The following is a 57,671-nucleotide window of genomic DNA, read 5'->3' on the forward strand; positions in this document are numbered from 1 at the left end:
CACGTTTGGAGGTAAGGATTGCATCCACTACCTTGTACGTATTGTTACCGATCCGCTCACCCCACTTACGGAAACGGTCACCGTTCCACTCCAGATATTTCTGGTGGTCTTCTGGCATATGTTCCAGGATCGTATCATACTGACCTTTTCTGCCATGAAGTCTTTTGTGAGAAGCTATGCGGTTGTGGTTGTAGAAAATTTCAATTGTAGTATCTGTTACCCTGACATCTACCTTGCGTTTAATGTATTCATATGGAACCGAGTATAGCATTCCATCAATGGATATGTGATAATTGAACTGAACAGTGGCCTGTTTCCAGTCCGCCAGTTCAAAAGAGGTAGCAGGTAGGGGAGCCAGCAATGGCAGTTCTTCGTCGCGGAAGAGTTCCAATCGGCTACCTTCTTTCTTTTGAAAGAGCCTTTTATTGAATTCTTCTAGTTTCTGACGTATCACACGATTTAATTCTGCAAGTGAAAAGAACTGTTCATCACGTAGTGCAGCGATAATCCAGGTGGAAATATTTCCGACGGATCCTTCTGCATTTGGCTTGTCCTTAGGTGCACGCACTCTGGCTGGAATAATAGCAGTACCATAGTGTTCAGCCATTTCCTGATATGTGGCATTGATTCGTTGATCATTCCAGTTATTATTATGTATTACTGCTGTTTTGCAGTTGTCAGGAACCAGAATCTTAGCAACACCACCAAAGAACTGATACATGTGAACATGTGCTCTAATCCACGCAGGTTGCTTTTCATCAATGAATGCTTCTGCATACACGTATTGGCTATAGGTCATAACACCAACGAAAACGTAAGCATTTATGATTTCACCCGTATCTGGATCGATGAGGTGAGCTGGATCACCAGCCCAATCCACTTCCACCTGTTCACCAGGTTTACGATTGATGTGCATGGTTGCACGGTGTTTCTGCTCATCCTGCTGGATATAATAGCAGAACTGGGAATACATCAAAGGCTCATCGCCATTTAATCGGCAATCCTCCATGTATTCAGTCCACAGGAGCTTTTTACTAACGCCATTGCGGAGTAGCTCCTTGCGGATGTAAGCATAATCAGGCATACGTTTATTCGATGCTTCGATATGCTTGCCTTTTTCTGGAAAAAGAATTCCAGCAAGGACTTCGTCGGTCTGGTTCTTATCGAGTGGCCATGAAATATTTAATTCGCTGGCTTTCTTAAGAACACTGTTGACGGTTTTTTTAGAGACACTGCAGCTATCTGCAATACTCTGTTGGCTGAGATGTAGACTATGTAGTCTTAAAATCTCTCGATATTTGGTCATGATAGTGACCTCCCATAATGAATTTACACCGACAGGGTGCATGATTTCATTATAAGACTTTTATGTTTAAATGGTTTCCAACACCGAAATGTCGGTTTCCTTTAAAACGGAATAACGGTTTCCATAGTCCGGACAGATGGTGTAATCAGCTCCGGATTACTCAACCAAATACAATATTCAGCCGAAAAACCACTTAACAACCCATGAAAAACAACTGGTCTCACAGTTTATAAATACTTTTGATAAACCCGATTATAGAATCTCCCCTTTTGAACTACGTTTACCATCATCAGAGATACGGGCTTTCCTATTAAACTCTGATTCCCCCATCAGCTTCATAAGCTTTAACAGACTGACCCGTTGCTTGGGACGTACCTCTAAGAACCATTATGCCTACAGCCTGGTGATTCTACATAGCCTTGCTGTTCCGGGACCACGGAGTAAAGTTAAGTTTTCCAGAAGCTTCCCTGTTAATAAAATCCGCACCATCTCTTTTTACGGGACAAAGCGCACATGGGCAGAGGAATACCAGTTACTTATGCGGTACGCCCATTCCTTAGGCTGCACCTCCTTTGCTGATTGCTTTGGGGGAAGCGGTTTCCTAAGTCTCCTTGCAAGCAGGCTCAATCTATTTGGAAAGGTCTTTTTAAATGAGGGGTCTACTTCTATTTATAACTTTCATTGTGTCATGCAATCGGACATACACTTTAGGCAGTTTGAAGAACTGATAAGTATTACACCTCAACTAAACCAAGAATCGTTTTATATCTTAAGGGACAACTTCTATTCCACCAGGACAACCACTTCAAATACCAAATCCTTTGAGGGTAGAGAGGAACGAAGACAATTACAGACCATAGATGTGAATAAAGCGGTTAGTCTCTATGCCATTAAACATTACGCTTATAATTGCCAAGGTGGTTTTACAAAGACTAAGATTCCACTTTCTTCCCATGTAGAAGCACTTAGAAAGACCCACGGGTTATACCAGTCCATTGAATTATCCAATTATTACTATCGGAAATTCCTAGTAAGCCACTTATATGAGAAAGAGTGCTTCATTATATTGGACCCTCCCTACCTAAAAGAGTTCCGGGTACAAAAGCAAAGCTATGAATTGGAATTTACTGACCGCCAACATCGAAGTATGCTACAACTTCTAAGCAAAGAAGACTATCCTGCAAAAATGATTCTTTGCGGATATAAAGAAAAAGAGAATGATTTATACAGCCGTTACTTGCAACGTGCCCCGGTTCCATGGCACTGCATTCAATTCAAAAGGGCTGGGCAGAGTAAGATGAATACAGAATCAAGAGAATATATCTGGTGCAATTTTGATGTGGACATTCTCTGCTCTGATTATTCCCACCTTTTTGAATCTGTTTTCTAGTAGGCTGCACCTTAAATCCAAATATCAAAATGCAGTCTACAAGTTTATTTACAAATCACTTAGTCACCTATGATTCATAGTAAAGTATCGTTGCATATTTCCTTAACCTTTGATAAACTAATGTTACAAGGAAATAATCGCCTGTGCGTAGGAGAAAAAGCAATTAGGAAATCCGATTCAAATAAACCGGAAAAGGTTATTGAATCAGGTATGCTCAATTTTTAGTTAAGCTGGGTATTTACCCTGCCTCGCTTTTATTACTAAACAGATACGCTAAGACATAATTAAGGGGGTAACACAAAATGTATTTTGAATTTACTAAGAAAAATCATTATGTAGATGATGATGGAAAAGAAAAGGATTTTGCAAAGTTAGAAAGCCAGTATAAAAAATTTGTCAAAGAATTTCATCCAGATAATGGTGGTAACGATTCAGATTTTACATTGATGAAGAATGAATTTGAGGAGTGGAAAAAAGTTATTGCTGACACTATTATTATAAGTAAAGAAGCTGATGAAATAGAAAAATTAATAAAATCTGAAAACCATCCTGGCTATCCCAATTATTCCTCTAGTTGGAATAATAAACTCTGGAACTATTATTCCTATCTTTATAAATTTGACCAAAATTTCACCAAATTAGCTGAGCACAAGGAAATAGTAGATCTTTTTAATCTTGATATAAAACTAACTACTCGAGTGTACGGCAGTATAGATAGTTATAGCATTCTAATATTCTTTAAAAGTGACCGTAAACATATAGACAATAACATTGAATCAATATTTGGAAGTTTGCGTAATGAATTAAAAAATCTTTATCCCGGCTTTAATTTTTCTTTTATCGTAGATTGCAGCGGAAATCCTCCATTGCAGTTTTAAACAATATAAATCTTGTCTTATTGTTTAATAAGTGAAACAGTCATGATATTTTTGATAGCTAATAATGAAAATGATATGTAATAAACCCCAAAAGAGCCAGTGACCTTCCATAACGCTGACTCTTTTGTAGTCTGTCATCCATCAGTAATACCGTCATGTTTTTAATAATCTTTCGCAGTTTCCAATAAAACCCTTTTATGGTATCACTGTTCATTAATATACAGCCAATAGTTCAACCTAGAGGTTATTACGAACAAGATAACTATGCGTGAATATAATTCAAAGCGGAGTTATTGACGATATAGCCAACACTGACTCCTGCAGTTCATTAAACTGTGAGATAATACTTTCAACCGTTAATTATAACATATCAATATCCTGTTTATTTCCGTACCCCATCATTCTGGGCAAGAATATACAAGCAATACTGATTCCTTCTCTCTTTGAATATTCCGCTAACTGACGGTGTAATGACTCATTCTGTTATTAATTAATACTATATAAATAAATATCCTATCTTATTGCCAACCTAATACTTGTTAATTCTTTGTTGAACTTAAAATAACCAGGTTCCAAACCTAACAATTCTTCAACCATATAAGAATTTAATGTTAATCCACAGTTAGTTAACTCCTTAAAAAATCCCTCATGCGATAATAATTTCTTTTCAAATATCATATTCAAAGCATGTTTTAAATATCTTGGTTGAGGTACAGGTGTTTCTGTATCAAATGGTTCAACTTGTCTATAGCCTTTAAAAGATAATTGCTTCATTAAATATTGATACTGATTAACATTAATAGCCTCTATTTGATTTGCCCGTACTATAATCGCCGCAGCAGAAACTCTATATTTTTTCTTTAAATCAAAAAACAATTTAAGCTCTGTCTTTCTTCCACGGCTTAAATCCTCATTCAACATATCTTTAGGTATCAGTAATGAACCTGCAAAACGATTCATTATATTCTCCATATTACTATATTCTACTTTTGTCATTGAATCTATATCAAATAAATCGTCTAATAATATGTGCCCCAATTCATGAGCAGCACTAAACTGTCTTCTATATGCATTTTCTTTGTCGGCCCCAAGCACAACAACTGGGATAGAATGATTTCTTTTCTTTTCGACTTCAACCTGGCTATAAGCATCTATATTATTATGTGTGTTAAAAGAAGATATTAAAACCCCGTTTTTCTCCATTATATCAATTATATTCCATATTGGCCCATCTCCCAGCCCCCATGCCTTTCTAACTGTATCGGCTAATAATTCTATTTCCAAATTAGCTAAATCAAGATTTTCCACATCGATTTGCGTATACTCTGGAAATTTAATATACTTATTGATAACCAAGTAAATTTTTATTAACAATTTTACTCTTTCTATTTGCGCCTGTTTCTCTTTTTTTAAAGTTGACGATGGCGAACGAAAGTAAGTGTCTCCCACAATTAACTCTTCTTCGTCTTGTTCATAAAAAAACTCTCTAGGAAAGCCCAATTGCCCGATTAATTTCAATAGAACTTCCGTTTTAGGTGCAATTTTTCCATTCTCATACTGCGAAATAGCCTGGCTCGATATATCTATTGCATTTGATATTTCTGTAATTGTCATTCCACTATAAAGTCTTGCAGACTTCAATCTGGCCCCATTGAAATTACCATTTAAAGAAGCCATCTATGATTCCCTCCTACTCTACTACATTGTGTTTTTCTTGACTTCCAATATTCTCTTCTAAAACCGGAGGTTCATCTAATGCCCTATATTCCAATAGAATTTCATTATCTGTGGGAATAGTTATTTCCACTGGAACAAACTCAGTTGTATATTCAGCTTCAATATAATTACTCCAATCCACTGTATAAATGGACTCGAATCCCAAAATTGGAATTTTTGCTTCTATATGCTTCATCTTTCTGTTTTTTTGTTCAAATAAAATCATACAAAACGTATCTACTTTATCAATAAGACCTGGTAACATTTCATTTAATCTTGATTCAATTATCTCTAATATTTCTGAATCATAACGCTTAGTATTCATAAAGCAACTGGTTTGCTCATATTCGACCTGATAATTTCCCCTTAATTTATTATTTGCATATGATAATTCATTACAATAGTGATAAATCTTATTATCAGCATCTTGAGATAAACTTTTATAATTCTTAACTCTCATCAAAATATATAAATAATTAGTATTTAAATCAAAAATATAGATAAAAGACCATAAATTCCCCCTTTCCACTACATCGATTACATATCGCTTGGGGCTAAGATTCCGTTTTACTTGTGTGTTAATATGATTCCAAATGTCTGCGGCACGTCCATTATGTGTTATTTTACCTTCTACTTGCTCCTGTTCCCAGTAAGAAAATTCTCCATCCTGTATTGAGGAAATTATCTGTTTGATAGCAATCTCAGGTATAGGAATCTTTTTATCGTAAACCATCATGCATTTCTCCTCCAAATATATTATATCAATTATTTTACCATAAATCGAAAATTTTGCAAGTTTTTTTTATTGTTACTCAATAAATTCAAGGCCAAGCCACATTATTGGATAAATCAATAATATGACTTGGCAAAATTGTCACTGCATGACCAAGGAGAGTCTGTATAGTTTTCATGAAAGTACCACTCTCCAGGGTTCTGGTGGTAACCATATGACGGAATGAATGAAATGCAAAATCTTTTATTCCATATCCGTCTTCCCTTATCTTATCAATAATCCGCTAAAGGTCGGGAACAATGAAAATAGCTACAAACCATTGATGTTCCAAACGCGGTTCAACTCTATGCCATTAAACACTATGCCTATAACTGTCAGGGTGGCTTTACAACGACAAAGATTCCCCTTGCTTCCCATGTTGCCTCACTAAAAAGACCCACTTACTATATCAGCCTATCGATTGTCCAATTACTACTACCGAAAATTCCTGATAAGCCACTTATATGAAGAGGGTTGCTTTATTATCATGGCCCCTCCTTATTTACGAGTGTTCCGGGTACAAAAACAAAGTTTGAGATGGAATTTACTGACCGCCAACACTGTAGCATGCTACAGCTATTAGCCAAGGAAGATTACCTGCAAAAGTGGTTTCTTGCGTATATAAAGAAAAAAAGAATGATTTATACAGTCGTTACTTGCAACGTGCCCCGATTCCATGGCACTGCATTCAATTCAAGAGGGCTGGACATAGCAAGAGAGATACAGAATCACGTGAATATATTTGGTGCAATTTTGATGTGGAGACTCTTTGCTCAGAATATCCCCATTTATTTGAGTTAGTTTTTTAGATAATTTTTTGTTAAGTATATTAATAAAGCAACCTGCTATTTATTTACAGGTTGCTTTATGTTATTATAATATTTCGCCTAACCGTTGTACTGGATTTCCATTCTTATCAAAACAACTTCTTGATGTTCCTGGAAAAGCAGTTATTAATGCCCTCTTTATAATATCGTATTCCTTAAATACCATCATCCAAATCGAAAAAAAGCCATATCCTTTAGCCATATTTACAATATTTACTATTTGGCTATTCCGGTCTTCTTCATTTTTTAACATCAACCATGTTGATTTTGTTGTCTCCGCTATTGACAAGGTCTCGAATCGATTTTCCCATCTCTTATCTCTAATCTTCTTTTCATCTTCACCTTTTCCAGGTTGGTAATCTAATTCAATATCTGAAAATAGCTGTTCAGCCCTTTTTAATGCCTCATCACTAACTGTTTTTAAATACTCCTCATTAACCTTCGGAACTGCCCCTTCATATGTAAAAGCCAGAAAGGTATTATGCTTATCTGGCCACAACCACTTATCAAGGTCACCTTTCTTTATTTTTTCTGATTTACGTGAATTACAATAGGTGCATCCTAGAAGCAGATTATCCCAATCTTTTAAGGCTCCACCACTATTTTTACTCTCCTTATGTTCCACTGCCAAAGCATTAGTTACATGCATTTCACAAAAAGAGCAATATTTTCCCACTTTCTCTTCTAAATATGGTTTCGCATCTTGGTATACATCAATCTCCGTATACGGAGATATTCCCTTATCCACAGGTCTCATATTCTACTCCAATTCAACCTTTTTTTGAAGATATTTCTGATTTAAAAAAGCATAATATGCCGGATTATCTCCAAAACGTGCAGTCAAAAGTTCTAATTGTGACTTTAAGCTTTGTAAATCTTCTTTATTGTTCACCTGTTCTAATTGTGAAAAATATCGTTGGGCCGTCTCATACATTTGTTGCTTTTCATCGCTATATTGGGGATTTTCAACCCCCATAATATCTTCTGCAATATCTTCAATACTTTTTCCTGAGTACTCATCCTCTATTTCACCTTCCATTGATATTAGCTGACCATCTTTCAATGACTGGATAATAAAAGGTGAATGACTGGCACAGATAAATTGGATTTTAGGAAAAATCGTGGTTAATGTATTTACTATTCTTCTCTGCCAACTAGGGTGTAAACTTAAATCCAACTCATCTATGATGACGACTCCCGGCGTCTTATTAAATGTATCCTCTTTTAAATACGGATTTAATATACACATTCTGGTTGCAATATCTGCTACTATTTTTATAACATCACGATAACCATCGCTAAGACTCTCAAAAGGAATCCAAGTTCCATCAGGCTCCACCAAAGCTAAACCATTATATCTCAAAGAATATTCTATAGATTCATCTTTTTTTAGTTCATCTTCCATACTTTTTCTTATTGCATTCATTATTAATGAATATGCAGGAAAATTAACACCATTTTTTTCCTGGTTGGATATCTCAACAAGATGCCTTATATAGTTGAATGCCATTTGCATACCACGCTTTTTATCAAGACACCTATGATAAGCATCTGTTCGATTTGGGATATCGTAATTAAATTCCGAATTTTTATTTTCATTCCACAATCTTGCAGAGCTTAAATATAATACCAATGGTAAAATAAGTGCTTCATCACTTCCGTCGCCCTGTTTCATTGAGTTTTCCCAAAAAACGACTTGTTTCTGCATTGGATTATTACCATCAAATTTCGTGCGTCCTTCTTTTTTCTCCAAGACCCTTCTATATGTGAGCAATTTATTATCCATCATTAACTTAGTGCCAATAATACATGGATATTGAGCTATGCCTTGACTGATTAATATATCCTTCTTTAAGTTGATTTTATTCTTTCTACGTACATCGCTCTCCGAAATATTAAAGACAAAACGACTGGGGACATAATTCTTATAGGCTGCTAAATATGCTCCCAAAGCCACATTTAAGGCTTCCAGTACACTTGTTTTTCCTGAAGCATTTGTACCTATTAATAAATTCATATTTTTATCCAAATTAACTGTCTTATCTGTAAAACGTCTATAATTATGCAGTTTAATTTCCGTAATATAAAACTGGTTCATATCCCAACCTCCAATCATATTAATTTTTTCCCATTTTAAAATGATTATACTCTATTTAATATCTGCTTACAACTCTTTATCTTTAATTGAACGAATAGCTTTTAAATCGTTTTAAAAACTTATTCTATAATGATAGCAAAAGCCAGTGACATAATACAAAGTCACTGGCTTTATCCATCGTAATTATTCATTATAAACAGGGTTTGTTGTACGACTGTTGTACGCTTTTTTGTTGTACGCATACTGGAAACCCTCCTTTTTCCGTGTGTTTTTCATGTTTTTACAACTGTGTCTCGAACACACCGGTCGTTGAATGCAAATGGCCTTGATACATAGGAAAATCAAGGGTCTGCGACCTTATTGCATAAAAAAGTGTAGCACAAAATACGTTAAAAGGCAAGTAATGCCCTAAAATTTGTAACGGAATGTAAATTTATTTGCGTATATTGGCCGAAATAGAGATATGAATTCTTGTTCATTGTTATACTCACATTTTACATAATTTTAAATAAAAGGAATTAGACATTTTTACTAACATAAAGTATACTTGATTCTAAAAGCCCTGCTTTTTATTCCTATCATTTCATGCTTAAACGAAGTACAGTACAAAGGAGAAATATTATGAAGAGCATCAAAACAAAAATACTGCTTAGCATGGCTTTGACAGTATTTCTTTCTCTATGCGCAGTTGGAGGAACCAGCATTTATTTAAACTATTCCAGCATGATCGGGACCATGAACCAGACCATGACGGAACTGGCACGCACCGCTTCACAGCGGGTTTCCAAGGAGCTGGATATTTACAAAAATATTGCCTATGAAGTCGGCAGCATGGACAGACTCTCAAGCCCAGGAACCAGCGTGGCAGATAAAAAAACCATCATAGACCAGAAGGCAAAAGCACACGACTTCCAGAGGGGTAACATACTGGGAGCAGACGGGATCAGCATCTTTGATGGAAAAGACTATTCTGACCGGGACTATTTTCAAAAATCCCTAAACGGCGAGACAGTGGTATCCGATCCTCTGATCAGTAAGATCACAGGACAGCTTACTATTATAATATCCGCCCCATTATGGGATAAAGGAATTCCGGATTCCAAAGTAGTAGGCGTTGTATACTTTGTCCCTACTGAGACTTTTTTAAATGATATCGTTGCCAGCATAAAGATAAGTAAGGGAAGCAGTTCTTACATACTGAACAAAGATGGCGGTGTCATTGCCGATGTGGATATGGAGAAGGTAACCAATGTGACAAATACCCAGGATATCGCAAAGACAGACCCAGGGCTTGCCGCACTTGCTGCTCTTGAGAAAGGAATGACCGAAGGAAATAGCGGCTTTGGCCGTTACAACAAGGGCGGTGTAAACGAATTTCTGGCTTATGCCCCCATTGAGGGGACCGATGGCTGGAGCTTCGGCCTAAAAGCTCCTATGACTGACTTTATGGGAGCAACCGTAACCGGAATCATCATTTCGGTTATACTGCTCATCGCAGCACTGACTGTGGCCGGAATCATATCCGTTGTCCTGGCTGGAAAAATCGGAAATCCCGTAAATGCCTGCGCTGAACGCTTAAAAAGACTGGTACAGGGTGATCTGGAATCCCCAGTTCCTGTAATAAACAACCAGGACGAAACCGGTGTGCTGGCAGGAGCTACCCGGGAACTGGTAGACGGGTTAAAGATGATCATTGGAGATGTGGATCATATTCTCAATGAAATGGCAGAAGGCAGCTTAACGGTTTCTTCCAGCTGTGAATCCGCCTATGTAGGAGGATTTGGGGGAATCTTACAGTCTATGACCCAGCTTCAGACCAGGCTTAGGGATACACTCTTAAGAATCAATCAGTCTTCTGAGGAAGTAGCCTCCGGCGCGGAACAAGTTTCCGCAGGAGCGCAGGCCCTCTCCCAGGGAGCAACGGAGCAGGCTAGTTCCGTGGAAGAGCTGGTAGCTACGATAACCCTTATTTCTTCTCATGTTGATTTAAATGCCAAAAATGCAGAGGAAGCGACTCTCCAGGCAAAGGAGACTTCCTCCCAGTTGGAAAATGGAAAAGAACAGATGAAGAGAATGACCGATGCAATGAATGAGATCAACCAAACCTCCAATGAAATCGGTAAAATCATAAAAACCATCGAAGATATTGCCTACCAGACCAATATCCTGGCATTAAATGCAGCGGTTGAAGCCGCCCGTGCCGGAGAAGCGGGGAAAGGCTTTGCCGTTGTTGCCGACGAAGTGCGCAATCTTGCATCCAAAAGTGCAGAGGCCTCAAAAAGCACGGCTATCCTCATAGAAAGCTCAGCACAATCGGTACAAAAGGGCACGGGAATCGCCGGGGAAACAGCGGATTCTCTGGAACGGATCGCGGCTTCTTCTGAAAAAATGGCTTCACTGATATATGATATTGCCGCAGCATCTCAGGAACAAGCTAGCTCCATTGCCCATGTGGCACTGGGAATCGACCAGATATCCGGCGTTGTGCAGACCAATTCCGCTACGGCAGAAGAGAGTGCCGCCACCAGCGAAGAGCTCTCCAGTCAGGCTCAGATTTTAAATGGCCTGATGGATCAGTTCCGATTCTAATTAATATAAAACCGCTTCATAATGAATGATTCATGTCAATTAATATTCATCATTCATTATGAAGCGGTATTTTTTTATGAGGCTAATCACTCTACCAGCTCAAGGGCCAGTTCTTTGTCCGAATGAATAATCCTATAAATTCTCTCCTGTCCGGAAACCCCGAAGTATTTTTTCAGCAAATGTTTTGCTTCCCCATCGCTTTCAACCGATTAAATTTTACACGTAAGCATCTACCATATTGACTAAAATCGGAAAGATAACTATAATTATTAGTAATTCCATATTCAGGAAATTTAAGAAAAGATATAATATTACATAATTATCAAATATTATGTCAAATCCGACATTTATCCAAAAATTCATGGAAACAAACATCTTATGGCAACATAAATTCAAACATGGAGGAATATTGTATGTTAAAAAAACGAAAGGTAGGAAACCGGCTGCTTACTGCATTTCTCATCGTTGTATTGTTTTCAGGCTTAGCCGGAACCATCGGGATTCTGCTCATTCGGACCGTTAATGAGAAATATCATGCTGAATTGCAGGATTATGGATTTGCCCAGGGCGATATCGGAAGCCTGGGACAGGCGTTTCAGGCTCACCGCGCCACAATTTTATACATAATATTTTCGGAAGATCCTGCTGAAACTGCCCATCAAAAGGAAATCCTAAACAAACAAATTGAAGTGATAAATGAGAAAATGCAGCTGGTACAGGGGAAGATGAAGACAGACCCGGAAAAGAAGCTTTACAGCGAACTTACAGAAAAGATGAAATCCTATGAGGCGATCCGCAGCCATACCATTGAGCTCGCATCAACATCTCCACGGGAAGCCATGACTATGTTCCGAAGTCAAGCAGCTCCTCTGGCATCGGAGATTGCAGATACGATCAATACTATGCTATCAGATAAGTCCTCAACCGGTGATTTAAAGTCTGCCGAACTCTCCCGCCAGACCTCCATATTCATCGCAATTATGGGCACCATCATCCTCATTTCCATTGTTACATCCATCATCATTGCAATCGCCATTACTAGGGGGATCACTCATCCTATTGACGAACTGAAAATGGTTGCGGACCGGATGGCCCAGGGTGATTTAAAATGCCTTCTGAATTATCGTTCGGAAGATGAACTGGGACATCTTGCAGATAGCATGAGGACGATGATGGGGCGTCTATCCTACTATATGGATTATATCTCCACCACCACAGGCCAGATGGCCCAGGGAAACTTTGATATTCCCTATGACCCGGAGGAATTTAAAGGGGAGTTCCGTTCCGTACAGCTCTCCATACAGAATCTTACTGACTCCTTAAATGATGTCATGGCTAAAATAACCCAATCTTCGGACCAGGTGGCATCAGGGGCAGAACAGGTGGCAAGCAGTGCCCAGGCCTTAAGTCAGGGTGCTACCGAACAGGCATCCTCTATTGAAGAACTGGCCGCCACCATCAATGATATTTCCAATAACATAAACCACAATGCGGAGAATGCAAAGGAAACAAACCAGCAGGTGAGCAATACCGCATCAGAGATGGAATTTGGCAGAACTCAAATGCAGGATCTGACTAATGCCATGGAGGATATCAGCAATGCATCCTCAGAAATAGGAAAGGTAATCAAAACGATAGAGGACATCGCCTTCCAGACCAATATCCTGGCACTTAACGCAGCGGTAGAAGCAGCAAGGGCAGGAGAGGCAGGAAAAGGCTTTGCAGTTGTGGCAGACGAAGTCCGCAACCTGGCTAATAAAAGCCAGGAAGCTTCCAAAAATACTACCGCATTAATTGAACACACCCTGGCATCCATTGAGACTGGAAATCATATTGCAAAGGAGACTGCAAAATCCATGGACCGCATTGTCCAGTCTTCCAAAACAGCGGCAGACTTGGCATACCAGATCTCCTCTGCATCAAAGGATCAGGCATATGCAGTAGCCCAGGTAACTCAGGGAATTGACCAGATATCAAGCGTGATTCAAACCAATTCCGCCACATCAGAAGAAAGTGCTGCCGCAAGTCAGGAAATGGCCGGACAGGCTCAAATGCTAAAGCTATTAATTGGAAAATTTCAATTAAAAATCTAAAACAAAAGGTGTCCAAAAGCCGAAATTCAGCTTTTGAGACACCTTTTATATTTTTCATATATATTCAGGGTTTTGTAAAACGGCGGTTATGTAGTCAAGCCAAACCGTTCCTCCATAATGGATCTAAGCCTGTCTACTGTCTTTCCGGCATCAAGACCGTTTTCATCAATGGTTATGTCCGCATATTTCTCATAATAAGGGACCCGCTCCTCATATAAGTCTCTTAAGGTCATTCCATCCTTTAACACGACTCCCCGGTCAACCAGATTCCCAAGCCGTTCTTCCACACTATCATAGCTAAGCTTTAAATAAACCACTGTACTGATCTCTTTTAGATGCTCCATAGCTTCCTTTCCATAGATCACGCTTCCTCCCGGGGCAATGACGCTATGGCGGACATTAAGGCCGGCATTAATCCTGTTTTCCACAGTCAAAAAGCCCTCCTGGCCCTCCTTTGCGATAATATCCTTTAAAAGGCGGCCTTCCTGCTCCTGGATTACAATGTCCACGTCCACAAAAGAATATCCAAGGCGTTTTGCAAGCAAAACACCCACTGTGCTTTTACCAGAAGCCGGCATACCGATCAGCGTAATGTTATTAAGCTTACTCGTCATTTGTTTTTCCTCCTGCCCGACGGCTTTTTTCCTGCCCTTTTCACAGAATAGCCGAAACTTCCAAGCTTTTTCCCAAGTTCAAAATATTCCCCATGAGAATAGGATATAAGTCCTGCATCGTTTAAGTGGAACTTCCCTTTTTCATCCATGTATCGACTGTTTACGGTCACTCCAACCACCTCTGCTAAAAACAGGTCGTGGCTTCCTAAGTGCTTGATTTCTACAACTTTGCAGGCTATATTCACCGGGCATTCCTCTATTCCCGGTGCTTTTACATGTTCCACGGAACAGGGCGTGAGCCTCATTTCCGCAAATTTATCCACATCCCTGCCGGATTTCACCCCGCAGTAATCGGTAGCCCGCGCCAGATCCTTTGTCACTAAATTTACCACAAACTCTCTGGTTTCTTTTATGATATCATAGGAATGCCGTTCCGGGCGGATGGATATGGACAGCATGGCCGGGGTGGAACATACAGTTCCTGCCCATGCCACGGTAATAATATTAGGTTTTTCGCCTTCCCTCTGGCAGCTCACCATAACCGCCGGAACCGGGTAAAGCATGTTTCCCGGCTTCCAGGTAACCCTGCTGTTATTTACAGGTTTTTTATTTTCATTGGTTTCTTTCTTCTTCATTGACGACAGCCTCCTATTCCTGAACCGCCAGCATAATTCCAGGAATCAGCTGTTTCTTTCTGGATACCACGCCGGGCAGACTCACGATATGGTCTTCCGCCGTCCCTTCTTCTTCCTCTGCGCGGAACGCTCCCACAACCAACTGCTTTGCTCCCTGGCCTTCGCATAACAACACCGTAGATTCTGTGAGAATATTGGTAAGCATGAAGAACATCATGTCCACACCATGCTCTTTTCTTGCTTTTTTCATGTAAGACGGCATCCGATCCTTCAGCTCCTCCAGCTCATTGGCGTTTAAAGAGCTGATCTGTCCGACTCCAAAGGACACCTTCCCAAGGGTAAATTTCTTGAAATCCTGATAAAAGATCTCTCCGTCCGTCTTACCCTTTAGGTTACTTCCTGCCGCGAACATGGAGGACGCGTATTTTTCTACCTGGATCCCTGCAATATCCGCAAGGGTAAGAGCTGCCTTTTTATCAGACTCCGTACAGGTAGGGGAACGGAATAAAAGAGTATCAGAGATAATGGCGCTGCATAAAAGGCCCGCAATCTTCGGCTCAATTTCAACGTTATTTTCCATATACATCTGATATACGATGGTAGCCGTACAGCCTACCGGCTGGTTGCGGAAAAATACAGGAGCAATGGTTTCTACGGTGCCAAGCCTGTGATGATCGATAATCTCCAGGATCTCCGCACTTTCCATTCCTTCTACTGCCTGAGTTTTCTCATTATGATCCACCAGGATCAGGCGTTTTCCTTTTGCACCAAGCAGATTCCGTCGGGAAATCATTCCCATGTATTTTCCGTCCTTATCAAGAATCGGGAAATCCCGGTGGCGTTTGCTTGCCATGACATCTTTTATTTCATCAATATAATCGTCTTCTTCAAAGGAAATCAACCCTTCGGTAGTCATGAAATAGCTGATTGGAATGCTCTGATTTACCAGACGAGCCGCCGTATATGTGTCGTAAGGGGTGGTCATGACCGTACAGCCGCGCTCCTGAGCCAGCTTTTTAATCGTCATGGATACCGCCGCGCCTTCGCAGACAATGATGCAGGCCGCTTCCATTTCAATAGCGCATAGCTGGGATTCATAACGGTTCCCCAGGATCACTAAGTCGCCCTTGGAAATGTAATATTCCATCATATCCGGATTAGCCGCCGCAATAAGGACCTTTCCATGATTGAAATATTCACTCTTTGCTCCAACTACCATGGCCCCTTCTAAGGTTTCCACAATATTTTCATACTGTGTATTTGCCTTTGATAAAATGCTGCTGTCGTAAACATTCATATAGGACTTGGCAATGTCGCCTACCGTGATCAGTCCCTCCAGCATCCCATCCTCGGTTACCGTCGGAATGGTGACTACATTTGCTTCCTGCATCAGGTTCCAGGCCTTTTTTAAGGACAGGTTTTTCTTTACCCCTTTTGTTTTACGTATATCGATATCACGGACCTGTGTCTTCACATTTTCCACAAGCTCCGGCGCTTCCACTTCAAAATAATGGAGCACAAATTGTGTCTCCTCGTTGACGTGACCAGCCCTGCCTGGCTGATATTCTTCTCCGGTCAGCTTTCTTTTTAAATTTGCATAACAGATAGCAGAACAGATGGAATCTGTATCCGGATTTTTATGACCTATTACGATTGTCTTTCTGCTCTTATAATTCTCTCCCATACTTTCCTCCTTTTTTCATAATGTGTTTACAGGTCGTTCATATTCCGTTCATATATATTTTTTATACTAAATACATAGAAAATATATGAGTCAAATTGATTTAATCGTCAAATTGCACATAGATTTTTCATAATTGCCCCGATTGCCTGTCAATCGGGGTCTCCTCATTTATGAGGTTTTTTCTTTGTGAAGTATTCCCATTATATCATAATTTAGTAAATTGTAAATAAGAGGTAGAGCCGTTATGGCCATTAAGGAATTTAAAAACCAGGAAATAAAAGAAAAAGGGAGGTTGGGATGTTATTAAAACATCCTTCCTCCCATTGCTTTTCAGACTCTATTCTATATCATATTTAAATACCTGATTGCATTTAAATGAACATGATCCAGCCTTATGGTCTCCTCTAAGGCTTTTTTCGCCCCCTTCATATCTCCAAGCCCCATTTTTCCAAGCCCTATAAGATAGTTGCAATGTGCTTTGTTTTTCTTATCCAGGTCTTCTTCATAAATCAGGAAATCAGGCAGGGATACGGCGAAATATTCGATCTTCATAGGGTCAAACATATGCTGTTCCCCGTAATCGAGCAGCTTATAAAATCTGGCTCTGGCTTCCACCGGTTTTCCCAGCTTTTCCTTAGCCAGCCCCTGGTAATAAATCATATCAGCTGGCTGGTCGTTGTAATACATCATGCCAGCCGGTTCATCCGTTCCCACACCAGCCGTTTCAAAATACGCCCGTGCATCCTCTGTCTTTCCCTGGTTCTCCATGACCACCCCCAGATAATAGTTAATATGATTATCCTTCGTTCCTTCCAGCTTTCCTTCTCCCAGATTTTCCGGATACTTCAAGGCTTTTGTCAGATATTCTTCTGCCGCGCCCCACTCCTTTTCAGCCATAGCCTGCCTGGCCAGTTCCACAAGGGAGACCACATACTGGGCAGTTACCTTTCCTTCCCCGCCTTCCCATGGATGAAACTTGTAGCTCATAATGAATTCATAAGCCTCTCCATATCGACCCAAAAGGTTTAAAAGTGTTGCATATTCAATCATCAGATCATCACGCTTCATAAATACATCTCTTGCAGCTTCATATTTTTCCAGACGTTCTGACGCAGGCATATCCAGCTTTTTATAAAGCTGATCCAATTCCAAAAAGATCCTTGCATCATCCGGGTTTAAGCCATAGGCCTTTTCCATGGCCTCTCTTGCCCTTACCCTGTCCTTTTCCTTGTTATAATAAGCCAGTGATAAATTTCTCCACACGGTTGGGAACCGGGGATTTAACCGGGCGGACTGCTCCCAATAAGAAAGGGCAGTACGGTACTGAAGCTTATCATAATATAAATTTCCCAGATAATAATTGGCGTTGGCTCCTTCCGTATTCCTTTCCGCCGCAAACTTAAGCACTGAGATGTCCTCCAGCTTATTAGGGAAACAGTAATCCGTGCTGCACCCCTCCGCCTGCTTTAAAGCTTCTTTTAAGGCTTCTGATCCGTCTTTTCCCATAAGCTTCAGATAGTAGGCTTTATAGTAATAGAGCATGGGCCATTTCCCGGAACACTGGTGCAAGGTCTGGACGGCTGCTTCGTATGCACCGAATTCCGCATAATGTCTGGCTGCCATTAAGTAGTTTTCGTGAAAGCCTCTGGCCAGCCGGCTTATCTCAAGCCGGATTTCCTCCTGACGCCCCGGCTCCAGGTATGCTGATTCCAAACGGGATATATAATCAAAGGAGTCCACCTTCAAATTCTCCACGATGAGAGCCCCGGCCTCTTCCGTCCTGTCCATCTTGCGTAAGAGATAGACTTTTAAGGCTCTGGCCTTTACATTATGAGAATTTCTCACCAGTCCCTTTTCCACAAGTTCCAGAGCACTTTCATAATTTTCTCTCATGGATTCGATGCAGGAAAGGTAATAAAAGCTCATTTCCTGCTGCTCACCGGACCATGTGGCCTTATAAAAGGCGTCAAAGGCTTCCTCAATCCTGTTCTGATACAAAAGCACCAGGCCCAGATTGTAATAAGGCTCGGAGTCATAAGGGTTGGGATTTTTCCAAACAGCCCGTTTTAATGCCTTCCTGAAATGCTCTTCCGCCTCCTCAAAGCAGCCTCTGCGCATGAGCAGAGAGCCATAGGCATTATTGATGCGGATATCTTCAGGATCCCTTTTTAAGCCCTCTATGTAATATGGATCCGGTCTGTAGGTGGCATGGCGGTACTGCTCGATATGAAGCCCGGTAAGATATAACTCTTCATTTGTCATAATCTTTTCCGGTTTATCGGCTGCTTTTGCAGGGCTTGGAAGCTTTGGAACCTCCTTCTTTAGGGGAGTATAGGAAACCAGCTCCCTTTCGCCGGAAAGTACCTTAAGAGTCAGCCTTGTCTCATCCTCCACGCCGGTATGCAGCGTCTTTTCATAAGTATTGACTGGAGAAAGTAGGGTTGTTTCATCTAGAAGCGTCTCCTTGCCATAAGTCAGCAGAATCCGCGCATCAGAATACTCCTGGGTTCCATATGCGACAATACGAATCTCATTTTCCTTTGTCTCCAAGTTTATGACAGCGTGAATGGATGCATTTTTCACAGGGCCTACGGCTTTATAAGGCATGAAATACTGGGTGAAGGTTTTTTCCTCCATAGGCTTTAACCAGGTGAAATCCGGCTGATTATCCGTGTAAACACCGGTCATCAGTTCAATGTAGGGGCCATCCTCATCAGTCAGATTCCGGTCCCAGGCCTTTCCGAAATCACCGCAGCCCCAGGTCCATTGCTTCTTACCCGGTGAAATGTGATGGTCTGCTACATGAAGGATTCCCGCCCCCACCTGATAATCATAGCCTCCTACAAAGTTAAACTCACTCTTTTCAGCCATGTAAGAGGTAGGTACCGGAATATTCTTATAACGGGAAATATCAATGCCTTCGCTGTAGTCATGCTTATAATAGACTCCCGTGGCAATGGGGAAACGGGATACATCCCTTTTTCCGTGATCCATAACGGCATGGACATCCGGGGGGAAGATGGACTGAGTGTAATCATTGACCGGAACCGCCGGGTTTGCCCACCATAAAAAGGTCTGGGGCATTGGTGTGGGGTTATAAAGCTGGCCCTTTATCTCAATATAAGCCTTTCCGGGATACAGGGTGAAGCTGGCCTCCCCCTTGGTTCCGTACATCTGGTCCACATCGCAGATCCGACAGGTTTTAGAACCATCCTCATGTTCTATCAACATATAGTCCACAGGGGAATAGGTGGTTGGCCGATGGTGCTGGGGCCAGTTAAATTCAATCCCTCCGCTGATCCAGGGGCCGCAGAGCCCTACCAGGGCGGGCTTTATGACGTGGTTGTAATAGACGAAATCATATTGATTCGTTTTGTCAAAGGCCCGCTGGATTCTTCCGCCAAGCTCCGGGAGTATCATTACCTTCAAGTATTCATTTTCCAGCCAGACTGCCTGATAGGCTTTCTCCGTCCTGGTATCATGGATCTTCTCAATGGTAGGATAAGGGTAGATTTTTCCCGAGCTTCCCTGATAAACACGACTCTCCAGAAACATCGGATTTTTATCTGCTTCTCCCACCTCATAAGTGGGTATGACGATGGACTCCTCCCATATTTTTACTGCTTCCATTCTTAGACCTCCTTTTAAGTTCTTGCCTATACTATATAATCTTTTATTATGGTTTTCATTACCTTTAGTTGCTTACTAGTTTACAAAAATTGCTCTAATGCAATTGACGGATCACCGTTTTTTCTCTATAATGATTTCATAAAAAGAAAGGAGGGCCCATATATGCTTTCTACAGAACGCGGGGTCATCTCAGGGTCGGATTATTATGTTTACACGCCCAGTGCCCAGGCGAAAAGAATCTTCTTATATCCCATTAACATGGGACTTTTCCGGTATGAACCCGGCTATTCCCTTCATCGGAATTCTTATGACAGTTTCCTCATCATGTTCATCCGAAGAGGTGAATGCCAGGTAGAAACAGGCGGTCGAGTCTTTCATGCAGGCGGAGGGCAGGTAGTGATATTAAACTGCTTCGAGCCCCACGCCTACTGGACGACAACGGGCTGGGAAGCAGAATGGCTCCATTTTGACGGCATGGGTGCGGCAGGATATTATGATGCAATCTTAGATGGCGGCCCTCCGGTCATTTCCCTGAGGGATACCTACCGTCTGGAAAAATATTTGCATAAAATTTATCTACAGTTTCGGGAGTGCATTTCAATCAAAGAGGCCTTGCTGAACAATTATATTGTTAATATTCTAACAGAGCTTTTGGTCAACAGAGACTTTGAACATTCAGAAAACGTCGCTTCCAGCATCATTGAGGACACCATTGCCTACATCAACGAACATCTGACTGATCCCCTTACCCTGAAGGATTTAGCGGACCAGGCCTCCTTAAGCCCCTTTTATTTCAGCCGGCTGTTTAAAAAGGAATCCGGATTCTCACCGCACGAATATGTGATCGCTGCCAGAGTCAACAATGCCAAGTTTCTCTTAAAATCCCTGGATATCTCCATCAAGGACATCTGCTTCAGTACAGGTTTTACCAGTGAAAGCAGCTTTTGCACAACGTTTAAAAAGGTGACAGGAATTACACCTTCCGAATACCGTTTTTCTATCAGGAACTGAAAAAAGCGCCCCTGCATTGCAGAGGCTGCTTTTTTTCATCACTAGGCAATCGGTTTATTCCGCTGCTTTTCCCATCACTTCCTTGTAATTTTCAGGGGTAACGATCACTGCATCTACGGCTGTCTCCATTGGAACCTCTTTTCCACTGATCACATCGTATAAAACATTGACTGAGCCTGCTCCAACGGAATCAGAGGAAAAATAGGCCGCTGCTTTCATACAGGTTCCGTCAGCTCCCTTGTTGTTCCATTCATCCTTTGCCATATAAGCTCCCAGGCCTACTGCAATTGCATTGGCGTCTAATCCTGCACTCTCCAAAGCACGGACTGCACCGACAGTACCTTCCTCATTGGCTCCCGTTACCAACCACTTCTTGATTTCCGGATGAGCGGTAATGACTGATGTAGCTGCCACATTACCCTTATCCGTGGTTCCGTCATGATCTGCCTTGAATATCCGCTCTTTCGGAAAATCAGGGCAAATTTCCGTAAACTTATCCAGCTCTCCTTCTGCCCTTGGAACACAGGAGGAAACCGTATCCATGGTCAGGATCATTAACCCACATTCCGGATCCCCTGCCAGATTGTTTTTATTGGCATAGTCCGCCAGCCATTGGCCGTTGGCCTGTCCGATTACGTAAGCATTAATGCCAACCCATGGAGCGATTTTTTCTCCCGCATCCGTCTGGAGCGCATCATCGGCCGAAACAATTGGAATGCCAGCTTCCTTACATTTATCAACCACGGCCTGGGACATGGTCTGGTCCGGGATACAGGTAACAATTCCCTTTGCCTTATTTGCAATGGCATTATCAATGGCCTTTAAATATTCTTCCGGATTCATTTTTGCATCCACATAAATAAATTCATCGCCCTTTTCTTCCACTGCTTTTTGAGCCGCCGCTCCTTCGTCAATGAACCATGTCTGATCCCCGGCCTTGTAGATTCCGTAGACAACTCCCTTTGCCCCTGCTTCCGTCTGGGTCCCGCCTGTCGTTGTCTCTGCCGTACCTGCCGTCGTGGTTGCAGCCGGTTTTTCATCAGTAAAACCACTGCAGGCTGTCAACCCCATTGCCATTGCTGCTGCCAAAATAATTGCTGCTGTTTTTTTCATGATTTGTAACCCTCCTGTTTTAATTTTTGCTCTATCTTCAGAAAACCTTCCGGTTTCCCTTGGAACCTTATAAATTTTTCATAGATGCTGCCAGTAAATCCCGCTCTCTCTTCTGCTTTCTCAAATAGTCTGTTGCCAGGGCGAATAAAAGAAGTCCTCCCTTTGCTACAAACTGCCAGAAACTTGGAACATTTACCATAGTAAGACCTGTATTAAAGGACTGGATCAGTATGATTCCAAGAATAGTTCCTCCCATATTTCCCACTCCGCCAATAAACGATACACCGCCCAGAATAACAGCCGTAATCGCGTCAAATTCCAGGTTCACATTAGCCGCCGGCTGGCCGGAATTCATACGAGCCGCGAAGATAACCCCTCCGATGGAGCAGAGGATTCCCATCATCACATAGCAGGTGGTAATGATTCTTTTCGGATTTAACCCGGCAAGTCTGGCGGCTTCCATGCTGCCGCCGATGGCATAAACGCTTCTTCCGAATTTCGTTTTGGAAAGAATGATGCCAAAAATGATGATACAGATCACCATGATCCAAACGGAAAGGGGAATGTTTAAGATTCTGGCCTTTCCCAGGATGAGAAAGGTCCTGTTGCTGATGGAAACCGGCTTTCCGCCGCATATGATATAGGCAAAGCCTCTGATTATGGACTGGGTTACCAGGGTTGCAATAAAGGCCTCCAGATGAATCCGATTTACCATAAAGGCATTGAAAAATCCGATGAGTATCCCACAGCCAATAGTCAGAATCAACGCAACCCCGAAAGGAACTCCCTTGCCTACCAGCAGAGCCGCCATAACGCCGGAAAATGCAGCCACAGAGCCGGGTGACAAGTCATTTTGCCCTGCAATGATTAAATATGTATGGCCCACAGCCACAAGCCCTACAAGGGAAGCCGCCACCAGAATATTAATTAAGTTCGTAACCGAAAGAAAGTTTTTATTCAGAGAGGTAAAAAGCCCAAATACTACAACGATTGCCGCAAGCAGTACGATCTTGTCACCATTTATTTTGATTCTGCTTTTCTTATTTGTTTCCATTATTCCTGTACCTCCCCAATCATACCCAGACTCAGAAGCTTGCTTTCGGTTGCTTCCTCCGCCGCTATTTCTCCTGTGATTCTCAAAGATTTCATGACAATGATCCGGTCCGACAAACCAATCACCTCAGGAAGCTCTGATGATATCAGAATGATCCCCAGTCCCTCCTTGGCAAATTTACAGATCATATGATAAAACTCCGATTTGGCGCCTACGTCAATTCCCTTGGTCGGCTCATCCAAGATGAGCACCTTTGGATTTGTGCTGATCCAGCGGGCCACAATACATTTCTGTTGGTTTCCGCCGGAAAGTTCCACGATCTTTTTGTCAGGAGACGGAGTCTTGATCTTAAAATCCCGGATTCCCTTTTGTGCCAGCTCCTCTTCCTTTTCCCCATTTACAAATCCCAGCCTGTTGGAATTGGTATCCAGCATGGCAATATTCATATTGTCGCTGACACTTAAATTCGAAAGAATTCCCTGGAGCTTTCGGTCCTCCGGCACCAGAACAATCCCGTGCTCCATGGCTTCATGAGGAGAGCGGTTGCGTATTTTCTTTCCTTCCAGATAAATCTCACCACTTTTCACCTCATCTGCTCCAATGACGGCCCTCATAAGTTCCGTCCTTCCAGCCCCTACAAGGCCGGAAAAGCCCAGAACCTCTCCTTTTCGCAGTATAAAGGAATTCTCTTTTACATAATCCGAAGATAAGTTTTTCACCTCCAGAAGTACATCTCCGATCACCTTTTTTCTGTCTAAGCTTCTGTAAATATCTCCCAGGTCACGGCCCACCATCATGCGGATCAGTTCCGCTTCCGGCACCGTTCCTGTCTCCACCGTGGCCACGTAGCGTCCGTCTTTAAAAATCGCCACCTTATCCGTAATCCTCCGAAGCTCGTCCATGCGGTGGGATACATAGATGATAATCTTCCCCTCTTCCTTCAGCTTCCCAATAATCTTAAACAGGGATTCGATTTCTGAATCCGACAGGGAGGCAGTAGGCTCGTCAAAGCAGATCACCTTTAAATTTTCTCTGGAATAGGCCTTCATGATCTCCACCATCTGCTGATAGGCGATACTTAAATCCTTTACCTTTGTAGATGGACTGATGGGAAGACCAAAATCCTCTATGATTTTTTCCGTCATCTCATTTGCCTTGCGGATATCGATGAATCCCATCCTGCTTACAGGCATTCTCCCCAGATAAATATTCTCTGCAACGGATAATTCCAAAAGAATCTGCCGCTCCTGATATATGACGGAAATCCCTTCCTCAATAGCCTCATGAGGAGACTGAAAATGCTTTTCAACACCATCCAGGAGATATTTTCCCCCGGTAGGCTGGTAATCTCCATTAAGCACCTTTAACAGAGTGGACTTGCCAGCCCCGTTTTCCCCTAAAAATGCCAGAATTTCCCCGGAATACGCTTGAAAGGATACCTGGTCCAACGCCTTTACTCCGGGAAAATATTTGGATATATTCTGGAATTCCAATACGCTCCCCATGTCTTACCTCCTCTTTTTTATTCCAGCTTTACGTTTTAATAAATTCATTATATCATCGAACCAGAATTCATCATTATGTAGGCTTGCTCTATCATTGCTAAAAATTGCTCTCATTTAATGCTATCCCTCCTTCCTATATAATGAAGCGGCTTACTTCCGTTCAAAATTTTGCCATTAGTCATCTTTTTTGCCGCAGATCACTCCCGGCTTTTCCTTAAGCGCCTGTTCCATCCGGGTGCTGATTTTCTTGTTCCTATTGCTTTCTCTTGCTCTGTCATTTTGAAAAATTGCTCTTCTATTTTTATGACCTTTCCCTTTCAGGGGCGAATCCTTATACTGGTTTTAAATGGAGGATATGTCTATGAAAATAAAAACCAGAGAATTATGGAATCAGGCTGGAACTGCTTATACGGTTTATGATATGACCACCAGCCTGGGCATGACGGTTTCCGTAATGGCGCTGGGAGCTGCCATTCAACAGATCGCAATAAGAGAGGAAAGCGGCAGAGAGCGGCCGGTCACCTTGGGCTTTGAGGATATGGGACCATATGAAAGCTGTCTCTGCTATGCAGGAGCCACCCTTGGACCTAATGCCGGAAGAATTGGGAAAGCGCTACTCCCTGTAGGACCAGAGATATACCGACTATCAAATAATGACGGGATAAACCAGCTCCACGGAGGGATCAATCATTTATCCTCCCAGCTCTGGCAAGTAACATCTTTGGCTTCCGGTCTAGAGTCGGCCTCCATCCTGCTGTCTGCAGTCCAGCCTGACGGCCTGGATGGGTATCCGGGCAACAGAATCTATCAAGTCAAATATACCCTGGAAGACACCAACTGGCTTACTATAGAGTACACCGCGATGACAGACGCTCCTACCTATATTAACATGTCCAACCACACTTATTGGAATCTTTCCGGTGATTTTTCTGTCTCCGGACTGGAACAAGAGATCCAGATATTTGCCAATAACGTGTGCGTTAATAATAAAGACCATCTGCCGGCAGATATCATACCTGCGGCAGATACCGTCTTTGATTTCCGGTCTTCCAGGCAGCTGCTGTCCCTTATCCGGTCCGCCAAAAGTCCCGTCTGCAAGGAACAGCTTTCCATTGGACGTGGATACAATAACGCCTACATTCTTAATAGAAATCAGACGTTCCGCCCGCTGCGGTCTGTAAAACGTCCTGTAGAGATTAAAAAAGCCTGCATCCTGCGGGATAGGGGAACCGGACGAACCCTGAAAATGATGACAGATGCACCTGCCCTGGTCCTGTATTCAGGGGGATTTTTACCCCGTGGAATGACTTTGTGCGGCGGTGCGCCATCCCTCGCCTCTTGCGCCATTGCACTGGAAGCACAGGATATTCCCGATGTAATGCATTTGCTGCCGGACAATTATCGACTCACCACCCCAAAAGAGCCGTTTTGCAGGACTATCCGATACCATATTTCATAGTGAAAGAGTTTTTTTGCTAATAGCTCGGCTTGCGGAAATGGAAATCCCATAATATAATTATCCATAATACAGACAAATGTCCGAAAGGAGAACGGCATGGAACTTAAGTGTAGCTGCTGTAATAAATTGTGCACTTCAAAAATCCCTCTTTTTGAACCCCTTTCTTTAGAAGAGCAGAAGGAACTGGTATCAAGGGCCCGGCATTTAGATTACAAAAAAGGGGAAACGGTTTTTCATGAATATGACCCGGCAGATAAAATACTGGTCATCCGTTACGGTAAGGTTAAGATCAGCCGCTATTCCCTGGAAGGTAAAGAATACGTTCTTGATATACTGACGGAAGGGGATATCTACGGAGAGCAGAACATATTCGGCGGAAAAGCCTTTGAAGCAAATGCCATTGCCCTGGGAGAATGTGGGGTATGCCTTATCTCCTTGACGGATATTCATGAACTGATATTAAAAAAACCTGAAATCGGAGTTAAAATATTGAACGTGGTTGGGCAGAAGCTGTCAGCAGCAAACGAACTGGTACAGCTATTATCCGTCAACGATGCCAAGGCCCGGGTCGCCGGTTTTCTTTTATTCCGAAGCAGCCGGATCAAGGGAGAAACCATTGAATTGACCAGAGATGATATTTCCGCTTATATTAATGTCAGAAGGGAAACCATAAGCAGAAAGCTTGGAGAACTTCGCAAGGAAGGTGCCATTGAGTTAGAAGGGAATCGTAAGATCCACGTACGAAACAAAGATATTTTAAGAGACACTTTTGAAAATGAAGTATAAAAAATAAAAAGTTTTAAAATAATGATTTAAATCACATTCTTTATTCTTTTTTCCGGATATACTGGCCTTACAAACAAAACAAACATTTCTGAAAAAACAGAGAATCAAGAAAAGAGGAGGAGAAACATGATTACAGGTAAAATGAAAGTAACCGATGTAGTTAAGGCCTATCCGGGAGCTGTTGAGATCTTTAATGATTTTCATATTGATTATTGCTGCGGCGGAAAGGATGAATTGGAAGAGGCTATACAGAAGCTGGGAATCGAGTCAAAAAGCTTTATCGAACTGCTTAACAAAAAGATTGTGAATCAGCCTCAAAAATCAAATAAAGGACAAGTGCTGGCCGTAGAACGGCTGTCAGAAATGGAAGTCCCAGACCTGATTGATTATATTATTGAAACTCATCATTCGAAAGAAAGAATCCTATTATCGGAAATTGATGAGCTGATTAATAAAGTTTTACTGGCTCATTACGAACATCATCAAACACAGCTGGTTCCTTTACATGGGCTTTTTTCAGACTTGAGAAAGGAACTCCAGGAACATTTCGCAAAGGAAGAAAAGCTTATTTTCCCCTATATGAAAAACAGCTTTACTGGAGACAATAACACCGGTTATGTGAAGGATTTAGAGGATGAGCATGAAGCGGCCGGAATCCTGATAAAAGAAATCACAGCCTGCACCAATGATTTTACTGTGCCAGAAGACGGTTGTGCTTCTTACCGCCTGGCATTTAAAAAGCTGCAGGAACTGGTAAACGATGTGTACATTCATATATTCACAGAAAACTCACTGCTGTTTCCAAAATATGAAGGAGGGATTTGAATATGAAAAAACTTGTGAAAAATAATGTTTATTGGGTAGGAATTATGGACTGGGAGCTGGAATCCTTTCATGGAGCCGACTACTCCATTAATCATGGCTCAAGTCAGAACGCTTATTTAATCAGGGAAGAGAAAACAGTACTCATCGATACTGTTTGGAAACCACACTCCACGGAATTTATAGATAATCTGGAAAAAGAAATTGATTTAAAGGAAATTGATTTTATTGTAGCCAACCACGGAGAAGTGGATCACAGCGGTTCCCTTCCTGCATTGATGGAGAAGATACCTGGAACCCCTATTTACTGTACGGCTAACGGGGTGAAATCTCTTACCGGTCAATATCACCATCCGGAATGGAATTATCAGGTGGTGAAGACAGGGGATTCCATTGATATCGGGAATGGGAAGAAACTGGTCTTCGTGGAAATGAAAATGCTCCACTGGCCTGACAGTATGGCTACCTACCTAACGGGGGATAATATCCTCTTTTCCAATGACGCGTTTGGACAGCATTTTGCAGTGGAGGAATTATTCAATGACAAGGCTGACCAGTGCAGGTTGTGGGAGGAGGCCATAAAGTACTATGCTAATATTCTGACTCCGTTTTCTCCTCTTGTGAAAAAGAAAATTGAGGAAATACAGGGACTTAACCTGCCAATCGACATCATTGCTACCAGCCACGGTTCTATCTGGAGGGAGAATCCTTTGCAGATCGTGGAAAAATATTACGAATGGTCCCAGAATTATCAGGAGGATCAAATCACCATTGTTTATGATACCATGTGGGATGGGACAAAACAGCTGGCCCACAAGATCAGCGCCGAAATCGCACAGATTTCACCGGATACCAGGGTGAAGATTTATAACATTTCTAAGGTAAATAAGAATGATATTATGACAGAGGTATTTAAATCAAAAGCCATTGCCCTTGGTTCCCCAACCGTAGGAGGCAGCATCCTTTCTTCTGTGGGAGGGTGGCTTGATTTCCTGAAGGAGTTGAAGTATAAAGGTAAAAAAGCGGCTGTATTCGGATGCTACGGCTGGAGCGGAGAAGGGACAAAGGTCCTTCGGGAACGGCTGACCGATGCCGGCTTCTCGGTTGTGGAGACAGAAGCCAAGTGTCTTTGGAATCCGGAAGAAGCGGACTTTAATAACGCAGCGGAGGTTGCTAGGGCTCTTTGCCAGTAACGTTTAATTAATAAAGGAAAAAAGAGGCGGATTCCTAAGAATCCGCCTTATCATTTTTAATCCAGGATGAGCCTTGCTGCTCCATAAATTCCCGCATCATTTCCCAGCTTCGCCAGGACGATTCCGCTCTTATTTTTGGAAATAGGAGTGTACTTGTCAAAATGTTTGAAAAGTATGTCAATTAAGAATGATCCGGCTTTTGAAACGCCTCCTCCAATAACAAAGACCTCTGGGTCTGTCACCATAGAAATCTGAGCCAGAGCAAGTCCAAGGTAATGGCCTACAACCTCCATGACCTCTAAAGCCAGTGCGTCCCCTTCCTTGGCAGCATCCAGCACATTCTTTGCCGTTACGTTATCACCAAATGTCCTGAGAACGGATGGAGTATCATTTGAAGCCATTTTCCTTCTGGCTTCTCTTGCTATGCCTGTTGCGCTGGCTATCTGTTCTACGCAGCCTACGCCTCCACAATTACAGCTTTCTGTTTCATCATCACGGATATGCACATGTCCGATCTCTCCGGCCAGACCGTGCTTACCGGCAACGATCTTCTGGTCAATGATCACGCCGCCGCCTACTCCGGTGCCCAGGGTGACCATGACGATATCATCATAGCCTTTTCCGCCTCCCTGCCACATCTCTCCAAGGGCTGCAACATTGGCGTCGTTGCCGCTTTTTACCGGGATGCCATGAAGCATTTCACTTAATTCTTTTTCTGGATACATATCACGCCAGCCTAAGTTTACGCAGACTTCTACATACCCGCTAGGCATGACTGGACCTGGGACTCCCAAGCCTGCTCCTTTTACTTCTTCCAGGGGAATATTAAGCTCTTTAAGGGTTTTTAGTATGGAAGCAGCGGTGTCGCTAAGGATGTATTTTCCGCCTTCTTCCTGTCTGGTAGGTACCTCCCACTTATGGATGAGCTCTCCTGTTATTTCAAAGATTCCGATTTTTACAGATGTACCGCCTACATCTACACCGACACATTTCATTCCCATTTTCTATACACTCCTTTTTACCTTTCGTAACGTATGTAAGTCCGCAATGGAGCTGGTAAAACCGCAGGTTTTACCAGCTCACGGGCATTCGCCTAGCAGAACTTCTTAAATGGATTGTGCAGCCTTTGCTACATTCTCTGCAGTAAATCCAAAATGTTCAAATAAAAGATTTGCAGGACCGCTGGCACCAAATCCCTTCATGGTCACATAAGTTCCGTCAAGGCCCACATATTTGCCCCAGCCGAAATCACTTAATGCTTCTACTGCCACGCGCTTACGAACTGCCTTTGGAAGGACAGATTCCTTATACTCATCGGTCTGTTCCTCAAACAGATCCATACAAGGCATGGAAACCACACGTACCTTTTTGTGGGCAAGAAGCTTCTTCGCATTGACTGCCAGCTCCACCTCAGAACCGCTTGCGATCAGAATGATCTCCGGTGTGCCTTCACAGTCATCGATTACATAGCCTCCTTTTAAGGCCTCCTTGCTGCTTCCCGGCATTGGTGTTAAGTTCTGTCTTGTAAGAACAAGAGCGGTAGGGGTTTTCTTAGAGGTCAGTGCAGAATACCAGGCTGCTGCTGTCTCTGTTTCATCACAGGGACGGAACACATGGAAATTAGGCATTGCTCTTAACATGGCAAGCTGTTCAATCGGTTCATGGGTAGGTCCATCCTCTCCAACGCCGATGCTGTCATGGGTAAATACAAAGGTCAGCGGAACGCCCATTAATGAGGACAAGCGTGCCATTGGCTTTGTATAATCGCTGAACACGAAAAAGGTTGCTATATAGGTGCGAAGGCCTCCGTGAAGCATCATTCCGTTTCCGATTGCTGTCATACCAAGCTCTCTTACACCAAAATGAAGGTTGCGGCCGCCGCCGTTCTCCTTTGAAAAATCACCCATATCGGACATATTGGTCTTATTGGAAGGAGCAAGGTCTGCAGAACCGCCGATTAAGTTTGGCATATAAGTCTTTAAACGGTTTAAAACCTGTCCGGATAAATTTCTGGTTGCATCCGCCTTTTCGGACCGCTTCCAGTAGTCTTCGCATTTTTCAATGGCCTTTTCTCCTGCATCCGGATCATGGTATGCATTCCAAAGTTCTTCCATATCAGGATACTCCTGGCAGTATGCAGCAAACATCACATTCCATGCTGCTTCTGTTTCTGCCTTATCCTCTGCGATCTTCTGATAATGGCTGTACACTTCTTCAGGAACATAGAAGGGCTCCATGGATGGCCAGCCTAAGTTTTCCTTTAAAGCTGTCACATTGTCAGCTCCCAGAGGTTCTCCATGAGCACTGGCTTTTCCCTGCTTCGCAGGACAGCCATAGCCGATCTGGGTTTTAATAGTAATAAAAGAGGGATGCTCTGTATCTGCTTTTGCTTCTTCAATGGCTCGCCCAATGGCTTCCAGATCGTTTCCGTCTTCAACGGTAATAGTCTGGAAATGGAATGCTTCCATACGCTTCCTGACATCCTCAGTAAATGCGATGTCCGTGCTTCCTTCAATGGAGATCTGGTTGGAGTCATATAAAACAATTAATTTTCCAAGGCCGAGGGTACCAGCCAGAGAAAATACTTCAGAGGAAATACCTTCCATCATACAGCCATCTCCGCCCAGTGCAAAGGTATAATGGTCAACAACTGGGTAATTCTCCTTGTTGAATACGGATGACAGATGCTTCTCAGCAATCGCCATACCAACTGCCATACCCATACCTGCGCCCAAAGGTCCTGTGGTAGCCTCCACGCCTACGGTATGACCATACTCCGGATGTCCTGGAGTCTTGGAGCCATGCTGGCGGAAATTCATCACATCCTCTTTTGATAAATTCCCATATCCAAATAAATGAAGCAGGGAATACAAAAGCATGGAACCATGGCCTCCGGATAAGATAAATCGGTCTCTATTGGCCCAGTCTGGATCTGCTGGATTGTGGTTCATATGGTTTGCCCATAATTCATAAGCTGCTGAAGCGCAGCCTAAGGGAAGTCCCGGATGTCCGGAGTTGGCTTTTTGAATGGCATCCGCTGATAAAACACGGATTGCGTTGACTGACATGGTATCGATGTTGCTCATTGGTATTGTCCTCCTATTTGTAATCTTATTTCTTTCATGTTTTGGGGGCCGGTTACGATCAGAGTATTGGGGAACCTGCCGTTTCGGATCTTAGATATCGGAAAATCAAATGTCCCGGCAAATTTAAGCCTTCCGGACATGTTATAGACTCTGCAAGAATCTTCATTATACAAAATTACATGGTCGCCGTCAATATCAGCATGGGTGTACTGATATTGGAAACCTTTGGAAAATACAAGATTCCCGTTAGGCTTGTACACATCCAGCCGGTAGGGATTTTCTCCATCCGGATTGCTCACAATAAGCCCCACATATTTTTCAGAATAGAACACACTCCTTATCTCCTCTTCCACAGCCACTTGCCGGATCAGCTCCGGAGAAAGCTCATTCTTTGTGGAATAAAAAGAAACGCTGTTGTCAGCAAAGGCACAGGAGTATGTATCGTCAAGGAACTGGACCTGGGCAACAAGGGAAGAGTCATAAGGCTCATCAAAACCGCCCACCAGCCGGTCGTTAACATTTTTACCAATTTCTGCAAAATTATGGAAAGCCACCCTGCCGTTTAACGTTCCGTTTTTCAAATATGCATATGCACCGATCAGCTGTGTGCCGTCGGGGGACAAACTGATATCCACCGGATAACCAGAAATACCTCCTAAAAGTGCCTTGATCTTCACATCCAGGACGCTTCCATCCCGCTTAAAGAAATAAATATAATTTGATGTGGAGTCCTCCAGAATCGCGGCCACCACTCCGTAAGAGGACACCGTTGCCTTTACAACAGGAAGTACTGTCGTTGCTATACCAGTCTTTCCTGATTTATCAAAAATATAGATAGAATTTCCCTGCTGGTCTGCAATAGCCGCATAATTTCCGTTTACGTATGCCCTGGGAGATTTCATTTCATAGCTTTGTATCCAGACTTCTTTCCCCTGGGAATCCAGATAGGAGGCGCCGTCCTTACTGTATTTTAATACATTGGAACCAAAGCTAAGATATCCCACATAGCTACCCTCATTCATATCCTTATTCCAGGCCACGCCATATTGGGTATACTGATAAAGGGTAAAATATTCATAAACTCCTATGGCTCCTGCCAGAAGCACCAAAAACAGCACCAGAGCAATTTTGATCCTTCTCTTTTTCACCCTGGTAAGAGCTTTTTTTATGATCTCCTGGCTGTCTGTGCCATCCTGAGGAGAAGATGAAACAATCTGCCGCCGAAGCTGGTTTTTTTTAATCTCTCTATTCATAGAGTTCCTGTCTATCATGCTCTTTTCTCCCAAAAATGCCCATATATACTGGTAGTATACATCATTTCAGGAAGAAACGCATTATATTTTTCTATGGAAGAAGTATTTTCTGCCCCGCAACAATCTTATTTTCATCATCCAGCCCATTAAGTTCGCATACCTCTTTTAATTTATTCACCGAATGGTATTCCGCTATACAGATACTATAAAGAGTTTCTCCCTCCTGTACCAAATGAACCCGCGGGCTTCCATTTGCAGCTGCCTCTGTTTCCTGGACGGCTGCCTGAGTCGCTGCCTGAGTCGCTGCCTGAGTCGCTGCCTGAGTCTCAGCCTGAGTTCCCTGGGGCAGAGTCTCTGCAGCCTTGCTCTCCGCCATGGACTCAGCCTGGGATTGAACCGGCATTGTTTCGGACATGGTCTCCTTACTCACTGCCGTGGTAGGGTAAACACCTCCCTCTGCCTCCTCAACAACTACCTTGGATTCGCCCTTGACTCCTTTTTCCGTATTCTTTTTCCCGATCAAAATCTGTTCTGCCTTGGCCGGAATAGCTGATGCGATCACACTTTCCATATCCCGCATTCGTTCATAGTTGTTAAACATAACAATTCCGCCAGCTAATATGACGACTGACATGGCCATACACATGCCCCGGAGAAGCCCTACCGTTTGATGCCGGTCAGTAACTTCCACCTTATGCTCGTCCATCCGCTTGCGGAATTCTTCGATAACCTTATCATTTGTATCTGTTTCGATACGTTTTACATCCTTTCGCAGTACCATATAGTCCTGCATCATCTGATTGCGCTCATAATAAATGCTGTATCCTTTAAGCTTGTAAAATCCATCCTCCGAAGTTATGTAAATTGTTTCGTCGCCTTCTGCTCCATTGCTTAAATACATCAGCCTGTTGGGTCCCCCAAAATACTGAATATGCTGTTTCCAGTAATTGATGGGACTTAGATCATCTCCTGGCCTGCCGCACAAAAACCAGCCCTGGATGGTCCGCTTTGGAAAAAGCTGCTCCATATTCCGATAGGCCCTTTTCCAGGAAAGTTCAGAAAACACCACACGACCTCCGGCCTCCGTCACATCCTCCATTTCCAAAGCTCCGTCAATGAAGATATATGGCGTTCCGTCATTGAATTCCATGCCGCCTAACAGAAGACCAACCCGGAGATCCTGTCCACCCGCAGGATACAGACGTTTCAAGTAAGTATTTACATAATCTTCCATATACAATTTTACAATCTGATCCCTATCCCCGATCTGCCTGATATTCTTCGGCAGCTTCGGGAACGGATTATATAATTCACCCATTGGCTCACCTCGCTATTCTTTTTAATCCAATGAATCATAGCATAATATGGGTGAAAATCGTGTCAAAGCAGGGCAGTGTTTTCCCATAACTTTTCGACAAGATTAATACTATAGCTGATGCAGTCAGCCATGCGCATAACAACAGAAAGCCGGATGCTCTGCAGCATCAGAGGGTCATAATTTCCGCAGCTCCCTACGATCCCAGTAATAAAAATATCTCCTACGGCCCGAAGCTCCTTGCTGACACCAAGGCCTGGCTTTAACGCTCCTCTTCCCAATGTTACATAGCCGATATGTTCCAAACTCCCCACAGAAGCATCTACTGCCACCACCACATGATTCGGATAGCGAAGTTTCAAAATGGTCTGGTAAGTCTCCAGATTCATGGCATGGACCGGACGTTCCAGCGTCCCCAGAATTTCTAAATGTTCCAGCTCTTTTTCCTTCAACTTGTAGCCAATGAGCGGTCCAAGACTGTCCCCGGTAGAACGGTCGGTCCCAATGCACAAAAACAGCACTCCCGCTTCTTTACCGTTCTCCTGTTCCATACGTATCATGTCATAAAGCCTGGAAGCAAACTCCTCTGCTTGGAATACCTGCTTTGTATCATAATAAAAAACGTCCCGGTTTCCGCGGATCGCAATTCTTTCCCATAATTTCATAATATCCTGCCTTGCTGTCCTTATTTTCTCTGTTCTATTATAAGCCGCCATTTATGGATTTATTCATTTGAAAGGACAGGAAATATCATAGGAAAATTGCCTTCATAAAGTAGATGATATTAAAACAGATGCAGGAGAAAGGCTAAACAAATGCTTTCATCCCACACCTTGATTCTAGTAAAAATGCCCTGAAGCTTGCTTCAGGGCATTTGACTTTATTCTTTAAGATTCTTATAAAGGGCTTTTGCTTCGCTGATGGAGGAGGCCTTACCCATCCGGATCATATCCGCCAGTTCGTCAAGTCTATCTGGAACCATAAATTCTTTTCCAATATAGGAAGCATAATTATCATTGATAAACAGGGTCTGCTCCTTTACTCTGATTTCCGCCTCATTGGCATTAGCGGATGCGGCCTCATAATCTTCCTCAAGCTTAGCAATCTTTTCCCTGCTGTTGCCGGCAATCTCATCGGACAGGATGGTCTTTGTCACCTTATCAAAGGTGTTTAAGGCTTCCCGCTTCTTATCAGCAATATTAGATAAGTCCTGATCGATCCGAGCGATCTCATCATCGTATTTCTCCAGATTATATACAGCTTCATCACGGTCTCTTTTTATGGAATGAACGATGACTTTGATCTTTCGTTTGTTGGACTTAATAAGGTCTCTGATAGACCTTCCTTTATTTAATGCACTCTGATGCCTCACCTTGGTAAGATTATTGATGAGGATGTAAATGCCCCCAAAAAACAAGATGACCACAAAGTAAATCCCTATGAGGTAGAAGGGGGATTTCTCCGGAAGCAGCAGATAGATCCCGCAGGGGATTGCAAGAAAGAACAAGAAAATATTTAAAAGCAGCACAAGGAACTCTGAAAATCCCCTGGGAAGATACAGAGCATAATACCAGCCGCTTTTACAAAGGCCAGGAACCCGGTCCTGTTGGAATACAGACTTCATCTGCAGCATTAACTCCCGGTTGTTTCCCTTAAGCTCTGCCGTCTCCTCTTCAATCCGTTCCCTGACTCCCTGTGTCTTTGCCTTCTCCCGTTTACTTCTCACCCGTTTTAAGCGATCCTGTTCCCTGGCTATTTCCTTGTCATAGGTGTCGTTAATTTCCTCGATCCGTTTCTTCACCGTAAGGCTGATGGTATCTGTTACAGCCTTCCTTTCTGCATCCAGTTCCTTATCCAGACGTGACTCTTCCAGACGGAACTTTTCCAATAAACTCCTGCTTGCAGATAGCTCTTGGACAGCCCTGCAGGCCTCTCCAAGAAAACCAACCTGATCTGTTATGGGTTGCGCCATCTTAAGTCTTCCTCCTTCGGTTTTTCCTACAAAGATTCTATCATATTTTTCATTGTTTTACAATGTCCGCCATTTTCCTTCTTGCCTTTTTCTGTGCAATAATGCTATAATCGTTGCATCGTAAATAACTGATGGCATCCCCTTATTTTAGAAAGGAAAATTCGCTTATGTTTCGCATGTGGGCAAAATTAATGAAAGATACCAGGATCATGAAAGACACCGTTATCTGCATCTCTGACTACAGCCTTTCCAGAACCACTATGGTCTTTCAGGCGCTTGATGACATCTGCCTCCAGTTCGATCTTGGAAAACCCATGTGGTTGGATGCTACTGTCCATGAGTTTCAAAAGCATTCCAAAGCCCGGTTTACCCAGGATAATTTTATAGAATACATTGATTTTGATTTTCTGGAAATTCAGGTCATTGAAGAATAGAGGCAGGTGGGCTATTGGTGGGTTGTGACAATCCGCAGACATATAAAGCGCAGCCGTTATGGCTGCGCTTTTTTCATGCTCAATTGCACGGTTATATGACTGCTGATTACTGGTTTCCCAATGTGCTGGCATCAATTTCCGTATATCCCTCCAGATCCGGTGCTGTGACTTCAACGGTCTGACCGGGATTGTTATAGGTGGAATCCGTATCCATAACCATAGCTATGGTCTGGCCCTGAGTGGTCATTTCAAGAGACATCTTGATCTTTGAATTGGTAAAAAACCCTTCCTGATTGATCGTTGCCTCACCACTTGCTTCTTTGATGGTATAAGTTACGCCTTCCATATTGGTTCCTAACTGACCCATCATATCCTGTACGTAGGCATCCATCTTTTCAGCATCAACCGTAAAGGTAAGGACCTGGTTAGCCCCATCCTTCTTTGCCGTGATTTCCTTAAGGTAAGAAGAATTTACGCTTGCACCTTCTGTGCTCTGCTTGACCTGTTTCATTATGCCATCTAAATCCATGGCGTATTTAATCTTCTGGCCCATGGAATCCATATAATAATATCCGTTTTCATAATACATGAGTAGATCCATATTCTGACCCATAAGTGAAGTGGTTCCCTTGGCCAGATACCTCATGTTCTCGGTGTTGATGTCCGCCATCTTCATATCAAGATCCATTTTGATATCTGTGGTTTCCTCTCCTTGAGTCATCTGCATGTTGATCACGGAAATCACATCCATGGATGTCAGCTCCGATGTTTTCTTCGAGGCCTCATCATAAAGCACCTTTGGATCCTTTTCCCCCTTGCAGGCAGTAAGCGACAGGGCCGTGGCCAAAGCAAGAAACATCATTAAATATTTTTTCATATCTTCCTCCTTCAATCATGTGTTTTTATTCACGCATGTTAAGTATACTACACTAAACCATCATTTCATATCTAAGTTTTCCTTAAATATCTCTTTATTGTTTCCAAATAATGCGAAATATATAAAAACGCCGGTGTTCCGGTCCGACTTTTATAAAAGTCTGAACCGGAACACCGGCGCGATTTAAACACCTTATAATCTCTTTAAGAGTTCCTCCCTCTCCTTTTCATATCCCGGTTTTCCAAGGAGTGCGAACATATTCTTCTTATAGCTTTCCACTCCCGGCTGATTAAACGGATTTACGCCCAAAATATATCCGCTTACACCGCATGCATATTCAAAGAAGTAGAACAGCTGTCCCAGGCTGTACTCATCCTGTCCGGGAATCCTGACCATAAGATTTGGCACGTTTCCGTCGGTATGAGCCAGAATGGTTCCGTTCATAGCACTCTTATTAACAAAATCAACGCTCTTTCCTGCAAGATAGTTCATACCATCGGTATCAACTGCTTCTTCCTTGAGGAGGATTTCTGCGGACGATTCTTCCAACTCCAGCACGGTTTCAAACATAATTCTGGCCCCATCCTGAATAAACTGTCCCATAGAGTGCAAGTCTGTGGTCAAATCCACTGCGGCTGGAAAGATCCCTCTTTGATCTTTTCCTTCACTTTCTCCAAATAACTGCTTCCACCACTCGGAAACATAATGAAGGCTTGGCTCATAGTTTGCCACGATCTCCACCGTTTTCCCTTTCCGAAGCAGAATATTGCGCACAGCCGCATACTGAAGGGCGCCGTTTGATTCATAAGGCGCTTCCAGGGCTTCCATCCTGGCCGCCTCCGCGCCTTCCATTAATTTATCAATATCAGCGCCGGATACTGCAATCGGGAGAAGACCGACTGCTGTAAGCACTGAGAAACGTCCCCCTACATCATCCGGAACCACGAAAGATTCATAGCCTTCCTCGTCAGCCAGATTCTTCAGCGCGCCCCTTGCCTTATCCGTAGTGGCATAAATCCTTTTATTTGCCTCCTCACGGCCATATTTTTCAATCAGCATATCCTTAAATACCCGGAAAGCGATTGCAGGCTCTGTGGTGGTTCCTGATTTTGATATAATATTAACGGAGAAATCCTTTCCTTCCAGTACATCCTTTAAGTCATGGATGTATTTGCTGCTGATGCTGTTTCCAACGAAATAAATCTCCGGAGTTTTACGTTTTCCTTTTGGCAATACATTGTAAAAGCTGTGGGATAAAAATTCTATGGCTGCCCTGGCTCCAAGATAGGAACCACCGATACCGATGACCAGCAGAACATCCGAATCATTTTGAATCTTCTCTGCTGCCATCTTTATTCTCTGGAATTCTTCCTTATCATAATCTACCGGAAGATCGATCCAACCCAAGAAATCACTGCCTGCACCAGACTTGTCCATCAGCACATTCTTAGCACACATTGTTGTGGCTTTCATATTCTCCATTTCCTCTGCTGATACAAATCCTGCTGCCCTGGAATAATCAAAAATTACATTTCCCATTGCTAATATTCTCCTTTTCCTTCTATTCTCGCAAAGGCAGCGAGCCGAAGCCATACTCACCTGACCTTGGTATCTGCCTGCGGGTCCAAATAGCCCGTAGCTTGCTATGGGTTATTTGACTTCAGGTTTCTGACTCCCTGCTTAGGAAAATTATACCACAGAATAGTTCTGAATGCGACATGATTTTCTTTCCGCCTTCCAAACGTTCAAGTTAAATATTCCTGGAGAATTTCACCGATCAGCTTTAACTCATCAGGACTTAGGTCCTTTAACCAGTCCTCTCCCTGTCTGCCGCCCCGTTCTCGTTCCCTGCTGGCGGCAATCTGCTCCAAGCTCCGTTTTAAGTAATCCACATCCCGCCTGGAGTTCTTAAGGTCTGGCTGTACCTGGCTTTCCGCTCTTTCGGGTACCTGCTCAGGAGCTTCAGAAAACACATCCATAGACTGCTTTTGGGAACGGCTCCTTAACGGTTTTTCTAATGTCCCATTTCTTTGCCTTGCACTTCTCCTGTCTGCCTTCTTGTCCTGCTCCGGCTCGACTTCCACCCCTCCCTTTGGGGACTGGGAATAAATGGATCTTATATTTTCACGGGTTTCCATATGAGGCCCCGACATTGCCTGTAAATCATCTCGTTCCATATCCAACCGGTAAATAAGCGTATTCTCCAGATAATTATCCAGAGTCGCAAACAGCTGCTGCCGTTTCTCCACAATTCCTGCGCCGTGGTCCACCAGAATGGTAAACAGACCGGCCATGATACCTGCAGAGCCATACAAGACTATGTAATAAGAATCGGCGCGGAACCAGTAAGATGCAAATGCTGCCGCACCTCCTGCCAGAAAGCACCAGAGTGTCATCTGGTTGGAAAATATGTTCCAGCCGTGGAGTGTTACTCCCATATATTTAAAATCATACATCTGCCGTTCCAGATACGGCTTTACCTTTGGGATTCCCTGGTTTATCTGGTACGTGTTTTCCGTCTTCTGTTTAAATGCCCGAAGACTTTTGTTTTTGGTCAATGTAAGGTTATCAGATTCTTTAATCAATCTTTTGTAGAGGTTACGTGTCAGCCATCTGGTGACAATGCCGATGCCGCATAAGGCTGCCAGCACGAATAGCGCCTTGCCTGTCTGTAAAAATTCCAGCATAATTATAACTCCCCTTTCTTTCCGGTTTCGACCGGTGATAGGTTTATTATAATCACCCAATTTGGCTTTGGGAAGATGAGAGAGCCTAGAATCGTTCGTCAAATCCTGTCAGGATTCGATTCTTAACTTAATATGAATACCGTTCAGCTATGGCTAAAATAAGGTTCACAGAATGCTTTACCGCCTTCTCCTCAAACTCGCTATAGTCCATGTTTGCGCTGTCATCCGCCTTATCTGAAATGGCTCTGATGATGAGAAAAGGGATGTGGTTTAAGTACGCTGCCTGTGCGATCGCAGCCCCTTCCATTTCCGTACAATATCCCCCAAAGGTATCCCCTATCCACTGTTTTTTAACCTTATCAGAAATAAACTGGTCCCCTGAAACTACCCTTCCGATGAAAACTTCAATCTCAGGATTGACCTTCCTGCAGCATTCTTCAGCCAGATTCCGAAGCCTTTCATCCGCCTCAAAGGCAAATTCTTTCATCTGGGGAATCTGCCCGGCAGGGTATCCAAAGCCGGTTGCATCCATATCATGATGGACCGTATCTGTGGACAGCACCACATCCCCGATGTTGATTTCATTCTTTAAGGAACCGGCGATCCCGGTATTGATGACCGCAGTCACATGGTAATGATCGGCCAGAATCTGAGTACAGATTGCCGCATTTACCTTGCCGATGCCGGAACGAACCACCACCGCTTCTTTTCCTTTTAAAATTCCTCTATAAAAATCCATGGCAGCGATAGTCTCTACCGTAACATTCTCCATGGTTTTTTTTACTTCTGCCACCTCTACATCCATGGCCCCTATAATTCCTAACATAATTGTTCTCCTTTCCTCTTCATGCCTATGTTTTCCGGGCATAAAGGTACACTGCTACCTATTATATCAGTTTGTATCAAATTTGTCAGGAAAAATACATTGGAATTTCATCGGAATGCTTTGAATATCACCGGTTTTTAAAGAGCTATTGACATCCTTGCCCGGATTCCCTATAATTTTATAATCTGCTATGATGAAATTTTACAATTTGGAGGAATTTAAGTTGAAATATAAAACACACGGCGTTTGTTCACAGGAAATCAATTTTGAAGTGGAGGATAACAAACTGGTTCAAGTTCAGTTTGTAGGCGGCTGCTCCGGCAACACCCAGGGCGTGTCCCGGTTGGTGGAAGGCATGGATGTAGATGAAGCAATCAAAAGACTGGAAGGGATCCAGTGCGGCTTCAGGCCCACCTCCTGTCCGGATCAGCTGGCACAGGCATTAAAAATTTATAAAGAAACTCTGTCCTAAGGCTTAAATTTTGCACACGTGTTTACAAGATAATTCGGTCATGCTAGAATGTAATTATCGGAATTCCTGCGCTTATAAATAGGATATGATGGGGGGATTACATGACGGAAGAAAGCAAGGGGCCAAAACCGCGTCGAATACAAAAAACAGATTTAAAAACACAGGTAGAAATGGAACTTCTGCATTTTATCAAACAGATGGACCTTTCGGTGAATAACAAACTGCCGAGAGAGGAAGAGCTGTCCAGAATGCTGGGAGTCAGCCGCATCACACTGCGCAGCGTCCTCGACGATCTGTCTGCTAAGGGAATGATATTCCGCAGGCATGGAAGAGGGACTTTTATAAATAGCAGCTTTTTTGAAATGAAGGCCAGTTTCAATCCTGTTATGCATTTTGTGGACATGATTACCAACAGCGGCTATAAACCCAGGGTGGAAATGATTGACCACGGGATCATTAAGGCGGACAGAGATGTGGCCAATCGCCTTGAAATTACAGAAGGCAGCCTGGTCCTTATCTGTGATAAGATATTCTATGCTGATAAACAAATCTGTGCTGTCACAAGAGATTACATCCCATACTCCTATCTTAATGGAGTGGATATGAAAGAGCTTGACAACTTTGTTAATTCTGTGTTTTACTTTATGTTTAAGTCCACCGGAAAGAAGCTGGAATGGGATAAAGTAGAACTGAATGCAGTATACAGCAGGGACGTGGAACTATTAAACGGACTTCTGGAACGCTTTGGTATCCCACCAAAAGCATTTCTCCTTCTGAAGGGAATTAATTATGATGAAGATGGTATGGCCGCTGTATATGCCTGGGAGTATGTGGACACCAGCATATTAAAATACAGTCAAATACGCAAGAGGCTTCTGCATTATGAGGAAATTTAGGATCTGCTGCACATAAATAACAATTGACCCGGAATGAAAGCTATGAAAGCTTTCACTCCGGGTCAATTTATTTAATATCCGCAAGCCATTTTGCAACCGATTATTTATGGCTGCCACTTGGCGTAGCCATATATCATAATGAAAATACTAGCCACAAGAAGTACATTCCCAGTGAATATGTATAACGAATTTTCAGCCAGACAAGCCATGAATGATCCAATTCCCATAATGATTGTTCCCAACAGGGCACTTAATTTATATCTGTCCATATAATTCTCTCCTTCTATGCTTCTTCAGCCAGATTGCCAACCACCTGCTTATTGGTTACAGCCATCATTACCGTATAAATAATAGCTCCCAGGATGATTCCGTTCAGTGACGGAAGTCCGAAGGGAATGATGTATACTGCTGCAATACAAACGGCCCAGGTAATCCAGGGAACCGGATTCCATTTGCGGAAGGAAGCTTTGTCAAATTCCTCATACCGGCCCTTATGAACCAGGAAATAGTCAGCAAGGATAATTCCGGATAAGGGCGGAACAATTGTTCCCAGTATATTTAAGAAGCTGAACAAGAAACCGACCTCATATGGCCTTGTAAGGGTTGCAATCGCAGAAAGAGCTAAAAGGATTCCCAGCATTTTCTTTCTCTCCATTTTAAATGCATTGGAAAGATTCAGGGAGGTTGAGTAAAGGTTTGCTGCATTGGTTGTAAAAATGTTGGTGGTCATAAGTATTAAGCTTGGAATAACCAGCCCAAAGCCTAAGAGGATAACGGTCAAATCACTGTTGTGCATGGCAATAGCAGCAATTGCGCCGCAGACGATCATGAGGATGTTTCCGCCTAAAAGACCTGTAAGAGTTGCGGATATAGCTGTTTTTGTATCCTTGGCATAACGCATGATATCTGCAATGCAGGTAGCGGTAGAAAGCACCCACGTGCCGATGACAGCGGTAATTCCTGAGAATAAAGGTATATTTGCACTTGGTACGTAGGAAAACAGAGCTTCTACGCCTCCCATGACACCCAGTGAGCGGATGGCAGTGGCGATGGACAGGAATACGATTGCCGGGATAGCAATGTATCCTAAGATAGCGATTGCCTGTATGCCGAACATGGCGAAAATTCCCATAACAATAGCACTGGCTGCCATACAGATTCCTTCACCTACCCAGCCAAAATGGAATACCTGGGCTACAAAGTGTCCGTAAGTAGCTGCCTGAATGGTATACCAGCCAAAATTCACTACCGGAACAAAAATTGATGCAGCTTTAGAACCACTGGTACCAAAGCTATAACGGGTGAGCAGAGCAAAAGTAAGTCCTGTTTTGCAGGCAATAATACTAATCAGTACAGCAATGATGCTCAGGAAAATATTGCCCCCCAACGTAGCAATCAAAATCCCCTTAAAATCCAGTCCTGCAGCAAGACCCCCTCCTGCCATCATACTGGTGATAACAAAAACAAATCCAGTCCAAATAATTGTAAGGCTAAAATAGCTTTTCCGCTCGCTTAAAGGTACGGCGCAGCGGGAATATTCTGTGTCAGCCTGTTGACTTTGATTTTTCTGTTCCATCTCGAAACCCTCCTGATAATCAATGATTAATTATTCCAATACCCCTTATGGACTTCCGCTATCTCTTCTACCAGTTCCGGAAATGGTCCAACAACTTCAATTTTCTTCTGACCCCTTGCAAATACTTCACGACAAGGCAGGTCAAACGTAGGATTCTGAGGATCTGCTCCTGTATGTTCCAACAGATCTTTCTCTGTCATCCCGTACACTACCCGGCCGATGCCTGCCCAGTAAATAGCTCCTGCGCACATGGCGCATGGCTCTGCCGTTGTATAAAGAGTACATTCCCCCAGAAAATCTTTCGAATACAATTGAGATGCTCTCTCAGCTACCTGCGTCTCAGCATGACCTGTACATTTCCCTTCGGTAATCTCAACATTAGGCTGTTCCAGGAGAATGCTTCCATCCTTTCCTGCAAGAATCGCTCCAAAAGGGGTATTCCCCGCTTCCCTTGACTGGCGGGATATCTCCGTGCAACGTTTTAGATTTTTCACGTCAATCTCGTAGTCCATATTAGACCTCCTATCGTATAAGGTAATACCTTATATCTTGTGTTTGTGATATTAATTTAACATATATTGGAAATGCTGTAAATAACAAATATGCTAAATAAATTCCGAAATCATTGTGCACATTATCCAATTTTCTTTATCCTGTCTTTATAGCACAAAAACAAATCCCAGATTTTAATAATCTGGGATTTATAGTAAAACAGCCCTATAAGGAGCCACCTAGCGATCCAATAGTTTGCAGGCCGCCACGCCCACAATGGTTGACAGGAACGTGGCAAAGAGTGCGGGACCCACCACTGCCATTGGATTGGGACTGCCGTATTGGCTTCTGTAAGCAATCATATTAACCGGTATTAACTGCAGAGAAGAAATATTAATGATAAGAAATGTACACATCTCATTATTTGCAGTTCCTTCCGGAACTGGTTTTGTCACATACTTTCCGCTAACTTCTCCTTTTCTCCGCTTCTCTTCCAGTTCCTTTAAGGCTTCCATGGCCCTAAGACCTGCCGGAGTAGCCGCCCACCCAAGTCCAAGAATGTTAGCGATGATATTAGTAGAGATGTATTCAAGCGCCGGATGCTCATCCGGTATCCGTGGAAAAAGGAAACGAAGTACGGGGCTCATTTTCTGTGACATCCGCTCGATTAACCCGGATTTCCGCCCAACCTCCATGATTCCGCTCCAGAAGGACATAATTCCCAGCATGGTGATGCATAGCATAACTGCATCTTTTGCAGAGGTTAAAGCCCCATCTGTCACACCATTCAAATTCCCATGAAAAGCCCCCCAAAGAACCCCTACCAGCATCATGAAGGCCCATAAATAATTCAGCATTGCTTTTTCCTCTTTTTAGCTTCTTTCGATTCTTTCTTAATCCATCTTATTCCCGCAAAAATAGCCTTATGTGTTTTCCCTGCTATTAATTCATAGTAAAATAAAGGTACATCTTACCAACAATACGCAAAAATACCGCAAAACAACTGATATTTCATTGTTTTGCGGTATTTGTAGATTCTAAATCACATTTCAGATCTTTTCTTATTTCAATTACGCTTGATCCCTGTCATTCGTCAGATTCAGCTTGTCCAGCACAAAGAACATCAGACCCATTAGCATACCTACTACACATGCAAGAACCATACCTGATAACTGAATGCTGCCAAACTTTACTGCAACTCCGGAAAGTCCTGTTACAAAGATAACGGAAGTCATAGCCATATTTCTGGATTTTCCATAATCCACCTGTGCATCAACCAGAATACGAATACCTGAGGCTCCGATCATTCCATACAGTAAGAAGGAAATTCCGCCGATTACCGGCCCAGGAATTGTATTGATTAAAGTCGTCATCTTTCCGATAAAAGAGCAGGCAACTGAGAGAATCGCCGCTCCGCCGATTACATAGACGCTGTATACCTTTGTCATTGCCATAACACCGATATTTTCCCCATATGTGGTAGTGGGTACAGAACCAACAAGACCGGAAACTGCGGTTGATATATAATCTCCCAGCAAAGAGCGGTGAAGTCCCGGATCTTTTATCAAATCTCTGCCTACTATTTTACCTGTTACAATCTGATGGCCGATATGTTCTGAGGTAACGACCAGAAGCACTGGAAGAATAATGACAATTGCTTCCCATTTAAACTTTGGCGCTGCAAAATTAGGCAAGGACAACCATGCTGCGGAGCTGACCTCACTAAAATCTACAACACCACATAAAAGTGCTGTCACATATCCTACAATAATCGCAATCAGAATCGGGATAACAGATAAGAACTTTCTGAATACCACAGAACCAAGTACTGCTGTCAGTAGAGTTACTAGAAAAACAATGACATTTCTCATATCAATCAATTCATCCTTTAAGCCTGCATTGGATGCCGCTGTTCCAGCAAGTTCAAGTCCAATGAGTGCCACAACCGGTCCCATAGCCGCCGGAGGAAGAACAATATCAATCCAGTCTGAACCGAATTTATAAATAATCAGTGCCAGTACACAACCGCAAAGCCCAACGGCAACAAACCCGCCCAGGGCATAATTATAGCCCCATTTGCTGATAACAATTCCTGCCGGTGCCAGGAATGCAAAACTGGAGCCAAGGTATGCCGGTGCTTTTCCCTTTGTTATGAAAATAAAAAATAGTGTTCCCATTCCATTCATAAATAGTACAACTGCCGGGTTGATTCCAAATATAAAAGGAACCAGGACTGATGCCCCGAACATTGCGAACATATGCTGGATACTCAAAGGCACCAGCAACTTAAATGGCACTTTCTCTTCCACCTGAATGATTTTCTTGCTTTCCATACAGCTCTCCATTTCTCTCTTAGTCTTCTTAAAATTTTTTATCTTTCCCATTATAGCACTACCTCTATTTTCACGCAACCACTTAAAATTGGAGATTTTTTCCTGTAAATTAGTCTTATCTGCTTAAGCTCCGGAAAAAAGGGCTGCGGCCCCCGGTTTCTTCAAACCGTAAGCTTTGCAGCCCCTTTTAAATCAATTTTCACCAACCAGATCCTTCATAACCTCTTCCACAGTTTCCATCCGTGCTGCAAGATGAGCCTTACTGCCGCAAAAGACAAGCCCATCCTCGGTCCGTCCTTCTGCGGAATTCACCAAAGCCTTCGTAATACAATAAGGAATGGTCTTCCTGTCGCATTTATCCAAACATTGATAGCAATGCTCCAAACGGAAGGGAGTATCTCCCACTGTCTTTAAGAAAGGATTCTTAATAGCCCTTCCCGGCATTCCCACCGGACTCTTGGTAATGACAATATCTTCTTTCTTGGCATGAAGATAAGCCTGCTTAAACGCTTCCGGTGCATCACATTCATCAGTGGTCACAAACCGGGTCGCCACCTGGACGCCGTCTGCTCCAAGGGAGAGCTGGTGCATGACATCCTCATGGGAGTAAATGCCTCCCGCGGTCACCACCGGGATCACCTTATTGTACTTATCTCCATATTCCTTAACAAGCCGGATAATTCCTTTTACTTCTTCTTCATATTCCGCCTGCTTATAGGTGCTGTCCACATCATCTGTATCTACCCCAAGGTTTACCAGATCCTCTCTGGAAAATCCTAAGTGTCCTCCTGCAAGAGGCCCTTCCACTACTACCAGGTCAGGCGCCTGATGGTATTTACGGTCCCACATCTTGCAAATAACCATTGCTGACTTTACCGTTGATACAATGGGCGCGATCTTGGTTTTTAATGCGACTCCGGCCTCTTCCGCTGCCTCTGCCACATATTCCGGCAGGCTTACAGGAAGCCCGGCTCCGGAAATGATAAGATCCGCTCCTGCCTTTACCGCCTTTTTCACATAGCTGGCATAACTTTTCGTGGCAACCATAATGTTAAATCCTATGATGCCTTCCGGCGCGATTTCTCTTGCCTTTTTCATTTCCTGTCCAATGGCCCGCAAATTTGCTTCCAATGGATTCTCCTTAAAATCCGGCTCCCGAAACCCAATCTGAGCCGTAGAAATGATTCCGATTCCTCCGGCCTTTGCCACTGCTCCGGCTAAAGAAGAAAGGCTGATTCCTACTCCCATACCGCCCTGGATCACCGGATGCTTTGCCACCAGTTCTCCTATTATCAAAGGTTTTAATGTTCCCATTACATTCTCCTAAATCTTTCATATCTTTGATCTGCAAGTTCTTCCTTTGTCATGGTAAGGGATATGGCAAGAAATTCTTCCATGGCCTTATCCATTTCTTCCGCAATTCGGCTAAGATTATCTGCACATGCCGGTTCTTCTTCTGAGATCACCCGCTCTATGAGACCTAACTCCATTAGATCCCTGGCCGTGATCTTCATAACCCTGGCCGCGTCATTTGCCTTTTTGCTGTCTTTATATAAAATTGAAGCAAAGCCCTCGGGAGAGAGGATCGAATAAATGGAATTCTCCATCATCCAGACTTCATTTCCTACCGCCATGGCAAGAGCACCGCCGCTGCCGCCCTCTCCTATTACAATGGATAGAACCGGCACGGTTAAATCTGCCATTTCAAATAAATTTCTGGCAATGGCCTCTCCCTGGCCCCGTTCCTCGGCCTCCAGGCCGCAGAATGCTCCCGGTGTATCCACAAAACAGATGACCGGACGGCCAAAGGCTTCCGCTTGTTTCATCAAACGCAGAGCCTTCCGATATCCATCGGGTGATGGCATTCCGAAATTGCGCTTAATGTTATCCTTTGTATTCTTCCCCTTTTCCTGCCCAATGACCGTAACAGGTATTCCATGGAAGGAAGCGATTCCACCTATAATTGCCCCGTCATCTTTATAATAACGATCTCCGGCAAACTCCATAAAATCATCAAACAGCGCATGAATGTAATCCGATGCCACCGGCCGGTCGGAGCTTCTGGATAACAATACGGTATCCCAGGCGCTCCTTTTATTCTTTCTTAACCGGAGAACCTTCTTTTTTCCACCATTAGATTCCGCTTTTGTACGGTTATCCACAGGAAGGCCCTGACCGCTTTGGGGATTGTGGAGTCTTAAGATATTTGCCAAGGTTTCCTTCATCTCTTCCCTTGGTACGATCTTGTCAATGAAGCCATGTTCAAGCAAAAATTCCGCTCTCTGGAATCCTTCCGGCAGCTTTTGTCCAATGGTCTGTTCAATTACCCGTGGACCTGCAAATCCGATCAGGGCGAACGGTTCTGCCAAAATGATGTCTCCCAGCATGGCAAAGCTGGCCGTCACCCCGCCTGTAGTAGGATCTGTAAGGACACTGATAAAAAGCTGACCTGCCTTGTGATGGCGCTTTAAGGCTGCCGAAGTCTTTGCCATCTGCATGAGTGATACGATCCCCTCCTGCATCCTGGCTCCGCCGGAACATGCAAATATGATCACCGGAAGCTTCTCCTTCGTTGCCCGCTCTACGGCTCTTGCAATCTTCTCCCCCATCACTTGGCCCATGCTGCTCATGATGAAACGGGCATCGCAGACCCCGATCACAGCTTTCTGGCCGTTCATTTCACAGAAGCCGGTGACAATGGCCTCAGAAAGCCCGGTTTTTTCCCTGGCTGCCGCAACCTTTTTATCATACCCCGGAAAATCAAGGGGATTTTTAAATTCCATCTCCTTATCCCATTCCTCAAAGGTCCCCTCATCCGCTACCATTTCAATCCTCTGGTAAGCATGAAGGCGGAAATATCCTTTGCATTTTGGGCAGATGAAATGATTACTTCTCACATCCTCCACATATATGGGCTGACAGCATTTATTGCACTTCCGCCACAGCCCTTCCGGTATTCCCGGTTCCTCTGCTTTTTCAGGAGCCTTGTATTTGCTGTCTATTAATGTATAGGTTTTCTTAAACATGCTTTTTAACATAAGATTGCTCCTTTACCTGCCTACCGGACATAATCCGGGAAATATTTTGGGATAAAATCCGTATCCACATCTCCATCCCGGTAAGCTTCATGACTCAGGATATCAAACTGAAAATCCACATTTGTCTCAATCCCCTCGATGATCAGTTCTCCAAGAGCACTTCTCATCTTTAAGATGGCTTCCTCCCGGTCTTTGCCGTGGACGATCATCTTCATTAACATGGAATCATAATTGGCCGGGACCTTATATTCATTGTAAATGTGTGTGTCTATGCGAACTCCGTTGCCTCCGGGTACATGAACATTTTTTATCAGGCCCGGACAGGGCATAAAGTTTTTCGCCGGATTTTCTGCATTGACTCTGCATTCAATGGCATGGCCTGTAATGGCTACAGCCTCCTGCTTTACACTTAATGGCTCTCCTGCCGCGATACGGATCTGTTCCTTGATTAAATCCAGGCCGGTTACCATTTCCGTTACCGGATGCTCCACCTGGATACGGGTGTTCATTTCCATAAAATAAAAATTCTTATGTTTATCCAAAAGGAACTCAATGGTTCCTGCATTTTCATACCTTACAGCCTTGGCCGCGCGGACCGCAATCTCTCCCATGCGGTTTCTTAACTCCTCAGAGATAGCTGCTGACGGAGATTCTTCAAGCACCTTTTGATGGCGCCTTTGAATGGAGCAGTCACGTTCTCCCAGATGCACTACATTTCCAAACTTATCCGCCATAATCTGAAATTCAATATGCCTTGGTTTTTCAATATATTTTTCAATATACATGGTATCATCGGAAAATCCCTTTACGGACTCCATCTGGGCATTCTTAAAATTAGCATCAAAATCCTCCAGGCTTCTGGAAATCCTCATACCTTTTCCGCCGCCTCCTGAAGAAGCCTTGATCATAACAGGAAACCCGATCCTTTCCGCCATGGCTTTCGCCTCTTCCACCCGGCGGACCGCTTCTTTTCCACCCGGGATTACGGGGACCCCTGCTTCCATCATGGTCTTTCTGGCCTCAGATTTATTTCCCATCTTCCCTATCACTGCTGCGGAAGGGCCGATAAAGGTAATGTTACACTTTTCACAAAGTTCCGTAAACCTTGCATTTTCCGATAGAAAACCAAAGCCCGGATGAATGGCATCCGCTTTCATTGCTACGGTGGCTGTGAGGATCCTCTCCATGTTTAAATAGCTCTGGGTCGAGGGGGCCGGACCAATACAGATTGCTTCATCGGCCAATAAGGTGTGAAGGCTCTCCCGATCCGCTTCAGAATAAACGGCAACCGTTTTAATCCCCATTTCCCTGCAGGCCCTTATGATACGTACCGCAATCTCACCGCGGTTGGCAATTAAAATCTTATCAAACATGAGGCTCACCTACCCAATCATAAATGTCAGTTCCGCACTGGCAGCCAACTTTCCGTCTACGGTTGCAGTGGCCTTTCCCACACCCACAGGGCCTTTGCGCTTAATGATCTCACATTCCAGCTTAAGCCTTTCTCCCGGGATGACCTTGTGCTTGAATTTTGCTTTGTCAATACCACCAAAATAACCGATTTTCCCTTTATTTTCTTCCATGCTTAACATTGCAACTGTACCTACCTGTGCCAGGGCTTCTATAATCAGAACTCCCGGCATTACCGGCTCTGCCGGAAAATGCCCCTGAAAAAAAGGTTCATTATATGACACACATTTATATCCAACCGCTCTCACTCCAGGCTCGAACTCCTCAATGCAGTCCACCAGTAAAAACGGGTGTCTGTGGGGAATAATCTCTTGAATCTCCTTAATACCTAACATCATGCGCCCTCCTGCTTTTAAAAGAGAGGCCCAGCCTCTGGGCCTCTCTTAGATTTCACAACTACTTACCGGATACGGAACAGAGGCTGACCGTACTCCACCACATCTTCGTTGCCTATTAAAATGGCTTCCACCACGCCATCAAATTCACACTCAATCTCATTCATCAGCTTCATGGCTTCGATGATTCCTAAGACCTGACCCTTCTTTACCTGATCTCCAACCTTTACAAATGGTTCACTTTCCGGAGACGAAGCATTATAGAAGGTTCCCACCAAAGGAGAAGACACAAGCTTTTCCAAACAGATATCATTCCCTGCCGCTTCCACGGGTATTCCGGAAGGAGTGGACGCCGGAATCGCCTGCTGGGAGAATACACCTGCTGCCATTTCTGTCTGAACAACAGGACTTCCGGATATCGTCACGATTTCTCTTTCTTTTTCTTTCTTAATGGAAAGCTTTAAGTCTCCCTCTTCCATTCTAAAGCTGGTTAAGTCATTTTCCTTCACAGCCTGCATCAGCCTGATAATATCATTAATCTCCATAGACTGCCTCCTATTGTTCAAACTTCTTCACAAGAATGCTGGCATTATGTCCGCCGAATCCCAGGGAGTTGCTGATGGCATATGTCACATCACAGGCAACACCTTCCCCTTTGGTATAATTCAGATCACAGCCTTCTCCCTCTTCTATAAGGCCGACCGTTGCATGAACAAAGCTATCCCCAATGGATTTTACACAGGCGATGAACTCAATTCCTCCTGCAGCGCCTAATAGATGGCCCACCATGGACTTAGTGGAGCTGATCTTTACATCCTTTGCATGGTCGCCTAAGGCAGTCTTAATGGCCAAGGTCTCAAACAGATCATTGTGATGAGTGCTGGTACCATGGGCATTCACATAATCAATACTTTCAGGAGCAATTCCCGCATCCTTTATAGCCTCGGTCATGGCTCTTGCCGCACCGCTTCCATCCTCAGCAGGAGAAGTGATGTGGTATGCATCACAGGTTGAACCGTAACCAACCACTTCACCGTAAATAGCCGCATTCCTAGAGAGAGCATGCTCAAGCTCTTCTAAAATAACCACGCCTGCTCCTTCTCCCATGACAAAACCACTTCTGTCTTTATCAAATGGGATGGAGGCACGAAGGGGATCATCGGCAGTTGTAAGTGCAGTAAGAGCCGTGAATCCTGCCACGCCGATTGGAGTAATGCTTGCTTCTGCTCCTCCCGCCACCATGACATCAGCTTCTCCGTACTGGATAGAACGGAAAGCTTCTCCAATGGAATGGGTTCCAGTGGCACAGGCTGTCACCACATTAATGCACTTGCCTTTTAATCCGAACTGGATTCCAACATTTCCGGCTGCCATATTCGATATCATCAGAGGAACCAGAAGAGGATTCACTCTGCCAGGTCCTTTTTCCAAAAGCTTTTTATTCTCTCTCTCAAGGGCCTGTAAGCTTCCGATTCCAGAACCAACGCTTACACCCACCCGGTAAGGATCTTCTTTTTCCATGTCAATGCCTGATGTCTCCAAGGCTTCTTTTGAGGCCGCCACGGCAAACTGGGCAAAACGCTCCATACGTTTCGCAGCCTTTACATCCATATAATCCTTTGGTTCAAAATCCTTTACCTCGGCAGCCAGCTTTGCCTTATAATCTGTTGTATCAAACTGGGTGATCGGTCCGATCCCCACCTTATTTTCCTTTAATCCACTCCAAAAGCTCTCCACATCTTTTCCGATAGGGGTAATGGCCCCCATACCGGTTACTACCACTCTTCTCTTCATACCATCTCTCCTCGCTTACATAGCCATGCCGCCATCCACACTGATCACCTGACCAGTGATGTACCCAGCTTCCTCTGATGCCAAAAATGCTGCCACACCGGCAATATCTTCTACTGCTCCAAAACGTTTCATCGGGATCTGTTCTAAGGATGCTGCCTTTATGGCTTCCGGCAGAACCTCCGTCATAGCCGTATGGATAAAACCAGGGGCTATTGCATTTACTGTAATTCCTCTGCTTGCAACCTCCCTGGCAAAAGACTTGGTGATACCGATAACACCAGCCTTGGCTGCACAGTAATTTGCCTGCCCGGCATTGCCTAACACGCCGGAAACAGAGGAAATATTTATGATCCTTCCGGTCTTTTGTTTGATCATCTGGCGGGCTACATGCTTCATGCAGTTGAATACTCCCTTTAAATTGGTATTGATTACCGCATCAAAGTCTTCCTCAGACATCTTCATCAGCAGATTATCCCGTGTGATCCCTGCATTGTTTACAAGAATATCCAGCTTTCCGTATTTCTTTATCACGCCTTCTAAAAATACACCCACGCTTTCATATTCCGCTACGTTGCATTGAATGGCTTCTGCCTTACCGCCCTTTTCTTCAATCTCCTTCACTACTTCCATGGCCTGGGAATCAGAACCATTATAATTAATAATCACGGTTGCTCCCTGGTCTGCCAGCTTTACGGCAATTGCTCTTCCGATTCCTTTGGCGGCTCCGGTCACCACTGCTATCTTACCATCTAACATGTTCTTTCCTCCTGCATCCTTAAAAGGGAATTTGATTCACCTTTAGGAAAAATTGATCAATTTATCCATATCTTCCAGTTTCTCTATATTAAAGACTCTTGCGTCCTTCGTAATCTTCTTAATAAATCCGGCCAATGTCTTACCCGGCCCGATTTCGATAAAGGTATCCACACCGTCTGCCACCATGGTTTCCACACTCTGCTGCCACCGCACAGAAGAATACACCTGCTCTTTAAGCAAAGGCTTTACCATTTCACGGTCGGTTACATACTGGGCTGTCACATTCGCCACGTAGGGGATCTGAGGGGTTTTAATTTCCACGCCCTTAAGCACCTCCCCTAGTTTTTCCCCCGCACCGGTGAGCATGGAGGAATGGAAAGGTCCGCTTACATTTAACATCAGCGCCCGTTTAGCACCTGCTGCCAAAAGCTTTTCATTTGCTGCTTCCACAGCCTCTTTTTTACCTGATATTACAATCTGCCCTGGGCAGTTGTAATTAGCGATCTGGACTCCCTCCATACCGCTTAATACTTCTTCAATCGTTAAGGCATCCAGTGCCAGAATAGCCGCCATGGCTCCGATCCCATTAGGAACCGCTTCCTGCATAAGGATTCCCCTCTGCCTGACAGTTCGGATGGCATCTGCATCGCTCATGACGCCTGCTGCCGCAAGCGCACAGTATTCTCCCAGGCTTAAACCGGCAGATACCTGCGGTCTGATGCCCTTTTCTGCTTCCAGAACCCGCATCATGGCAATGCTGGTGGTTACCATGGCTGCCTGAGTATATTCCGTAATATCCAAACGGTCATTCTTTTCAAAGCAAAGCTTTGGCAGGTCAAAACCAAGCAGGCTGGAAGCCATATCATATGTTTCTTTTCCAATCCTTGTCTGCTCATAAAAATCCTGGCCCATACCACAGTACTGCGCACCCTGGCCTGGGAAAATAAATGCAATCTTGCTCATGATAATAAACTCCTTTTTAACGGCCAAGCAATCGATCTGCCTGTTCCATCATCTCATCAATCATTTCTTTGCAGGTCTGTTCCTTGGAAATCATACCAGCAATCTGTCCGGCCATAACTGTGCCGTTTGTGATATCCCCCTCTTGAACCGCTTTTCTTAGAGTTCCAAGGGTCATATATTCCAATTCTTCAAAGGACTTGCCTTCCTCTTCCAGTCTAGCATATTCCCTGGTCATCTGATTTCTCAAAGACCTTACGGGATGGCCATGGCTGCGTCCGGTTACTGCAGAATCAATATCCTTTGCCTTAATGATCCGCTGCTTGTAGTTGTCATGGACAATGGATTCCTTTGCAACTACAAATCTGGTTCCGATCTGGACAGCCTCTGCACCCAGCATGAATGCTGCAGCGATTCCCCGCCCGTCTCCGATGCCGCCGGCAGCAATCACCGGTATGGATACTGCATCCACGATCTGGGGAACTAATGTCATGGTCGTCTGTTCGCCAATATGGCCGCCGGATTCACATCCTTCTGCCACCACTGCATCTGCGCCGTACTTCTCCATTCTCTTTGCCAGCGCCACGGAAGCCACCACCGGAATCACCTTGATTCCTGCTGCCTTCCACATATCCATATATTTTTCCGGGTTTCCGGCTCCGGTGGTCACCACCTTAATGCCTTCCTCCACCACTACCTTTGCCACATCCTCTGCATGAGGGCTTAACAGCATGACATTGACGCCGATGGTTTTCCCTGTCAGTTCCTTTGCCTTGCGGATCTCCGCCCGTACCACCTCGCCGGGAGCATTAGCCCCGCCGATGAGGCCTAAACCTCCGGCTTCCGATACAGCCGCCGCCAGATGATGCTCAGCCACCCAGGCCATACCGCCCTGGATGATCGGATGTTCCACTCCCAAAAGTTCGGTAATTCTGGTTTTCATTACGCTTCCACGCCCTTCGCTTTTAAATAGTCCATAACCTGTTGAACTGTAGTCAGTTTCTCTAAATCCTCAGACGGGATTTCAACAGAATACTCATCTTCAAGAGCCATAACAAGCTCAAATAAATCCAAAGAATCTGCTCCTAAGTCCTCTTTGAAGGAGGATTCGGCGGTAATTTTACTTGCCTCCACATTTAACTGCTCTGCGATAATTTCCTGCATTTTCTCTAACATCATTCAATCTCCTCTTTCATTTTCATTCTTATTATTTTTATTCTATTACTTTGAGTTTCAAAGTATTAGTTGAAATTATTACCACTCCAAAAGAGTGGCTCCCCAGGTTAATCCTGCTCCAAAGCCAGCAAGTATGAGTTTATCTCCCCGCTGTAACTTTCCTTCCCGGTTCATCTCATCCAAAAGGATTGGTATAGTTGCTCCTGATGTGTTCCCAAACCGTTCCAGATTGGTAGGAAACTTTTCCATAGGTATCTTCAACCGTTTTGCGATGGATTCAAAAATCCGGTAATTTGCCTGATGCAGAATAAAATATTTAATTTCTTCTATGTCGGTTCCGCTTTCTTCCAATACCTGTTTAATGGCCTCCGGCACGGTTTTGACTGCAAATTTGAATACTTCCTGGCCGTCCATGGTCATATATCCAAGCTCCGGCTTCTTTCCAGTTAGGAAGTTTCCTGTGGTTCTTCCCCCGCATTCCAGGGCATCTCCCCTGGTTCCATCCGCTCCCATGGTCATGTGAAGGATTCCCTTCTCTTCTGCCCGCACCACAGCCGCTCCGGCTCCATCACCGAATAAAACGCAGGTGCCTCTGTCATTCCAGTCAATCAGCTTACTTAAGGTGTCCGCCCCGATCACAAGCCCGGTCCGGTAGATCCCGGCCTTAAAAAAACCGTGTATCGTATTTAAGGCATAAACAAATCCGGAGCATGCCGCACTTAAATCAAAGGCCGCGGCCCTGTAAGCT

Annotated in this window: 51 protein-coding genes (2 of these 51 cut by a window edge); 12 read left to right on the top strand and 39 right to left on the bottom strand. The window is 43.7% G+C overall.

The genetic code is table 11. The annotated features are described in order from the left end of the window. Positions 1 to 1,306: the 5' portion of an IS21 family transposase gene (gene istA, locus ACHZES_RS13990; RefSeq protein WP_395549405.1), read on the bottom strand. The gene continues 245 nt to the left of window position 1, outside the view; the window shows 1,306 of its 1,551 coding nt (coding positions 1-1,306); the start codon lies at positions 1,304 to 1,306; the stop codon falls past the left edge of the window. A 364-nt stretch (positions 1,307 to 1,670) separates the two neighbouring features. Between istA and ACHZES_RS13995 the strand changes: the two genes are divergently transcribed. Beyond that, positions 1,671 to 2,696, top strand: coding sequence for a hypothetical protein (locus ACHZES_RS13995; protein WP_395549312.1), 1,026 nt, complete (start codon positions 1,671 to 1,673; stop codon positions 2,694 to 2,696). Between the two features lie 302 nt (positions 2,697 to 2,998). Next, a complete protein-coding gene (locus tag ACHZES_RS14000; RefSeq protein ID WP_395549311.1) occupies positions 2,999 to 3,574 on the top strand; it encodes a hypothetical protein in 576 nt (191 codons plus the stop codon). Between the two features lie 513 nt (positions 3,575 to 4,087). On the opposite strand, the gene ACHZES_RS14005 is transcribed toward ACHZES_RS14000, so the two are convergent. The 5 genes from ACHZES_RS14005 to ACHZES_RS14025 form a co-directional block, all read right to left on the bottom strand. After that, positions 4,088 to 5,251 carry a helix-turn-helix domain-containing protein gene (locus ACHZES_RS14005; RefSeq protein ID WP_395549310.1) on the bottom strand — a complete coding sequence of 388 codons (1,164 nt, stop codon included), beginning with the start codon at positions 5,249 to 5,251 and terminating at the stop codon, positions 4,088 to 4,090. Positions 5,252 to 5,264: 13 nt separating this feature from the next. After that, positions 5,265 to 6,026 (bottom strand): DUF5986 family protein, encoded by a 762-nt coding sequence (locus ACHZES_RS14010; protein WP_395549309.1) that lies wholly within the window; start codon positions 6,024 to 6,026, stop codon positions 5,265 to 5,267. Positions 6,027 to 6,111: 85 nt separating this feature from the next. Next, a complete protein-coding gene (locus tag ACHZES_RS14015) occupies positions 6,112 to 6,237 on the bottom strand; it encodes a hypothetical protein (protein ID WP_404820236.1) in 126 nt (41 codons plus the stop codon). 698 nt (positions 6,238 to 6,935) lie between these two features. Further along, entirely contained in the window at positions 6,936 to 7,646 is a 711-nt protein-coding gene (locus tag ACHZES_RS14020) for an HNH endonuclease signature motif containing protein (protein ID WP_395549308.1), read from the bottom strand. A gap of 3 nt (positions 7,647 to 7,649) precedes the next feature. Further along, positions 7,650 to 8,987, bottom strand: a complete 1,338-nt coding sequence (locus tag ACHZES_RS14025) for an AAA family ATPase (RefSeq protein WP_395549307.1) — start codon at positions 8,985 to 8,987, stop codon at positions 7,650 to 7,652. Positions 8,988 to 9,608: 621 nt separating this feature from the next. Here ACHZES_RS14025 and ACHZES_RS14030 point away from each other — a divergent pair. Both ACHZES_RS14030 and ACHZES_RS14035 read left to right on the top strand, forming a co-directional pair. After that, positions 9,609 to 11,576: a methyl-accepting chemotaxis protein gene (locus ACHZES_RS14030; RefSeq protein ID WP_395549305.1), complete on the top strand. Its 1,968-nt coding sequence runs from the start codon at positions 9,609 to 9,611 to the stop codon at positions 11,574 to 11,576. A gap of 413 nt (positions 11,577 to 11,989) precedes the next feature. Beyond that, positions 11,990 to 13,669, top strand: a complete 1,680-nt coding sequence (locus ACHZES_RS14035) for a methyl-accepting chemotaxis protein (RefSeq protein WP_395549304.1) — start codon at positions 11,990 to 11,992, stop codon at positions 13,667 to 13,669. Positions 13,670 to 13,755: 86 nt separating this feature from the next. Here ACHZES_RS14035 and ACHZES_RS14040 read toward each other — a convergent pair whose 3' ends face one another. From ACHZES_RS14040 to ACHZES_RS14055, 4 genes are all read right to left on the bottom strand, one after another. Beyond that, complete coding sequence (locus tag ACHZES_RS14040; RefSeq protein WP_154526828.1) at positions 13,756 to 14,283, bottom strand: shikimate kinase; 528 nt, start codon at positions 14,281 to 14,283, stop codon at positions 13,756 to 13,758. Continuing rightward, positions 14,280 to 14,918: a flavin reductase family protein gene (locus ACHZES_RS14045; protein WP_051835393.1), complete on the bottom strand. Its 639-nt coding sequence runs from the start codon at positions 14,916 to 14,918 to the stop codon at positions 14,280 to 14,282. Before ACHZES_RS14045 ends, ACHZES_RS14040 begins: the two co-directional genes overlap by 4 nt. Positions 14,919 to 14,931: 13 nt before the next feature. Further along, positions 14,932 to 16,602 carry a putative manganese-dependent inorganic diphosphatase gene (locus tag ACHZES_RS14050; protein WP_154526830.1) on the bottom strand — a complete coding sequence of 557 codons (1,671 nt, stop codon included), beginning with the start codon at positions 16,600 to 16,602 and terminating at the stop codon, positions 14,932 to 14,934. A gap of 342 nt (positions 16,603 to 16,944) precedes the next feature. Then, positions 16,945 to 20,232, bottom strand: coding sequence for a DUF5107 domain-containing protein (locus tag ACHZES_RS14055; protein WP_395549303.1), 3,288 nt, complete (start codon positions 20,230 to 20,232; stop codon positions 16,945 to 16,947). Positions 20,233 to 20,394: 162 nt separating this feature from the next. On the opposite strand from ACHZES_RS14055, the gene ACHZES_RS14060 reads away from it, so the two are divergent. Further along, positions 20,395 to 21,243, top strand: a complete 849-nt coding sequence (locus tag ACHZES_RS14060; RefSeq protein ID WP_038284986.1) for an AraC family transcriptional regulator — start codon at positions 20,395 to 20,397, stop codon at positions 21,241 to 21,243. A 54-nt stretch (positions 21,244 to 21,297) separates the two neighbouring features. Here ACHZES_RS14060 and ACHZES_RS14065 read toward each other — a convergent pair whose 3' ends face one another. The 3 genes from ACHZES_RS14065 to ACHZES_RS14075 all read right to left on the bottom strand — a co-directional run bounded on the left by ACHZES_RS14065 (position 21,298) and on the right by ACHZES_RS14075 (position 24,915). Then, positions 21,298 to 22,356: an arabinose ABC transporter substrate-binding protein gene (locus ACHZES_RS14065; protein ID WP_395549302.1), complete on the bottom strand. Its 1,059-nt coding sequence runs from the start codon at positions 22,354 to 22,356 to the stop codon at positions 21,298 to 21,300. A gap of 67 nt (positions 22,357 to 22,423) precedes the next feature. Then, the gene (locus ACHZES_RS14070) at positions 22,424 to 23,410 is read right to left on the bottom strand and encodes an ABC transporter permease (protein WP_395549300.1); all 987 of its coding nucleotides are present in this window, start codon (positions 23,408 to 23,410) and stop codon (positions 22,424 to 22,426) included. Further along, a complete protein-coding gene (locus tag ACHZES_RS14075; protein ID WP_038284980.1) occupies positions 23,410 to 24,915 on the bottom strand; it encodes a sugar ABC transporter ATP-binding protein in 1,506 nt (501 codons plus the stop codon). The genes ACHZES_RS14070 and ACHZES_RS14075 overlap by 1 nt, the downstream gene beginning before the upstream one ends. A gap of 361 nt (positions 24,916 to 25,276) precedes the next feature. On the opposite strand from ACHZES_RS14075, the gene ACHZES_RS14080 reads away from it, so the two are divergent. The 4 genes from ACHZES_RS14080 to ACHZES_RS14095 all read left to right on the top strand — a co-directional run bounded on the left by ACHZES_RS14080 (position 25,277) and on the right by ACHZES_RS14095 (position 29,175). Beyond that, positions 25,277 to 26,374, top strand: coding sequence for an aldose epimerase family protein (locus tag ACHZES_RS14080; RefSeq protein ID WP_395549299.1), 1,098 nt, complete (start codon positions 25,277 to 25,279; stop codon positions 26,372 to 26,374). Between the two features lie 96 nt (positions 26,375 to 26,470). Then, complete coding sequence (locus tag ACHZES_RS14085) at positions 26,471 to 27,160, top strand: Crp/Fnr family transcriptional regulator (RefSeq protein ID WP_154526840.1); 690 nt, start codon at positions 26,471 to 26,473, stop codon at positions 27,158 to 27,160. A gap of 126 nt (positions 27,161 to 27,286) precedes the next feature. Continuing rightward, positions 27,287 to 27,985, top strand: a complete 699-nt coding sequence (locus ACHZES_RS14090) for a DUF542 domain-containing protein (RefSeq protein ID WP_395549298.1) — start codon at positions 27,287 to 27,289, stop codon at positions 27,983 to 27,985. A 2-nt stretch (positions 27,986 to 27,987) separates the two neighbouring features. Next, positions 27,988 to 29,175 carry an MBL fold metallo-hydrolase gene (locus ACHZES_RS14095; RefSeq protein WP_395549297.1) on the top strand — a complete coding sequence of 396 codons (1,188 nt, stop codon included), beginning with the start codon at positions 27,988 to 27,990 and terminating at the stop codon, positions 29,173 to 29,175. A 56-nt stretch (positions 29,176 to 29,231) separates the two neighbouring features. Here ACHZES_RS14095 and ACHZES_RS14100 read toward each other — a convergent pair whose 3' ends face one another. The 6 genes from ACHZES_RS14100 to ACHZES_RS14125 form a co-directional block, all read right to left on the bottom strand. Then, on the bottom strand, positions 29,232 to 30,176 hold the full coding sequence (locus tag ACHZES_RS14100; protein ID WP_395549296.1) for an ROK family glucokinase: 945 nt from the start codon (positions 30,174 to 30,176) through the stop codon (positions 29,232 to 29,234). A 105-nt stretch (positions 30,177 to 30,281) separates the two neighbouring features. Beyond that, positions 30,282 to 32,261 (bottom strand): transketolase, encoded by a 1,980-nt coding sequence (tkt, locus tag ACHZES_RS14105; protein WP_395549295.1) that lies wholly within the window; start codon positions 32,259 to 32,261, stop codon positions 30,282 to 30,284. Then, positions 32,258 to 33,532 (bottom strand): DUF5711 family protein, encoded by a 1,275-nt coding sequence (locus ACHZES_RS14110; protein ID WP_395549294.1) that lies wholly within the window; start codon positions 33,530 to 33,532, stop codon positions 32,258 to 32,260. Before ACHZES_RS14110 ends, tkt begins: the two co-directional genes overlap by 4 nt. 73 nt (positions 33,533 to 33,605) lie before the next feature. Then, positions 33,606 to 34,832 carry a LysM peptidoglycan-binding domain-containing protein gene (locus ACHZES_RS14115; RefSeq protein ID WP_395549293.1) on the bottom strand — a complete coding sequence of 409 codons (1,227 nt, stop codon included), beginning with the start codon at positions 34,830 to 34,832 and terminating at the stop codon, positions 33,606 to 33,608. A gap of 62 nt (positions 34,833 to 34,894) precedes the next feature. Continuing rightward, positions 34,895 to 35,494 (bottom strand): spore protease YyaC, encoded by a 600-nt coding sequence (gene yyaC / locus ACHZES_RS14120; RefSeq protein WP_154526854.1) that lies wholly within the window; start codon positions 35,492 to 35,494, stop codon positions 34,895 to 34,897. A gap of 215 nt (positions 35,495 to 35,709) precedes the next feature. Continuing rightward, positions 35,710 to 36,801, bottom strand: coding sequence for a hypothetical protein (locus ACHZES_RS14125; RefSeq protein ID WP_395549291.1), 1,092 nt, complete (start codon positions 36,799 to 36,801; stop codon positions 35,710 to 35,712). Positions 36,802 to 36,968: 167 nt separating this feature from the next. Here ACHZES_RS14125 and ACHZES_RS14130 point away from each other — a divergent pair, with 167 nt between their 5' ends. Next, the gene (locus ACHZES_RS14130; RefSeq protein ID WP_038282245.1) at positions 36,969 to 37,235 is read left to right on the top strand and encodes a hypothetical protein; all 267 of its coding nucleotides are present in this window, start codon (positions 36,969 to 36,971) and stop codon (positions 37,233 to 37,235) included. A 106-nt stretch (positions 37,236 to 37,341) separates the two neighbouring features. On the opposite strand, the gene ACHZES_RS14135 is transcribed toward ACHZES_RS14130, so the two are convergent. From ACHZES_RS14135 to ACHZES_RS14150, 4 genes are all read right to left on the bottom strand, one after another. Continuing rightward, complete coding sequence (locus ACHZES_RS14135) at positions 37,342 to 38,112, bottom strand: DUF6612 family protein (RefSeq protein WP_395549290.1); 771 nt, start codon at positions 38,110 to 38,112, stop codon at positions 37,342 to 37,344. 192 nt (positions 38,113 to 38,304) lie between these two features. Then, positions 38,305 to 39,651, bottom strand: coding sequence for a glucose-6-phosphate isomerase (locus ACHZES_RS14140; protein ID WP_395549289.1), 1,347 nt, complete (start codon positions 39,649 to 39,651; stop codon positions 38,305 to 38,307). Positions 39,652 to 39,857: 206 nt separating this feature from the next. After that, positions 39,858 to 40,799 (bottom strand): hypothetical protein, encoded by a 942-nt coding sequence (locus ACHZES_RS14145; RefSeq protein ID WP_154526862.1) that lies wholly within the window; start codon positions 40,797 to 40,799, stop codon positions 39,858 to 39,860. A 127-nt stretch (positions 40,800 to 40,926) separates the two neighbouring features. After that, positions 40,927 to 41,625, bottom strand: coding sequence for a 5'-methylthioadenosine/adenosylhomocysteine nucleosidase (locus tag ACHZES_RS14150; RefSeq protein WP_395549288.1), 699 nt, complete (start codon positions 41,623 to 41,625; stop codon positions 40,927 to 40,929). 223 nt (positions 41,626 to 41,848) lie between these two features. Between ACHZES_RS14150 and ACHZES_RS14155 the strand changes: the two genes are divergently transcribed. Next, positions 41,849 to 42,097 (top strand): TIGR03905 family TSCPD domain-containing protein, encoded by a 249-nt coding sequence (locus tag ACHZES_RS14155; RefSeq protein WP_038282233.1) that lies wholly within the window; start codon positions 41,849 to 41,851, stop codon positions 42,095 to 42,097. Positions 42,098 to 42,198: 101 nt separating this feature from the next. After that, positions 42,199 to 42,993, top strand: a complete 795-nt coding sequence (locus ACHZES_RS14160) for a GntR family transcriptional regulator (RefSeq protein ID WP_038282232.1) — start codon at positions 42,199 to 42,201, stop codon at positions 42,991 to 42,993. A gap of 104 nt (positions 42,994 to 43,097) precedes the next feature. Here the strand turns inward: ACHZES_RS14160 and ACHZES_RS14165 are convergent, their stop codons facing one another. From ACHZES_RS14165 to ACHZES_RS14240, 16 genes are all read right to left on the bottom strand, one after another. Continuing rightward, the gene (locus ACHZES_RS14165) at positions 43,098 to 43,262 is read right to left on the bottom strand and encodes a hypothetical protein (protein ID WP_166429732.1); all 165 of its coding nucleotides are present in this window, start codon (positions 43,260 to 43,262) and stop codon (positions 43,098 to 43,100) included. Positions 43,263 to 43,276: 14 nt separating this feature from the next. After that, positions 43,277 to 44,569, bottom strand: coding sequence for a cytosine permease (locus tag ACHZES_RS14170; RefSeq protein ID WP_395549287.1), 1,293 nt, complete (start codon positions 44,567 to 44,569; stop codon positions 43,277 to 43,279). Between the two features lie 26 nt (positions 44,570 to 44,595). Next, positions 44,596 to 45,081, bottom strand: a complete 486-nt coding sequence (locus ACHZES_RS14175; protein ID WP_038282228.1) for a nucleoside deaminase — start codon at positions 45,079 to 45,081, stop codon at positions 44,596 to 44,598. A 219-nt stretch (positions 45,082 to 45,300) separates the two neighbouring features. Next, positions 45,301 to 45,918, bottom strand: a complete 618-nt coding sequence (locus ACHZES_RS14180) for a nucleoside recognition domain-containing protein (protein WP_395549286.1) — start codon at positions 45,916 to 45,918, stop codon at positions 45,301 to 45,303. 213 nt (positions 45,919 to 46,131) lie between these two features. After that, on the bottom strand, positions 46,132 to 47,394 hold the full coding sequence (gene uraA / locus ACHZES_RS14185; protein WP_038282256.1) for a uracil permease: 1,263 nt from the start codon (positions 47,392 to 47,394) through the stop codon (positions 46,132 to 46,134). A gap of 192 nt (positions 47,395 to 47,586) precedes the next feature. Then, positions 47,587 to 48,708, bottom strand: a complete 1,122-nt coding sequence (locus ACHZES_RS14190) for a nitronate monooxygenase family protein (protein WP_038282224.1) — start codon at positions 48,706 to 48,708, stop codon at positions 47,587 to 47,589. Continuing rightward, complete coding sequence (locus ACHZES_RS14195; RefSeq protein WP_395549285.1) at positions 48,708 to 50,432, bottom strand: acetyl-CoA carboxylase carboxyltransferase subunit alpha; 1,725 nt, start codon at positions 50,430 to 50,432, stop codon at positions 48,708 to 48,710. Before ACHZES_RS14195 ends, ACHZES_RS14190 begins: the two co-directional genes overlap by 1 nt. Before the next feature lie 20 nt (positions 50,433 to 50,452). After that, complete coding sequence (locus tag ACHZES_RS14200) at positions 50,453 to 51,805, bottom strand: acetyl-CoA carboxylase biotin carboxylase subunit (RefSeq protein WP_395549284.1); 1,353 nt, start codon at positions 51,803 to 51,805, stop codon at positions 50,453 to 50,455. Between the two features lie 9 nt (positions 51,806 to 51,814). Next, a complete protein-coding gene (gene fabZ / locus ACHZES_RS14205) occupies positions 51,815 to 52,240 on the bottom strand; it encodes a 3-hydroxyacyl-ACP dehydratase FabZ (RefSeq protein WP_174715190.1) in 426 nt (141 codons plus the stop codon). Between the two features lie 62 nt (positions 52,241 to 52,302). Further along, positions 52,303 to 52,782 carry an acetyl-CoA carboxylase biotin carboxyl carrier protein gene (gene accB / locus ACHZES_RS14210; RefSeq protein ID WP_395549283.1) on the bottom strand — a complete coding sequence of 160 codons (480 nt, stop codon included), beginning with the start codon at positions 52,780 to 52,782 and terminating at the stop codon, positions 52,303 to 52,305. Between the two features lie 10 nt (positions 52,783 to 52,792). Continuing rightward, positions 52,793 to 54,031 (bottom strand): beta-ketoacyl-ACP synthase II, encoded by a 1,239-nt coding sequence (gene fabF / locus ACHZES_RS14215; RefSeq protein WP_395549282.1) that lies wholly within the window; start codon positions 54,029 to 54,031, stop codon positions 52,793 to 52,795. 15 nt (positions 54,032 to 54,046) lie between these two features. Next, positions 54,047 to 54,787, bottom strand: a complete 741-nt coding sequence (fabG, locus tag ACHZES_RS14220) for a 3-oxoacyl-[acyl-carrier-protein] reductase (RefSeq protein WP_395549281.1) — start codon at positions 54,785 to 54,787, stop codon at positions 54,047 to 54,049. Positions 54,788 to 54,829: 42 nt separating this feature from the next. Beyond that, positions 54,830 to 55,750 (bottom strand): ACP S-malonyltransferase, encoded by a 921-nt coding sequence (gene fabD / locus ACHZES_RS14225; RefSeq protein ID WP_038282204.1) that lies wholly within the window; start codon positions 55,748 to 55,750, stop codon positions 54,830 to 54,832. A gap of 16 nt (positions 55,751 to 55,766) precedes the next feature. Then, the gene (fabK, locus tag ACHZES_RS14230) at positions 55,767 to 56,690 is read right to left on the bottom strand and encodes an enoyl-[acyl-carrier-protein] reductase FabK (RefSeq protein ID WP_395549280.1); all 924 of its coding nucleotides are present in this window, start codon (positions 56,688 to 56,690) and stop codon (positions 55,767 to 55,769) included. Then, positions 56,690 to 56,923, bottom strand: a complete 234-nt coding sequence (gene acpP, locus ACHZES_RS14235; protein ID WP_025230682.1) for an acyl carrier protein — start codon at positions 56,921 to 56,923, stop codon at positions 56,690 to 56,692. Before acpP ends, fabK begins: the two co-directional genes overlap by 1 nt. Positions 56,924 to 57,001: 78 nt before the next feature. Then, positions 57,002 to 57,671 carry the 3' portion of a beta-ketoacyl-ACP synthase III gene (locus ACHZES_RS14240; RefSeq protein WP_395549279.1) on the bottom strand. 296 nt of this gene lie beyond the right edge of the window, so the window shows 670 of its 966 coding nt (coding positions 297-966); its start codon lies beyond the right edge, outside the window — the gene reads right to left on this strand; its stop codon occupies positions 57,002 to 57,004.

It is taken from the genome of Lacrimispora sanguinis, from assembly GCF_044987295.1.
Taxonomy (GTDB): Bacteria; Bacillota; Clostridia; order Lachnospirales; family Lachnospiraceae; genus Lacrimispora; species Lacrimispora celerecrescens_B.

Excerpts from the sequence above, each read along its gene's own strand:
- ACHZES_RS14165 (WP_166429732.1), bottom strand. The coding sequence starts at position 43,262 with ATGGACAGATATAAATTAAGTGCCCTGTTGGGAACAATCATTATGGGA.
- ACHZES_RS14190 (WP_038282224.1), bottom strand. The coding sequence starts at position 48,708 with ATGGGAACATTAAAACCTTTGATAATAGGAGAACTGGTGGCAAAGCAT.
- ACHZES_RS14030 (WP_395549305.1), top strand. The coding sequence starts at position 9,609 with ATGAAGAGCATCAAAACAAAAATACTGCTTAGCATGGCTTTGACAGTA.
- ACHZES_RS14050 (WP_154526830.1), bottom strand. The coding sequence starts at position 16,602 with ATGGGAGAGAATTATAAGAGCAGAAAGACAATCGTAATAGGTCATAAA.
- ACHZES_RS14015 (WP_404820236.1), bottom strand. The coding sequence starts at position 6,237 with ATGGTTACCACCAGAACCCTGGAGAGTGGTACTTTCATGAAAACTATA.
- ACHZES_RS14040 (WP_154526828.1), bottom strand. The coding sequence starts at position 14,283 with ATGACGAGTAAGCTTAATAACATTACGCTGATCGGTATGCCGGCTTCT.
- ACHZES_RS14100 (WP_395549296.1), bottom strand. The coding sequence starts at position 30,176 with ATGGGAATGAAATGTGTCGGTGTAGATGTAGGCGGTACATCTGTAAAA.
- ACHZES_RS14180 (WP_395549286.1), bottom strand. The coding sequence starts at position 45,918 with ATGCTGAATTATTTATGGGCCTTCATGATGCTGGTAGGGGTTCTTTGG.
- ACHZES_RS14170 (WP_395549287.1), bottom strand. The coding sequence starts at position 44,569 with ATGGAACAGAAAAATCAAAGTCAACAGGCTGACACAGAATATTCCCGC.
- fabD (WP_038282204.1), bottom strand. The coding sequence starts at position 55,750 with ATGAGCAAGATTGCATTTATTTTCCCAGGCCAGGGTGCGCAGTACTGT.
- ACHZES_RS14160 (WP_038282232.1), top strand. The coding sequence starts at position 42,199 with ATGACGGAAGAAAGCAAGGGGCCAAAACCGCGTCGAATACAAAAAACA.
- ACHZES_RS14075 (WP_038284980.1), bottom strand. The coding sequence starts at position 24,915 with ATGGGGAGCGTATTGGAATTCCAGAATATATCCAAATATTTTCCCGGA.
- ACHZES_RS14175 (WP_038282228.1), bottom strand. The coding sequence starts at position 45,081 with ATGGACTACGAGATTGACGTGAAAAATCTAAAACGTTGCACGGAGATA.
- ACHZES_RS14140 (WP_395549289.1), bottom strand. The coding sequence starts at position 39,651 with ATGGGAAATGTAATTTTTGATTATTCCAGGGCAGCAGGATTTGTATCA.
- ACHZES_RS14060 (WP_038284986.1), top strand. The coding sequence starts at position 20,395 with ATGCTTTCTACAGAACGCGGGGTCATCTCAGGGTCGGATTATTATGTT.
- ACHZES_RS14005 (WP_395549310.1), bottom strand. The coding sequence starts at position 5,251 with ATGGCTTCTTTAAATGGTAATTTCAATGGGGCCAGATTGAAGTCTGCA.
- ACHZES_RS14095 (WP_395549297.1), top strand. The coding sequence starts at position 27,988 with ATGAAAAAACTTGTGAAAAATAATGTTTATTGGGTAGGAATTATGGAC.
- ACHZES_RS14145 (WP_154526862.1), bottom strand. The coding sequence starts at position 40,799 with ATGCTGGAATTTTTACAGACAGGCAAGGCGCTATTCGTGCTGGCAGCC.
- ACHZES_RS14025 (WP_395549307.1), bottom strand. The coding sequence starts at position 8,987 with ATGAACCAGTTTTATATTACGGAAATTAAACTGCATAATTATAGACGT.
- ACHZES_RS14115 (WP_395549293.1), bottom strand. The coding sequence starts at position 34,832 with ATGGGTGAATTATATAATCCGTTCCCGAAGCTGCCGAAGAATATCAGG.
- ACHZES_RS14135 (WP_395549290.1), bottom strand. The coding sequence starts at position 38,112 with ATGAAAAAATATTTAATGATGTTTCTTGCTTTGGCCACGGCCCTGTCG.
- ACHZES_RS14065 (WP_395549302.1), bottom strand. The coding sequence starts at position 22,356 with ATGAAAAAAACAGCAGCAATTATTTTGGCAGCAGCAATGGCAATGGGG.
- ACHZES_RS14085 (WP_154526840.1), top strand. The coding sequence starts at position 26,471 with ATGGAACTTAAGTGTAGCTGCTGTAATAAATTGTGCACTTCAAAAATC.
- fabK (WP_395549280.1), bottom strand. The coding sequence starts at position 56,690 with ATGAAAACCAGAATTACCGAACTTTTGGGAGTGGAACATCCGATCATC.
- ACHZES_RS14055 (WP_395549303.1), bottom strand. The coding sequence starts at position 20,232 with ATGGAAGCAGTAAAAATATGGGAGGAGTCCATCGTCATACCCACTTAT.
- ACHZES_RS14020 (WP_395549308.1), bottom strand. The coding sequence starts at position 7,646 with ATGAGACCTGTGGATAAGGGAATATCTCCGTATACGGAGATTGATGTA.
- ACHZES_RS14200 (WP_395549284.1), bottom strand. The coding sequence starts at position 51,805 with ATGTTTGATAAGATTTTAATTGCCAACCGCGGTGAGATTGCGGTACGT.
- ACHZES_RS14150 (WP_395549288.1), bottom strand. The coding sequence starts at position 41,625 with ATGTTAGGAATTATAGGGGCCATGGATGTAGAGGTGGCAGAAGTAAAA.
- fabZ (WP_174715190.1), bottom strand. The coding sequence starts at position 52,240 with ATGATGTTAGGTATTAAGGAGATTCAAGAGATTATTCCCCACAGACAC.
- fabF (WP_395549282.1), bottom strand. The coding sequence starts at position 54,031 with ATGAAGAGAAGAGTGGTAGTAACCGGTATGGGGGCCATTACCCCTATC.
- ACHZES_RS14090 (WP_395549298.1), top strand. The coding sequence starts at position 27,287 with ATGATTACAGGTAAAATGAAAGTAACCGATGTAGTTAAGGCCTATCCG.
- ACHZES_RS14010 (WP_395549309.1), bottom strand. The coding sequence starts at position 6,026 with ATGATGGTTTACGATAAAAAGATTCCTATACCTGAGATTGCTATCAAA.
- ACHZES_RS14110 (WP_395549294.1), bottom strand. The coding sequence starts at position 33,532 with ATGATAGACAGGAACTCTATGAATAGAGAGATTAAAAAAAACCAGCTT.
- ACHZES_RS14130 (WP_038282245.1), top strand. The coding sequence starts at position 36,969 with ATGTTTCGCATGTGGGCAAAATTAATGAAAGATACCAGGATCATGAAA.
- tkt (WP_395549295.1), bottom strand. The coding sequence starts at position 32,261 with ATGAGCAACATCGATACCATGTCAGTCAACGCAATCCGTGTTTTATCA.
- ACHZES_RS14195 (WP_395549285.1), bottom strand. The coding sequence starts at position 50,432 with ATGTTAAAAAGCATGTTTAAGAAAACCTATACATTAATAGACAGCAAA.
- yyaC (WP_154526854.1), bottom strand. The coding sequence starts at position 35,494 with ATGAAATTATGGGAAAGAATTGCGATCCGCGGAAACCGGGACGTTTTT.
- ACHZES_RS14000 (WP_395549311.1), top strand. The coding sequence starts at position 2,999 with ATGTATTTTGAATTTACTAAGAAAAATCATTATGTAGATGATGATGGA.
- uraA (WP_038282256.1), bottom strand. The coding sequence starts at position 47,394 with ATGGAAAGCAAGAAAATCATTCAGGTGGAAGAGAAAGTGCCATTTAAG.
- acpP (WP_025230682.1), bottom strand. The coding sequence starts at position 56,923 with ATGTTAGAGAAAATGCAGGAAATTATCGCAGAGCAGTTAAATGTGGAG.
- ACHZES_RS14080 (WP_395549299.1), top strand. The coding sequence starts at position 25,277 with ATGAAAATAAAAACCAGAGAATTATGGAATCAGGCTGGAACTGCTTAT.
- ACHZES_RS14070 (WP_395549300.1), bottom strand. The coding sequence starts at position 23,410 with ATGGAAACAAATAAGAAAAGCAGAATCAAAATAAATGGTGACAAGATC.
- accB (WP_395549283.1), bottom strand. The coding sequence starts at position 52,782 with ATGGAGATTAATGATATTATCAGGCTGATGCAGGCTGTGAAGGAAAAT.
- fabG (WP_395549281.1), bottom strand. The coding sequence starts at position 54,787 with ATGTTAGATGGTAAGATAGCAGTGGTGACCGGAGCCGCCAAAGGAATC.
- ACHZES_RS14125 (WP_395549291.1), bottom strand. The coding sequence starts at position 36,801 with ATGGCGCAACCCATAACAGATCAGGTTGGTTTTCTTGGAGAGGCCTGC.
- ACHZES_RS14035 (WP_395549304.1), top strand. The coding sequence starts at position 11,990 with ATGTTAAAAAAACGAAAGGTAGGAAACCGGCTGCTTACTGCATTTCTC.
- ACHZES_RS14045 (WP_051835393.1), bottom strand. The coding sequence starts at position 14,918 with ATGAAGAAGAAAGAAACCAATGAAAATAAAAAACCTGTAAATAACAGC.